54 protein-coding genes (1 of these 54 cut by a window edge) are annotated in these 57448 nt (G+C 63.7%); 27 read left to right on the top strand and 27 right to left on the bottom strand.

The features are described from left to right. Positions 1-1051 carry the 3' portion of an FAD-dependent monooxygenase gene (locus tag HYR72_12020; protein ID MBI1815700.1) on the top strand. The gene continues 122 nt to the left of window position 1, outside the view, so the window shows 1051 of its 1173 coding nt (coding positions 123-1173); its start codon lies off the left edge, out of view; it ends in the stop codon at positions 1049-1051. Next, positions 1048-1776, top strand: a complete 729-nt coding sequence (locus HYR72_12015; GenBank protein MBI1815699.1) for a glutathione S-transferase family protein — start codon at positions 1048-1050, stop codon at positions 1774-1776. The genes HYR72_12020 and HYR72_12015 overlap by 4 nt, the downstream gene beginning before the upstream one ends. 27 nt (positions 1777-1803) lie before the next feature. Here the strand turns inward: HYR72_12015 and HYR72_12010 are convergent, their stop codons facing one another. Together HYR72_12010 and thrC are read right to left on the bottom strand one after the other, a co-directional pair. Next, positions 1804-2145, bottom strand: coding sequence for a hypothetical protein (locus HYR72_12010; GenBank protein MBI1815698.1), 342 nt, complete (start codon positions 2143-2145; stop codon positions 1804-1806). Positions 2146-2305: 160 nt separating this feature from the next. Beyond that, positions 2306-3676: a threonine synthase gene (gene thrC / locus HYR72_12005; GenBank protein MBI1815697.1), complete on the bottom strand. Its 1371-nt coding sequence runs from the start codon at positions 3674-3676 to the stop codon at positions 2306-2308. Between the two features lie 207 nt (positions 3677-3883). On the opposite strand from thrC, the gene HYR72_12000 reads away from it, so the two are divergent. After that, a complete protein-coding gene (locus tag HYR72_12000) occupies positions 3884-5533 on the top strand; it encodes a nitrite/sulfite reductase (GenBank protein MBI1815696.1) in 1650 nt (549 codons plus the stop codon). A 5-nt stretch (positions 5534-5538) separates the two neighbouring features. Beyond that, positions 5539-5808: a hypothetical protein gene (locus HYR72_11995; GenBank protein MBI1815695.1), complete on the top strand. Its 270-nt coding sequence runs from the start codon at positions 5539-5541 to the stop codon at positions 5806-5808. 80 nt (positions 5809-5888) lie between these two features. Here the strand turns inward: HYR72_11995 and HYR72_11990 are convergent, their stop codons facing one another. Further along, entirely contained in the window at positions 5889-6728 is an 840-nt protein-coding gene (locus HYR72_11990; GenBank protein ID MBI1815694.1) for a hypothetical protein, read from the bottom strand. Positions 6729-6756: 28 nt separating this feature from the next. Here HYR72_11990 and HYR72_11985 point away from each other — a divergent pair, with 28 nt between their 5' ends. Continuing rightward, positions 6757-7368 (top strand): C39 family peptidase, encoded by a 612-nt coding sequence (locus HYR72_11985; GenBank protein ID MBI1815693.1) that lies wholly within the window; start codon positions 6757-6759, stop codon positions 7366-7368. On the opposite strand, the gene HYR72_11980 is transcribed toward HYR72_11985, so the two are convergent. Further along, positions 7273-7770, bottom strand: a complete 498-nt coding sequence (locus tag HYR72_11980; protein ID MBI1815692.1) for a hypothetical protein — start codon at positions 7768-7770, stop codon at positions 7273-7275. The two genes, HYR72_11985 and HYR72_11980, sit on opposite strands and share 96 nt — an antisense overlap. A gap of 44 nt (positions 7771-7814) precedes the next feature. On the opposite strand from HYR72_11980, the gene meaB reads away from it, so the two are divergent. Both meaB and HYR72_11970 read left to right on the top strand, forming a co-directional pair. Continuing rightward, entirely contained in the window at positions 7815-8765 is a 951-nt protein-coding gene (gene meaB, locus HYR72_11975) for a methylmalonyl Co-A mutase-associated GTPase MeaB (protein ID MBI1815691.1), read from the top strand. A gap of 5 nt (positions 8766-8770) precedes the next feature. Next, entirely contained in the window at positions 8771-9496 is a 726-nt protein-coding gene (locus tag HYR72_11970; protein ID MBI1815690.1) for a serine/threonine protein phosphatase, read from the top strand. Here HYR72_11970 and HYR72_11965 read toward each other — a convergent pair. Then, positions 9483-11069 carry a PKD domain-containing protein gene (locus HYR72_11965; protein MBI1815689.1) on the bottom strand — a complete coding sequence of 529 codons (1587 nt, stop codon included), beginning with the start codon at positions 11067-11069 and terminating at the stop codon, positions 9483-9485. The two genes, HYR72_11970 and HYR72_11965, sit on opposite strands and share 14 nt — an antisense overlap. A 494-nt stretch (positions 11070-11563) precedes the next feature. On the opposite strand from HYR72_11965, the gene HYR72_11960 reads away from it, so the two are divergent. Beyond that, positions 11564-13882, top strand: coding sequence for a hypothetical protein (locus HYR72_11960; protein MBI1815688.1), 2319 nt, complete (start codon positions 11564-11566; stop codon positions 13880-13882). A gap of 59 nt (positions 13883-13941) precedes the next feature. Here the strand turns inward: HYR72_11960 and fsa are convergent, their stop codons facing one another. Together fsa and folK are read right to left on the bottom strand one after the other, a co-directional pair. Next, positions 13942-14592: a fructose-6-phosphate aldolase gene (gene fsa / locus HYR72_11955; protein ID MBI1815687.1), complete on the bottom strand. Its 651-nt coding sequence runs from the start codon at positions 14590-14592 to the stop codon at positions 13942-13944. Positions 14593-14649: 57 nt separating this feature from the next. Next, positions 14650-15147 carry a 2-amino-4-hydroxy-6-hydroxymethyldihydropteridine diphosphokinase gene (folK, locus tag HYR72_11950; GenBank protein ID MBI1815686.1) on the bottom strand — a complete coding sequence of 166 codons (498 nt, stop codon included), beginning with the start codon at positions 15145-15147 and terminating at the stop codon, positions 14650-14652. Between the two features lie 228 nt (positions 15148-15375). Between folK and HYR72_11945 the strand changes: the two genes are divergently transcribed. Then, positions 15376-16542, top strand: a complete 1167-nt coding sequence (locus tag HYR72_11945) for an LL-diaminopimelate aminotransferase (protein ID MBI1815685.1) — start codon at positions 15376-15378, stop codon at positions 16540-16542. Positions 16543-16600: 58 nt separating this feature from the next. Here the strand turns inward: HYR72_11945 and HYR72_11940 are convergent, their stop codons facing one another. From HYR72_11940 to HYR72_11895, 10 genes are all read right to left on the bottom strand, one after another. Continuing rightward, positions 16601-17404: a 4-hydroxy-tetrahydrodipicolinate reductase gene (locus HYR72_11940; protein ID MBI1815684.1), complete on the bottom strand. Its 804-nt coding sequence runs from the start codon at positions 17402-17404 to the stop codon at positions 16601-16603. A 2-nt stretch (positions 17405-17406) separates the two neighbouring features. Next, on the bottom strand, positions 17407-18291 hold the full coding sequence (locus HYR72_11935; GenBank protein ID MBI1815683.1) for a 4-hydroxy-tetrahydrodipicolinate synthase: 885 nt from the start codon (positions 18289-18291) through the stop codon (positions 17407-17409). After that, positions 18291-19133 carry a diaminopimelate epimerase gene (locus HYR72_11930; GenBank protein ID MBI1815682.1) on the bottom strand — a complete coding sequence of 281 codons (843 nt, stop codon included), beginning with the start codon at positions 19131-19133 and terminating at the stop codon, positions 18291-18293. The genes HYR72_11935 and HYR72_11930 overlap by 1 nt, the downstream gene beginning before the upstream one ends. A gap of 54 nt (positions 19134-19187) precedes the next feature. After that, positions 19188-19721, bottom strand: coding sequence for a hypothetical protein (locus HYR72_11925; GenBank protein MBI1815681.1), 534 nt, complete (start codon positions 19719-19721; stop codon positions 19188-19190). Between the two features lie 2 nt (positions 19722-19723). Next, a complete protein-coding gene (gene argH / locus HYR72_11920; GenBank protein MBI1815680.1) occupies positions 19724-21139 on the bottom strand; it encodes an argininosuccinate lyase in 1416 nt (471 codons plus the stop codon). Between the two features lie 97 nt (positions 21140-21236). After that, on the bottom strand, positions 21237-22733 hold the full coding sequence (locus tag HYR72_11915; protein ID MBI1815679.1) for an SAM-dependent DNA methyltransferase: 1497 nt from the start codon (positions 22731-22733) through the stop codon (positions 21237-21239). Positions 22734-22751: 18 nt separating this feature from the next. Next, a complete protein-coding gene (gene tcmP, locus HYR72_11910) occupies positions 22752-23921 on the bottom strand; it encodes a three-Cys-motif partner protein TcmP (protein MBI1815678.1) in 1170 nt (389 codons plus the stop codon). Between the two features lie 20 nt (positions 23922-23941). Next, positions 23942-24682, bottom strand: coding sequence for a phage Gp37/Gp68 family protein (locus tag HYR72_11905; protein ID MBI1815677.1), 741 nt, complete (start codon positions 24680-24682; stop codon positions 23942-23944). A gap of 60 nt (positions 24683-24742) precedes the next feature. Next, on the bottom strand, positions 24743-26299 hold the full coding sequence (locus HYR72_11900; protein ID MBI1815676.1) for a restriction endonuclease subunit S: 1557 nt from the start codon (positions 26297-26299) through the stop codon (positions 24743-24745). Next, on the bottom strand, positions 26296-29199 hold the full coding sequence (locus HYR72_11895) for a DEAD/DEAH box helicase family protein (GenBank protein MBI1815675.1): 2904 nt from the start codon (positions 29197-29199) through the stop codon (positions 26296-26298). Before HYR72_11895 ends, HYR72_11900 begins: the two co-directional genes overlap by 4 nt. Before the next feature lie 222 nt (positions 29200-29421). Here HYR72_11895 and HYR72_11890 point away from each other — a divergent pair, with 222 nt between their 5' ends. Further along, complete coding sequence (locus tag HYR72_11890; protein MBI1815674.1) at positions 29422-29658, top strand: hypothetical protein; 237 nt, start codon at positions 29422-29424, stop codon at positions 29656-29658. 761 nt (positions 29659-30419) lie between these two features. Here the strand turns inward: HYR72_11890 and HYR72_11885 are convergent. Genes HYR72_11885 through HYR72_11870 form a run of 4 tightly spaced genes read right to left on the bottom strand, consistent with a single transcriptional unit; the run spans position 30420 to position 32870 of the window. Further along, on the bottom strand, positions 30420-31061 hold the full coding sequence (locus HYR72_11885; GenBank protein MBI1815673.1) for a HEAT repeat domain-containing protein: 642 nt from the start codon (positions 31059-31061) through the stop codon (positions 30420-30422). Positions 31062-31112: 51 nt separating this feature from the next. Next, a complete protein-coding gene (locus tag HYR72_11880) occupies positions 31113-31643 on the bottom strand; it encodes a hypothetical protein (GenBank protein MBI1815672.1) in 531 nt (176 codons plus the stop codon). Continuing rightward, a complete protein-coding gene (locus HYR72_11875; GenBank protein MBI1815671.1) occupies positions 31640-32527 on the bottom strand; it encodes a hypothetical protein in 888 nt (295 codons plus the stop codon). The genes HYR72_11880 and HYR72_11875 overlap by 4 nt, the downstream gene beginning before the upstream one ends. A 22-nt stretch (positions 32528-32549) precedes the next feature. After that, on the bottom strand, positions 32550-32870 hold the full coding sequence (locus HYR72_11870) for a hypothetical protein (protein ID MBI1815670.1): 321 nt from the start codon (positions 32868-32870) through the stop codon (positions 32550-32552). Here HYR72_11870 and HYR72_11865 point away from each other — a divergent pair. Next, the gene (locus tag HYR72_11865; protein ID MBI1815669.1) at positions 32860-33555 is read left to right on the top strand and encodes a hypothetical protein; all 696 of its coding nucleotides are present in this window, start codon (positions 32860-32862) and stop codon (positions 33553-33555) included. The two genes, HYR72_11870 and HYR72_11865, sit on opposite strands and share 11 nt — an antisense overlap. 18 nt (positions 33556-33573) lie before the next feature. Beyond that, positions 33574-33771: a hypothetical protein gene (locus HYR72_11860; GenBank protein ID MBI1815668.1), complete on the top strand. Its 198-nt coding sequence runs from the start codon at positions 33574-33576 to the stop codon at positions 33769-33771. A gap of 203 nt (positions 33772-33974) precedes the next feature. Here the strand turns inward: HYR72_11860 and HYR72_11855 are convergent, their stop codons facing one another. Together HYR72_11855 and HYR72_11850 are read right to left on the bottom strand one after the other, a co-directional pair. After that, positions 33975-34787, bottom strand: coding sequence for a hypothetical protein (locus tag HYR72_11855; GenBank protein ID MBI1815667.1), 813 nt, complete (start codon positions 34785-34787; stop codon positions 33975-33977). A 16-nt stretch (positions 34788-34803) separates the two neighbouring features. Continuing rightward, a complete protein-coding gene (locus tag HYR72_11850) occupies positions 34804-37614 on the bottom strand; it encodes a carboxypeptidase regulatory-like domain-containing protein (GenBank protein MBI1815666.1) in 2811 nt (936 codons plus the stop codon). A 541-nt stretch (positions 37615-38155) separates the two neighbouring features. On the opposite strand from HYR72_11850, the gene HYR72_11845 reads away from it, so the two are divergent. The 7 genes from HYR72_11845 (at position 38156) to HYR72_11815 (ending at position 45641) form a co-directional block, all read left to right on the top strand. Next, complete coding sequence (locus HYR72_11845; protein ID MBI1815665.1) at positions 38156-40546, top strand: hypothetical protein; 2391 nt, start codon at positions 38156-38158, stop codon at positions 40544-40546. 37 nt (positions 40547-40583) lie between these two features. Next, the gene (locus HYR72_11840; protein MBI1815664.1) at positions 40584-42293 is read left to right on the top strand and encodes a hypothetical protein; all 1710 of its coding nucleotides are present in this window, start codon (positions 40584-40586) and stop codon (positions 42291-42293) included. Positions 42294-42412: 119 nt separating this feature from the next. After that, positions 42413-42997 carry a hypothetical protein gene (locus tag HYR72_11835; GenBank protein ID MBI1815663.1) on the top strand — a complete coding sequence of 195 codons (585 nt, stop codon included), beginning with the start codon at positions 42413-42415 and terminating at the stop codon, positions 42995-42997. Positions 42998-43138: 141 nt separating this feature from the next. Continuing rightward, positions 43139-43903: an energy transducer TonB gene (locus tag HYR72_11830; GenBank protein ID MBI1815662.1), complete on the top strand. Its 765-nt coding sequence runs from the start codon at positions 43139-43141 to the stop codon at positions 43901-43903. Positions 43904-43929: 26 nt separating this feature from the next. Further along, entirely contained in the window at positions 43930-44712 is a 783-nt protein-coding gene (locus HYR72_11825; GenBank protein MBI1815661.1) for a MotA/TolQ/ExbB proton channel family protein, read from the top strand. Continuing rightward, positions 44709-45182 (top strand): biopolymer transporter ExbD, encoded by a 474-nt coding sequence (locus HYR72_11820; protein ID MBI1815660.1) that lies wholly within the window; start codon positions 44709-44711, stop codon positions 45180-45182. The genes HYR72_11825 and HYR72_11820 overlap by 4 nt, the downstream gene beginning before the upstream one ends. A gap of 3 nt (positions 45183-45185) precedes the next feature. After that, the gene (locus HYR72_11815) at positions 45186-45641 is read left to right on the top strand and encodes a biopolymer transporter ExbD (protein ID MBI1815659.1); all 456 of its coding nucleotides are present in this window, start codon (positions 45186-45188) and stop codon (positions 45639-45641) included. A 35-nt stretch (positions 45642-45676) separates the two neighbouring features. Here the strand turns inward: HYR72_11815 and HYR72_11810 are convergent, their stop codons facing one another. The 3 genes from HYR72_11810 to HYR72_11800 are packed head-to-tail and all read right to left on the bottom strand — an operon-like array spanning position 45677 to position 47704. Next, on the bottom strand, positions 45677-46030 hold the full coding sequence (locus tag HYR72_11810; protein ID MBI1815658.1) for a hypothetical protein: 354 nt from the start codon (positions 46028-46030) through the stop codon (positions 45677-45679). Between the two features lie 19 nt (positions 46031-46049). Beyond that, on the bottom strand, positions 46050-46916 hold the full coding sequence (locus tag HYR72_11805) for a 1-acyl-sn-glycerol-3-phosphate acyltransferase (protein MBI1815657.1): 867 nt from the start codon (positions 46914-46916) through the stop codon (positions 46050-46052). After that, positions 46913-47704 (bottom strand): GNAT family N-acetyltransferase, encoded by a 792-nt coding sequence (locus tag HYR72_11800; GenBank protein ID MBI1815656.1) that lies wholly within the window; start codon positions 47702-47704, stop codon positions 46913-46915. Before HYR72_11800 ends, HYR72_11805 begins: the two co-directional genes overlap by 4 nt. Positions 47705-48024: 320 nt before the next feature. Between HYR72_11800 and HYR72_11795 the strand changes: the two genes are divergently transcribed. The 8 genes from HYR72_11795 to HYR72_11760 all read left to right on the top strand — a co-directional run bounded on the left by HYR72_11795 (position 48025) and on the right by HYR72_11760 (position 56734). Continuing rightward, positions 48025-49488 (top strand): putative porin, encoded by a 1464-nt coding sequence (locus HYR72_11795; protein ID MBI1815655.1) that lies wholly within the window; start codon positions 48025-48027, stop codon positions 49486-49488. A gap of 23 nt (positions 49489-49511) precedes the next feature. Next, positions 49512-50558: a phosphate ABC transporter substrate-binding protein PstS gene (pstS, locus tag HYR72_11790; protein ID MBI1815654.1), complete on the top strand. Its 1047-nt coding sequence runs from the start codon at positions 49512-49514 to the stop codon at positions 50556-50558. A gap of 104 nt (positions 50559-50662) precedes the next feature. Next, on the top strand, positions 50663-51676 hold the full coding sequence (gene pstC / locus HYR72_11785; GenBank protein MBI1815653.1) for a phosphate ABC transporter permease subunit PstC: 1014 nt from the start codon (positions 50663-50665) through the stop codon (positions 51674-51676). Position 51677: 1 nt separating this feature from the next. Further along, positions 51678-52520 (top strand): phosphate ABC transporter permease PstA, encoded by an 843-nt coding sequence (pstA, locus tag HYR72_11780; protein MBI1815652.1) that lies wholly within the window; start codon positions 51678-51680, stop codon positions 52518-52520. A 217-nt stretch (positions 52521-52737) separates the two neighbouring features. Then, positions 52738-53499: a phosphate ABC transporter ATP-binding protein gene (locus HYR72_11775; GenBank protein ID MBI1815651.1), complete on the top strand. Its 762-nt coding sequence runs from the start codon at positions 52738-52740 to the stop codon at positions 53497-53499. Between the two features lie 13 nt (positions 53500-53512). Continuing rightward, on the top strand, positions 53513-54202 hold the full coding sequence (gene phoU / locus HYR72_11770; protein ID MBI1815650.1) for a phosphate signaling complex protein PhoU: 690 nt from the start codon (positions 53513-53515) through the stop codon (positions 54200-54202). After that, positions 54199-54945, top strand: a complete 747-nt coding sequence (locus HYR72_11765; GenBank protein ID MBI1815649.1) for a response regulator transcription factor — start codon at positions 54199-54201, stop codon at positions 54943-54945. The genes phoU and HYR72_11765 overlap by 4 nt, the downstream gene beginning before the upstream one ends. Beyond that, positions 54923-56734: a PAS domain S-box protein gene (locus tag HYR72_11760; GenBank protein MBI1815648.1), complete on the top strand. Its 1812-nt coding sequence runs from the start codon at positions 54923-54925 to the stop codon at positions 56732-56734. The genes HYR72_11765 and HYR72_11760 overlap by 23 nt, the downstream gene beginning before the upstream one ends. A 36-nt stretch (positions 56735-56770) precedes the next feature. Here HYR72_11760 and sixA read toward each other — a convergent pair whose 3' ends face one another. Continuing rightward, the gene (gene sixA, locus HYR72_11755; protein MBI1815647.1) at positions 56771-57286 is read right to left on the bottom strand and encodes a phosphohistidine phosphatase SixA; all 516 of its coding nucleotides are present in this window, start codon (positions 57284-57286) and stop codon (positions 56771-56773) included. Positions 57287-57448 lie beyond the last annotated feature (162 nt).

Raw genomic sequence — 57448 nt, 5'->3', positions numbered from 1 at the left:
AGAGGACATCACTTCGGGTGAATTGCTCGCACCGCAGACGCAGTTCGAGTGCGCGCAGCTCGGCATCGATCTGAGCGCGGCGTGGCTGCTCGACCGTGTTCACGGCGTGCGCAACGTCTATCCGGATCTGTCGTGGACCTATCACGCGTTCCCCGACGGCATGTCGTATGTGCAAGTCGACCGCGGCGGCTTCAATGCGGCCTTGCGCACCCGGCTGGTCGAGGTCGGCGGTCGCTTGGTCTGGGGTGTCCGCGTCTCCGACGTGGCCATCCAACCTGATGCCGCCGTGGTCCGCACCACCGATGGCGGCGAGTACACCGCGCCGCTGTTGATTGACGCCGGCGGCCGCCACTCCCCTGCCCTGCGCAGCCTCGGCCTCAAGTCCGAGGATCCGGAATTCAGCCAGATCGGCGTCGCGGTGTTCTTCGAGTCGTTCGCCGACACGCCGCTGCACACATGGGACCGCCACTTCTACGGGCATCACGGCGCGATGATCAGCGGCTCGCGCATCCGCCCCGGACTCTATCGCTACATTCTCGAAACCGACCTCGCCGACAAACAAGCCACGCGGCTCAAGCCGGTCGAGTTTTACGAATCGGTTGCCAAGCAACACGACCCTTGGATCTGCGAGCGCATCATGCGCGAGCCGCGCATTGGCGACGTGTGGGCGATGGCGCCGATCGGCTATCGCGTCGCCGAGGTCGCGCGCGATCGCCTGTTGCTCGCCGGCGACGCCGCCGGCTACCTGGCGCCGCTAACCGGCCAAGGCATCGAGTTCGCCATGCGCATGGGTCGCCTGGCGGCGGGCGCTGCGCAGCGAGCGTTCGCGCAACGCGACTTCTCCGCAGCGACCTTCGCCGCGTACGTCGAGGGTCGCGCCGACGAGTGCGGGACCGCGGTGACGTACCTGCGCCACCTGCTGCACCATCTGCGCGATCGCGACGCGCTGCTGCGCGCCGCCAGCGACGACGACCTCCGCCTTCAGATCTTCGGCCCGATCGCCGCGGTAGTCAGCGATCGCGGCTCGTTGCTGAAGGAGTGTCACCAGTGAGCGATCGCATCGTCCTGTACGACACGCAAGGTTCACCGTGCGCGCGCCGCGTGCGCATCGTGTTGCTGGAGAAGGGCCTCGAGTGGGAGACGCGCATCGTCGACCTCACCAAGATGGAGCAGAAGCGCCCCGAGTATCTCGCGCTCAATCCCAACGGTGTGGTGCCGACGCTCGTGCATGGCGACCGCGTCATCTACGAATCGAACGTCATCACCGAGTACCTCGATGAGGTCTTCCCCGTGCCGGGCGTGTACCCGAGGAACCCGTGGCAGCGGGCGCAAGCGAAAATGTGGCAAGCGTTCGAGCTAGCGATGGCGAAGGAATTCCGTCCGTTGATGTACCTGCGCGTGATCGGCCCCTACGATCGCTTGCGACCGAAGGAGGAGGTGATGGCCGAGGTACGGCGCTCGACCAGCGACACGGCGCACATCGATTGGGTCAGCCGGGTTTACGACGGATCCGCGGTCAGTGAAGACGAAGCGGCATTGCTTTCCGCGCAGCTTTACCAACGCCTCGATCACCTCGAACGCGCGCTCAGCGACCGCGAGTTTCTCGTCGGCGACCAGTTCAGCATCGCCGATCTGTCCGTGTATCCGCGCGTCGCGATGTACCCGTTGGTGCAACTCCCGATCGAATCGGAAGGCTATCCGAATCTGATCCGCTGGATGGCGCAGATCAGCGAGCGGCCATCATTCCGGCGTAGCGAGTCGGTGCGGCCGGCTTGAACTGAACCGGCGTGCGTGCAGCGAACCCTACGAATCGAGACGCTCGATCTCCTGGGTGATCAGCCGGTTCAGCACCAGTCCAAAGAAACCCGATTCGATCGCTTCGAAGCGCCAGCCCAGATGCGCGCTACAACCGCCGCATAGGGCGTAGCGCCACGCGAAGCCGGAGAACCAAGTGTCTTCCGTCGTCGAAGCACCCCAGACCATGCAACCGGGCGCGTCGCGGAAGCAACCGATATGGAAACGGTAGCCGGCGGGGTTCGTGCAGTGGTGTTCGTGCTGGTCGTTGATGCGAATACGTTGCTGTTCGCTGGTGATACGATGGCGGCAGCCGAGGCAGAGGATGAGACGGTCGGAGAATTCAGCCATTGTGGAGCGATCGTCGATCGGTGTAGTGGCGACGCATGCGTCGCCCGTCAGGTCCCGTCGCGACCGTACGGAGGGCGACGCATGCGTCGCCACTAGAACGGAACGCATCGGCACTCGCAGCCAACGAGCGGCAACCGACATCGCAAGATGATGTGGCGCCCTACGCGCCGATCTCCGGCAGCGCGCGGTCGTCGGCTTGCATACGCTCGATGCGCTCGAACAGGGCGCGACGAACGGCGTCGAGGTCGTTGGGTAACTCGATCGGCGCGTTGGCGTATCGGCCACGCACGTCCTCCAAAGTCTTCTGATGATAGCCGGCTTTGAACTCGGTGAACTTCAGGCCGTGCGCGGTCGAAATCACGACCACACGCTCGTGCGATCCGATCACCTTACGCTGACGCAGGCGCAACAGCGCCGCCAACGCGACACCGGTGTGCGGGCAGTTGAACATGCCGGTGCGGTCGGCGAGCGCGCACGCGTCCGACAATTCCTCCTCGGTGGCTTGCTCGACGATGCCGTTGAACTCCTGCAGTATCCGCACCGCCTTCTTGAAGCTGATCGGGTTGCCGATCTGGATCGCGCTGGCCAGCGTCTTCTGCGCTTGCATCGGGTGAAAGTCGCGGAAGCCGTTCAGGTAGCTGAGGTAGAGCGGGTTGGCGCGAGCTGCTTGCGCGACGACAATGCGCGGTCGCTTGGTGATCATGCCGAGTTGCTCCATCATCAAGAGACCTTTGCCGAGCGCGCTGACGTTGCCGAGATTGCCGCCGGGGATGATGATGGTGTCGGGCACTTCCCAATCGAACTGCTGGACGATCTCCATGCCGATCGTCTTCTGCCCTTCGATGCGCAGCGAGTTCATCGAGTTGGCGAGATAGATGTTCTCACTCTCGGTAATCTTCTGCACCATCGCCATGCACCCGTCGAAGTCGGTGTCGAGCGACAGCACCAACGCGCCGTTGGCGATCGGCTGCACCAGTTGCGCCAGCGAGACTTTGTTGCGCGGCAGCAATACGACCGCCGCGATCCCGGCCGCCGCGCAATAGGCGGCCAACGCCGCCGAGGTGTCGCCCGTGCTCGCGCACGCGACCGCTGGGATGTTGATGCCCTTCGCGCGCATCTCGTTGACGACGCTGACCAACACGGTCATGCCGAGATCTTTGAACGATCCCGTGTGCGAGTTGCCGCACTGCTTCACCCACAAATCTTCGAGACCGATCTGTCGCCCAAACCGTTCGGCCCAGAACAGGTTGCTGTTGCCCTCGTACATGCTGACGATGTGCTCGTCGGACAGCGACGGCAACACCAATTCTTTGCGGTTCCACACCCCGGAGCCGAACGGCCACTGGGTCGAGCGGACGCGCTTATCGAACACCTTCTTCCACCCGTCTCCGTTGGTACGCTTGAGGCGATCGATGTCGTGCGTGACTTCGAGTAATTCGCCGCAGGCACGGCAGCGGTAGATGATCTCGAAGATGTCGTAGCTCTTGGCGCACTCCGGGTTGATGCACTGGAACCAGCACTTGTATTTCATGGCAGCCTCGTGACCCGTGAATCGTGATTCGTGCTCGTGACTCGCGGCTCGTCTTATAAGGTAATCGAGGCGAGGGCGAAAGCGGGACGTTTCCACAAGCGGGCGACGCGTTGCCATTCCCCGCGCATGAGGGTAGAGCTTGAGTCACCGACATGAACGTGGAGGGAAACACCCGCTCCCGGGAACATCCGGGAAAGTGAAGACATCATGACACCAACCGATACCGAATTCCGCGCCGGCTTGGCGGCCCACGGCGCACGGGTTGACCGCTATCGCCAGCAAGGGCTCACCGACGATCAGTTTCGGCCCATCCGCTTGAGTTACGGCCTGTACTATCAGCTCGATCACACCAGCCACATGCAGCGCATCAAATTGCCCGGCGGCCTGATGACTGCCGCGCAAGCCGACTGCTTGGCCGACCTCACCGACGAGTACGCGCGCGGCGTCGCCCACATCACCACGCGACAAGACATCCAACTGCACTGGCTCGACCTCGGCATCATCATGGACATGTACGAGCGTCTGCACGCAGTCGGCATCACCACGCGAGGTGCCTGCGCCGACAGCGTCCGCAATGTTACCGGCTGCATTCACGCCGGCACGTGGCCGAACGAGCCGTTCGACGTCACGCCGTATCTGCTCGCGGTACACGACTACTTCCTGTTTCATCCGCTGAATCTGACGCAGCCGCGGAAATTCAAGGTCGCCTTCTCCAGTTGCGACGGCGATTGCGCGCAGGGCCCGATCAACGACCTCGCTTTCTTCGCGCACATGCGCGACGGGCAGCCGGGCTTCTCGGTCTATGCCGGCGGTGGTCTGGCGGCGCAGCCGTACTTGGCGCAGAAGATTTGGGATTTCGTGCCGGTGGAAGAAACATTATTGGCGGCCGAAACGGTCGTGCGTTTTCAACATCGCTACGGCGAACGCAAGAATCGCCACAAGGCGCGGTTGAAATACGTTTTCAAGAAGTGGGGTGTGCCGAAGGTCCTCGAAGAACTGCAGCGCATGCGCGCGCAAGTCGAAGCAGAACTCGGCGCGCGCCTGCGTACGGAGTTGCAAGAAGCGGTCGCCGCCGCGAAGCAACCTGAACCGGTGAATCCGCCGGCGCCGCTGCCGACGTCAAGCGATGCCACCTTCAGTCATTGGCTGCGCACCAACACCTACGCGCAGCGCCAGCAGGGTTACTTCGGCTGCACGGTGCAATTGCCGCTCGGCGATTTGACCGCGGGGCAACTGCGCGCCCTCGCCGCACTCGCACGCGATCACGGTAACGGCGTCACGCGTGCCACCAACGATCAGAACATCATGATCCCGTGGGTACCGGGCAATCGCGTCGCGGCGGTGTATCAACGACTGCAGGCGCTCGATCTCGCGGCGGCCGACTCGTTGCACATCACCGACGTCACCTCCTGCCCGGGCGCCGACTACTGCAGCTTGGCGATGAGTCGTTCGATGGGTGTCGCCGCCAACATCCAACAGCATCTGCAGGCGACCAACGGCGAGGTCGAGAAGCTCGGTGTCTTCCGCATCAAGATCAGCGGCTGCCCCAATTCGTGCGGGCAACATCACATTGGCGACGTCGGCCTCACCGGCATGACGCTCAAGGGTGACGACGGCAACGAGTATCCGCACTACTCGATCTTAGTCGGCGGCAGCGTCGGCGAAGGCAGTGCCGCAATCGGGCATCGCGTGAACGGACGCTTCCCGGAATCCGAAGCACCCAAAGTCATCGCTGCGCTGGCGGCGTTCTACCAGCGCAGCCGCACCCGCGGCGAACGCTTCCCCGATTTCGTGCAACGGGTCGGCATGCCCCAGATCAACGAGGTGGCGCGCGGCGCCGCCGCCGTGGTCCATTGAACGCAGTGGCGAGCGACGACGACGAGCAGGTACCGGAAACGGTCCTGCCAACAGACAAGTTCTATCACGGGCGCGTTCTTCGGCTTTCTAACGGCCGGCAGACCGGTGTCGTGCGTTCACGCAGCGGCCGCGATATTCCGTTCACCTTCCAGCACGTCGTCATGCTCGGCGACAAGCGCCGCTTCGAAGACCTGCACGTCGGCACCGCCATCGGCTACGACGTGAGCTGGACCCAGCGCGGCCTGCGCGTCAGCGTGATGAAGGTTTTGGATTGAGTTCGTGACTCGTGAGTCGTGAGGACTGGGAGCTACGACACCTTTCCATCGATTCACGAGTCACGATTCACGTCTCACGCTCACAACGGCAACGACGTACGAAACAGAATGAATCGACCCATGAACTCGCCGACGAGCACGGCGAGGATGGCGATGTAGAAGAGACCGGTGGCGGCCATCGTCTGTGGCACCTTAAGTGTCTGCCAGATCATCCACGCCAAACCCGCAGAAGCCAACGGGCCGACGACGATGCGCACCGCCAACAACGCGCGGTGATCCGTGAAGAGCAGCGACACCCGCTCTGCCGTCGGCGCACCCCCAACCACCGCCAGCAGGCCCGCGCTCAGCACCATGAGTACGGCTTGCACGGCCAACATCGCGACGAAGAACCGCAGCATCGCATTGAACGGTTCGAGCGGGAGGTCGCGATCGATCAGATACCAGTGTCCGAGCAGCAACCCGGTCAACACTCCACCGAGCAGCAGCGCCGAGGCGAGGAAGCTCACCGGATAGAGCAGCGTCTCCAGCGACAAGGCGCCCGACAGCCGATACAACTGCGAACTCACGATTAGCGCTAGGGCGCCGGTCGACCACGTGGCCACGAACGCGCGCGCGCGCAACGCGACGCGCTCGCCCCACAGGCTGGCGAGATACGTCGTCGCCGCAACGATGAACGCCCACCACAGGACGGCCTCGAGCCAATCGCCCGCGCTCGCGGTCGCGTGCGGACCGAACAGCAGCACCGTCTTACCGACGGCGGCGATCAGGCCCACGAACAGGTAGACACCGGCACTCGACTTGAAGAAGCCGCGCTCGATCTGATGGAATGGTGGTATGCTCATCGCGAGAAAGCCACCGACCGCGAGCTGACCGAACACGAGCAAGAAACAGCGGGGAAACAAATCCATCGTGACGGGCATGCTAAAGGACCACTCCCTGAGACACAAGGTGACCCGGCGCATCACTGGCGTGACTGCGCTGCTCGTAGTGTTCGCGACTGCTGCCTGCGTCGCGCACCGCGCGCCGCCGTCGGCGAGCGCGCATCTGATCGCGGGGGTTCCCTTCTTTCCGCAAGATCCGCATCAGTGCGGCCCGGCGGCGCTCGCCGCGCTGGTGAGCTTCGTCGGCCAGCCCACGGGCCCCGAAGCAATCGCGCACGAAATCTACCAGCCAACTATCGAGGGTACCTCGACCGCCGCCATGCTCGCCTACGGCGCGCGCCATCACCTGCCGATCGAGGCGCGGTGCGGCACACTCGCCGACCTACATCGCGAGATCGACGCGGGACGTCCGATCGTCGCACTACTCAGTCAGGGCATGCTGATTCGCAGTTACCACTTCGTCGTCGTCACCGGGTACGACCCGGCCGGTGGCGCGCTCTACGGCTACTCCGGCCGCGATGCGGATGCGCAATGGACGGCGGAGGATTTCTTGAAGCGTTGGGACCGCGCGGACAATTGGGCGCTAGTGTGGGTCGGGGGCGAGCACGCCGTCGCGCGGCCGGCGCCATACCACGGCACAGGCGAACAACACCAAACCGGCGCCGACGAAGGCAAATAGCTTCCCGCCGATTTGCACGACCTTGTAAAAGTCGACCTTTACGTCGGCGGCGGCCTGCGGATCGACGCCCCGCATCAGTGGTCGCAGCAGCTCGGCATTGGTGCGTGCGTCGAGTTCAGTGAACTCCTCGAAGTTGCCGAGCGTGCCTGTCGTCGCCGCGGGCACAGCGTCATCATATTCCGCCAACCGATTGCGCGCCGCGATCCAGTTGCCGATGCCGAGCACCAGAACCACCAACCCGATGGCGAAGGCAGGCGTCCGCAACAGCTTCATGCCGTGCGTATGCCACCCATCTGTTGGCCGTGCAAGGCCGTGTTCGCGCCGCCCGCGGTTGCGACGCTGCCACGCGTGGGCTATCAGGACGGACATCGGAAGCAGCGCCGCGCGCGCCGCCACGCGCATGAATCGGAGCCTCGCTCGTGCCTACTCGCAAGCTCGTTGACCGCATGCTGGCTGGCGACAAGGTCGCCTTGGCGAAGTTGATGACGCTGGTCGAAAACCGGCGGGCCGACACCGCGTTGGTCATGAGCATGATCCACGATCGATGCGGCCACGCGTACACGATTGGTATCACCGGCCCGCCCGGTGCCGGCAAATCGACGCTGGTCGACCGCATCGTGCGCGAGCTTCGCTCCGCGGGTCAGCGCGTCGGCATTCTCGCCGTCGATCCGTCGAGTCCGTTCTCCGGCGGTTCGGTGCTGGGCGACCGCATCCGCATGCAAAGTCACTTTCTGGATGACGGCGTCTTCATCCGCAGTCTGAGTAGCCGCGGCAGTCACGGCGGCGTGGCGCGGCCGACGCGCGATGTCGCGCGTTTGTTCGACGCCTTCGGCATGGACTTCATCTTGATCGAAACCGTCGGCGTCGGACAGACCGAGCTCGACGTCATGCGGCTGGCCGACACCACCGTGGTGGTGCTCGTCCCCGAAGCCGGCGACACGGTCCAGGCGATGAAGGCCGGGTTGTTGGAGATCGCCGACATCTTTGTCGTCAACAAAGCCGATCGCGACGGCGCGATGAAGATGCAGAGCGAACTCGAGATGATGCTACAGTTGCGGCCCACAACCGAGTGGACTGTGCCAGTGCTGCTGACACAAGGCACCAGCGGTGACGGCGTCCCCGAATTAACCGCGCAGATCACGCGCCACCGTGAGTTTCTGGCGCACTCCGGACACGGGGCTGCGCGGGCCCTCGCCGGACGGCAGGAGGAATTCGTCGCCGTATTTCGCGAGGAGATCGCCCGCCGGATCGAGGGCGCGCTCGACAACGGCCGCTTCAGCGACCTGCTGCTGAAGGTCAAGCGCGGCGAGATCGATCCCTACCGCGCCGCGCTCGAACTGATCGGCAACGAAGACGTGTTGCGCGCTCTGCTCCGGCCGAAAGAAGACTGCGAGTAACCGCGATGGCGGAGCGCACCTTCGTGGTCGGCGATCTGCATGGCTGCCTCGACGAACTCAATGCGTTGCTTGACGGGTTGCACCTCACCGCAACCGACGCGCTGATTTTCCTCGGCGACTACATCGACCGCGGCCCGGCGTCGCGGGGCGTCGTCGATCGGCTCATTGCTTTGCGCACCGAGGGACCACGCTGCGTCTTCCTCAAGGGCAATCACGAAGACATGTTCCTCGCCTATATGGGCCTGGGCGGACACTACCCCGACGCGTTCTTGGTCAATGGCGGTAAGGCCACGCTGCGCAGCTACGGGTTCGAGGGCTGCTCCGGAGAGCAAGTTGTCGCGCGATTGTCCCCCGCACATCGGGAGTTCATGCTCGGCCTGCAGAACTACGTGACGGCCGGCGAGTTCCTGTGCGTTCATGCCGGCATCCATCCGCTGCGGGCGTTGGCTGAGCAACTCGACGAGGATCTCTTCTGGATTCGCGACGAGTTCATCCGCAACCGGCATCGGTTGCCGTACATCGTGCTATTCGGCCACACGCCGCAGCGCGAGGTCTTCATGGATCTGCCGTACAAGATCGGCTTGGACACCGGCTTGGTGTACGCGAACAAACTCAGTTGTCTCGAACTTGGCGCCGGCGAGCTGATCCAGATTCGGCGCGGCGATTGGACGCTGCGCCGGACGAACCTTGCGCCTGCGATCGCCGCAGCGTTGAACGCTAGAGGACGGTAACCGTCAGCGACCGCTGCCCGCTCAGCTGCCCGTCCGACACCGTGAGGGTCACCGTGTACACGCCGGCTGTCGCGAAGGCATGCAACACCCGCGCTCCGAGGAGAGCGGGCGATCCATCGCCGAAGTCCCACGAATACGTCAGCACGTCGCCATCCGGGTCGAGACTACCCGCCGCATTGAAGAGCAGCCGGCGGGTCGCGCGCCCAATGCGATTGGCTGCGCCGCAGTCGGCGAGCGGCTGGTGGTTGATGACGCCACCCGGAATCTCGATCGCGCCGATGTCCGGGCCGTTCCCTTGCGGGCGAGGGGTGCCGGCGTAGTCAGTCGGCGGCGCGACATCGCTGCGCGCGCGATCGACCGCTGCGCTCACCGTGGCGGGCGCGTAGTCGCCGTTCAGTTGCGGATCGATCGCGAGCGTCCCTTCGCCCTGCTTCATCACCCGCTGCCAGCGCCCAAGGTTGACCTCGCGGCCACTGAAGCGGCGCTTTTTGGCACCGGTGGCTGTCAGTTGCTGGATGACGTTGCCGGTGAGATCGCCGCGCCACAAGATGTTGCGGGCTTCGGTCAGATTCACCGTGTCGTAGAAGTCTATCACGTGATCGGGTCCAACGAGGATGTTGTTAAACAGGTTCACGCTGTAGCGCGTGCCTGCCGTCATCGGCGGCTTGGCCACAACGCCGAGACCGTTGTCGACTACGGTACAATTGGTGATGGTCACGGTCGTGTTGCCGGTTGCGGAGGTCGTGCCGATGCCGGTGTGATTGCCGCGAACCAGGCAGTTCGACAGAGTCGCGTCACTCCAGATTTTGAAACCGGCACAGGCGTTGTTGGCGCTTTCGACCTGATCGAAAAAGGCGCCAGTCGCCGGCACGTCGAAGCCGTCTTGTCCGTTATCGTGCGCCTTGGTCCGCACGAAACTGATGTTGGAGGCGGTCCGATCGCCGGTGTATCCGTCCGCCTGACCGTCGCAACCAAGCCCGTCGTTGTTGTTGAAGCTCTCGGTATCACTGACCAGAACATTGTGGGTCGTCCCCGCGACCCGCAGGCCCGCGCGCACGTTGTTGTGCAACGAGCAGTTCGAGACGGTCACGGTGTCGGAATCGGCGATCAAGATACCGATGTGATTGCCGTAGAGTTTGCAATCGGAGATCTCGATGTGGTGCGAACCCGGGCGGAGGAAGATGGTCTCGTCGAAGCCGCCGGTCGCCTCGAATCCCACCAGCCGGACATACCCCGCGCCAGCGACGTTGAAGGCTTCTTCGCTGGCGTTCGGATCCGGACTCTCGAACACGGCACCGGGCTCGGCCGTAAACGTGATCGGTGCGCCCGGCGCACCGGAAGTCGCCAACCACGGCGATTCGCTATACGTCCCCGGGTGGATCGTCACGGTGTCACCGGCTTGTACCTGATTGGCTGCGTGGGAAACCGTGCGCCAGGGGGTGGCGTCCGCCCCGGCATTCGCGTCGTCGCCGGTCGGCGCGACGAAGTACTCGGCGGCCAACACGCGAGTGGAGATGAAGACGAGGAATGCAGCGGTGAGGAAGCGGAATCGGAAACGCAGGGAGGTCGTCATGCGGCATGAGCAACAGCACGATGCATGCCTCGCATCGCTCTAGCTCCAGCGATCTACGGCGCGATGTGTCAGCGGTAGAAACCTAGCGCTCGACAAGCGCAAAGCGCTCAGCGCACGCGCTGCCATGGCAAGCGCTACAGCGGGTCATGCGTGAAGCGGTACCGCGCGTCGAAACTGCGTGCGCGCAAATCGATCGACTAGTGGAAGGAAGGCACTGACACGAGCAGCGCCAGCAGCGCGGACAGCGCAAGGATGACCGGCAGCGGCAGCAATCGAACAATCATGCCTCTCAATCGTGCAGAATCCGTTCCGCAACGGCGCGGCCTGAACAAAGGAGCCGGCGGCGGCTCCGGGCACTCCCTGAGCGCCAACCGCTCGTCGTCCGTCGATGGCTCGACACTACGGACAGTAGTCGCTTCATTCTCGCCGGGTAGGTGTGCTAAACGACGGCGTCCTTCGTGCGGAGGGGTTGAGGTCGCGCGAAGGTGGCGCAAATGATGCCGAGATCGACAACGAGTCTGCCGCGGCTCTGGGGGCTGATCTGGCCGCGCACGCGGCGGTCTACCTACTTCGGGTTGGGGCTGCTCGCGCTTTCAATTTGGGCGGCGCCGGTCGCCAGCCAGACGCCCTCTCCCACCCCAGCCGTTTGTGGCGACGGCAAGAAGGCCGCCACCGAAGAGTGCGACGACCATAACACGGTCGGTGGTGATGGCTGCGCCGCCAACTGCACGATCGAGACAACCCGGGTGTTCTCCTTCTCGCCGCAACGTAGCGCGGTACGATTGCAGACTCCGATTCACGCATTCTTCTCCGACAGTCAGCCCGGAGTGAGTGGCACCATCGCCCTCACGACGGGCAACCCAGGCACCGACGGGATCATGCCGCTGGTGATAAGAGCCGACGGCGTCAACCTCGCACCGATCCAAATCGGTCCAGTATGCGTGTGTATGCGCCCGAGCGTCCGCAGCGACCTGTTTGGTCCCGGCAACATCGGCGCCGGAGTCATCGGCTGCAGTGGTTTGGGGCAGATCAACGCAGCCATGGCGCTCGATCACAACACAACCGATGTCGATCCGGAGTGCGCAGCAGCGGACGCCGCAACCGACAGCCATGCGTGTTTAGAAGACTCGGCGAATCCGCCGGCGTGCAATCGCAATTCTCTGCACGACGGCGTGTGCAACGGGCCGCTCCATCTGATCGCGGCCGGCAACGGGCCGCCGGGGTCGGCGTTCCTGCGCATGAGCTTGGCGGTCTCGGTCATCACCGCCATCGCCCCAACGGAAGATGGGTGCGAGACCTCCACAGCTAATCCAGCGAAGGGGGCCGACGGCGTTCCGTGCACCGCGGATGATCCGGACCACGGTGTGGCGCGCATCATTCCGGTCACCACCGGCCTGGCTTCGTTGGCGATCGTGGATCAGAGCGACAGCGAAGGCTCGGCAATCGCCCTCGGGTCGTCGTGCGGCGATGCGCCGTGCGACCCGGCTTCGACCGGTTTCCCGTTCGACTGCGCCGCGCTCGCCGCGGACCCCGCGAGCGGCACCGACGGTGCTGCCCTCGCGCTGGCCATCCCCTTGATCGATGAGTTGACCGTCGGCGACACGGTGATCGCCGAGTTGTGGAACACCGCCAATGGCCCGCTCCCAACCGCCACGTTCACGCGGACACCGACGCTCACCAAGACGCCCTCGCCGATCCGCAGCCCAAGCGCGACCTTCACCCCAACGCCGACGCGCACACCGACCATCACACGGACACCGTCAATCACGCGGACACCGCGCCCGACGCTGACCCCAACGGAGACCGGAACGCCGACGAAGACGTTACGCCCGACGGTAACGTCATCCCCGACCAACACGCATCGGCCAACCATCACCCTCACTCCGTCGATCACCCAAACGCCGAGCATCACGCCGACCGGACCCACGCCGACAGTCACGGCCACCATGCCGACGGCGACCTCAACACCGACGCAGCCAACCGCCACGCGAACCGGCACCGTGACGCTGACGCCGACGAAGACGCGGACAGCGTCGCCGACGTCGACCGGCACGGGCACCGCGACGTCAACTCGCACCCCATCCTCCACACCGACGGTCACCAAGACTCGAACTGCAACCCGAACGCGTACGGCCACACCCACCGCGACACCAACCACAGCCACCGAGACGCCGACGGCGACCGCGTCCGGGACCGAGACCGACACGCCCACGATCACGCCGACAGCCACGCCCACCGACACGCCGACGATTACACCGACGCCCACGATCACCAATACGCCGACGGTTACGCCGACTCAGCCGACCCCAACGCGCACCCCGACCCCAACCCGCACGCATACGCCGACGATCACTCAAACCGCCACCAAGACCCCGACGGTCACCCGAACCGGTACACGCACCAGCACGCCAACCATCACGCTAACGCCAACCATCACGCCGACGCAGCCAACCACGACGGCCACGAGTACGGCAACGGTGACCAACACCCCGACACCGAGCGAGACAGCAACCACAACCCCGTCGGTAACAGCTGCGCCGAGTGCGACCGTCACATTGATTCCAACAGCGACACCTTCCGCGTCACCGATGCCAACGCTCACCGCCACTATGACAGCAGTGGCAACAAAAACCCCGGAGCCGATCCCCGGCGACGTCAACGGCGACGGAGTGATCGATCAGGCCGATCTCGACGTTTTGTTCGTCATGATCTTCGGAGGCAGCCCGGCAACGCCGGCAGCCGACGTCAACCACGATGGCCGGATCTCCGCCGCCGACGTTACAGCGTTGGTGGAATTGCTCGGCAACAATTGACGCTCAGACCCCAGGGCACGCGCCCGCGAAGGTTGCCAGCGCCACACGTCAACGAAGGATCAGGCGCGTTGCGGAACCTTCTTCCAATCGGCTAGGAAGCGCTCCAATCCCGAGTCGGTTAGTGGATGCTTGACGAGCTGTTGCAGCACAGAGAACGGACAGGTCGCGATGTGCGCACCCATCTCGGCGCTGCGGATCACGTGCTCGGGTGTGCGCACGCTGGCGACGAGCACTTCGGCGGGGAACTCGTAGTTGTGGAGGATCTGCACGATCTGCGCGACCATCGCCATGCCGTCGTGGCCGACGTCGTCGAGCCGACCGACGAACGGGCTGAGGAACCGCGCCCCAGCCTTGCTCGCCAGCAACGCCTGCGCGGGCGAAAAGATCAACGTCACGTTCACCCGGATGCCGCGGTCGCTCAGCATCTTGGTCGCCTTGAGGCCTTCGACCGTCATCGGCACCTTGACGTAGATGTTGCGGTGCACGCGCGCGAGCCGCTCGCCTTCCTCGACCATACCCGGAGCTTCGGTACTAACCACCTCGGCGTTGATCGGCCCGTCGACGATGGCGCAGATCTCCTTGATCACCGACTCGAAGTCGCGTCCGGTCTTGGCCACCAGCGAGGGATTGGTCGTCACCCCGTCGAGAATGCCCCAGCTCGCGGCCTCGCGGATCTCATTGACATCGGCGGTATCGATGAACAGCTTCATGGTGTCTCTCCTGATCAACGTTTAGCAAACGCTTCCCGGGCTCGAAAGCAGCGCCGCTCAGGAACGCGGCATCAGGTGAACTTTTTTCTTGTCCTTGCTCGCGGATAGCAGCTCGGAGATCGTCGCGCTGAGGGCGGGATGCACCATCTGCGGAGCCAGTTCGCACATCGGCACCAGCACGAAGCGCCGATTCGGTAGCTCCTTGTGCGGGATGCGCAACGTGCGCTTGTTGACGACCTCGTTGTCGAACATCAGGATGTCGAGATCGATGACGCGCGAGCCCCAGCGCTTGCCCTTCACCCGCTTGCGCCCCATCACCTTCTCGATGACTTTGAGCCGCTTGAGCAACTCGTCCGCGGACGATTCGGTCTCGATTTCGATGACCGCGTTGACGAACCAAGTCTTGGCGTCGCCGTGTGGTTCACTCTCGTAAAGAGAGGACGCTTTGACGATGCGCGTAGCCGGCAGCTTGCCGATCCGATCCCACGCGTCGATGTGATTGGCTTTGCGGTCCCCGAGGTTGGACCCGATCCCGATGAATGCCCGATGGGGCATAGCGCCGTTCGAACCTCCCCTTCCCCGCGGTGAGCGCCTGATCTGCTGGCGACGCCCCCGTCCGCAACTTACGGCACCACATATCACGCAGCGAGCGTGACAGATGCGCTCATAGCGCCTTCGACCGGGGTTTACAACTGTTGATCGCCGGCCCGGCAGCGGGTGTTGCCCTGCCACGCACCCGATGGTAGTCGCTGCCCACGCGACCGACAAAGGAGTGTTCCCCCGATGCGTTCCGCCGACCGTTTGAAGCTGATCCCTCCCTATCCGTTCATGGAGCTACGCAAGAAAATCGGCCAGGCACGCGCAGCCGGCATCGACGTCATCAGCCTCGCGATCGGCGACCCGGTCGAGCCCACTCCCGACGCGGTCGTGAAGGAACTGGCCCGCGCCGGGGCCGACCCAGCCAACCACCGCTACCCGACCGACGAAGAGAAGGGCATGCTGGCGTTCCGCCAAGCGGTCGCGACCTGGTACGCGCAGCGCTACGGCGTCACCGTCGATCCAGCTACCGAGGTACTGGGTCTGATCGGTTCGAAGGAAGGCTGCCACCACTTCGTCCTCGCGCGGGTCAATCCGGGCGAGACGGTGCTGATGACCGACCCGGGCTATCCGGCGTACCGCGCTAGCATCCTGATTGGCGGCGGCGAGCCGGTGAGCATCCCAATTCGTCCCGAGCACGGCTACTTGCCGGTGCTTGCCGATGTTCCGACCGAGGTCGCGCACAAGGCCACGGCGATGTTCGTCTGCTATCCCAACAATCCCACCGGCGCGGTGGCCACCCCGGCGTTCTTGCGCGATCTGGTGGCGTTCGCCCGCCAGTACGACATCGCTGTCTGCTACGACAACCCGTACATCGAAATCGTCTTCGATGGCGAGAAGCCGTTGAGCTTCCTCTCGGTCGACGGTGCGAAGGATGTCGGCGTGGAACTCAACTCGCTGTCGAAGCCGTTCAACATGACCGGCTGGCGACTCGGCATGGCGGTCGGCAACAGAGACCTGATCGCGGCGATCTCGCAGGTGAAGGAGAATACCGACTCGGGGGTCTTCAATGCGGTCCAGTACGCCGGCATCGCCGCGCTCGAGCACTGCGGCGAGAACATCGGTCACATGCTCGGCCTCTACGCCAAGCGACGTGCTCTGGTCCTCGATACGCTGAAGGCGATCGGCATCGACTACACCCCGGCGCGCGGGACCTTCTATCTATGGGTACCCGTACCGAAGGGGATGACCAGCCTCGAATTCACCACGCTGTTGTTCGAAAAGGCGCGCGTGGTCGTCGCCTCCGGACCCGCCTACGGCCAGTTCGGCGAAGGCTTCGTGCGCTTCTCACTGACCGTGTCAGACGACCGCCTCATCGAGGCGATGGAGCGAATCCGAACAGCAATGGCCTGATTGCGGAATTCGGATTGCGGATTGAGGATTGGAAATTCTCCTCCGAACAATCCGCAATCTACAATCCGAGTACGTCCGCCATGCTGTACCGGCCTACTGGTTGATCGATCAGCCACGTCGCCGCGCGCAACGCGCCGCGCGCAAGGCAATCGCGACTTTGAGCGCGGTGCGTGAGTTCGAGCCGCTCGCCGAGCCCGGCGAAGACCACCGTGTGATCGCCGATCGCGTCGCCACCGCGCAACGTGATCATGCCGATCTCATTTGGGTTGCGTTGGCCGATGATCCCCTGCCGCCCGAAGACGGCCGATTTCTCGAAATCGCGTCCGAGCGCTGACGCCACCGCGCGGCCGAGCTGAAGCGCGGTGCCGCTCGGCGCATCGATCTTCGTCTTGTGATGGATCTCGACGATCTCGGGATCGAAATCGGGACCGAGCGTCCGTGCCGCCAGGCGCACGAGTTGGAGGAGCACGTTGATGCCTACGCTCATGTTCGGCGCAACGACCGCGCGCGTCTGCGGCGCGAGGCGATCGATCTCGGCTTGCTCCGGCTGCGTGTAGCCGGTCGAGCCGATGACGATCGGCGCCGCGTGCTTCACCGCCGTCCGCAAGTGCGCCACCGCCGCCGCCGCGTTGGTGAAGTCGAGTGTGACCGCATCAGGTCGAATGACCTTCTCCAAGCTGTCAACGATCGGCACGTGCAGCGTCCCGAGCCCGGCGCTCTCCCCGGCGTCGCGACCCACCGATGCCAAGCCCGCGGCTTCCACCGCGCCGACCAGCATCAGGTCACTCGACTGCGTCACCAAGTTGATCAGCGTCCGCCCCATCCGGCCGGCCGCGCCACACACGATGATGCCAACCGCCATGATCAGAGCGCTCCAATCGCCTGCAACGCGGCGCGCAGTTTCGCGCGCGGGCCGTCAGTCATCGGCAGCAACGGCAAGCGCAGTTCGTCGCGGCACAGGCCCATCATCGCCAGCGCGGCTTTGATCGGAATCGGATTCGTTTCGAGAAACAGGGCGCGAATCGCCGGAAAGAGTTTGAAGTGCAACGCGCGTGCGCGCGGCAGATCGCCGGCTAGCATCGCGCTGGTCATCGCCACCGATTCCTTCGGCAACGCGTTCGACACCACCGAGATCACCCCGCACCCGCCGACCGCCATGACCGGCAGCGTGAGACTGTCGTCGCCCGAATAGATCTCCAGCTTGTCGCCGCACAGCCGCGCGACTTCCTGCACTTCGTCGAGCGAACCGGTCGATTCCTTCACGCCAATGACCTCGTCGAGGTCGGCCAACCGGGCCAGCGTGGCCGCCTCGATCTTCGAACCGGTGCGCGCGGGAATGTTGTACGGGATCAGAGGAAAGCGCGTGGCCTCGGCGATCGCGCGGTAGTGCTGGTAGATCCCGTCCTGCGTCGGCCTGTTGTAGTAGGGCGAGATCAAGAGCGCCGCGGTGGCCCCGGCCTCTTTGGCAGCCTTAGTCAACGCAATCGCTTCGCTCGTCGAGTTCGATCCGGTGCCGGCGATCACCGGCACCCGTCCCTTCGCAAACTTCACCACCAGCCGCACAACCTCGGTGTGCTCGGCATGCGACAAGGTTGCCGACTCGCCGGTGCTCCCGCACGGAACCAGCGCGCTGATACCGGCGGCGATTTGTATGTCCACCAGGTGTGCCAACGCGTCGGCATCGATCTGCCCATCACGAAACGGCGTCACGAGCGCCGTCATGGTTCCACTGAATCGCGGCGCTGCCATTACTCTACCTCCAATTGCCCGCTGAAAACTTCCGTCGCCGGCCCCGTCATCATGACGTGCCCGTCGCTTGCGCGCCACTCGATGGCGAGATTGCCGCCGCGCAGCCGAACTGTGGCGCGGCGTTCGCATTTCCCGTTCAGCACCGCCGCCACCACCGACGCGCACGCGCCGGTGCCGCACGCTTCGGTTTCGCCCGAGCCGCGCTCCCACACTCGCATGCGCAACTCGCGCGAGCTGACTACTTGAATGAACTCGGTGTTGACCCGCTTCGGGAAAAACGCGTGGCCTTCGAACTGCGGGCCAAGCGACGCGAGCGCCAGCGGCGCAACGTCATCGACGAATACCACGCAGTGCGGATTGCCCATCGATACGCAGGTGATCCGCCACGCCTTCCCGTCAACCGTCAGCGGCGCGTCGATCACTCTGCCTTCGGCGGCCACTGGAATCAGCGGCCCATCGAGAATCGGCTCACCCATATCGACCGTGACGCTGGCCACGCGATCACCATGCAGTTCGAGTTGCAGCTCCTTGATCCCGGCGTCGGTTTCGATCCGCATCGGATTGCGGCGCGCGAGACCGTGGTCGTAGGCGTACTTGCCGACGCAGCGGATGCCGTTGCCGCACATCTGCCCGCGACTGCCGTCGGCGTTGTACATCTCCATGCGACAGTCGGCGGCACTCGACGGACAAATGAGGATGAGACCGTCCGAACCGATCCCCGTGTGCCGCGGGCTGACGCGGCGCGCCAGCGCCGCCGGATCGCGCACTGACTGCGCGAACGCATCGACGTACACATAGTCGTTGCCGAGTCCATGCATCTTGGTGAAACGGAGGGTGTCCATAGAGGAGCTACTTGCGCGAGAGCAGTACCACGCGCGGATTCAGCGGGTCAATTTCTAGCGCGCCGGCGCGGGCGCCGATTTCCCACGAGCGTGCGGGGGCGGCGGCACGGCCGGGATTTCACGCGTCAGCGCCACGGCGTTCGAGGGCTCACTCTTGTAGCCATCGTCGGTCATCGCCACCACGCGATAGAGGTAGCTGCGGCCGACCTGCGGCTCGGAGTCGAGATAGCGGAAGCTTTTGGTTTGGCGAAAGCGCTCGCGGTCGTTGAGTTCGATCGTGGTCAGCGGCTGGAACCCCGCGGAACCGTCGCCCGGTGCGCGCTCGACGATGAAGCTGCCGAGATCGAGCAGCACCGCGCCGTCGACGTGCTTCGCCGGACGACCCCACACCAACAGCACGCCATCGCGCTGATTCTCAGCGCGCAGATCCGTGATCGCTTGCGGCGCGACCAATTCGGGCGGTTTGGGAAACGTTCGGCGGCCACACGCGATCACTCCGAGCGCGGCAACGACCACCGCCGCGCACACTCGAGCAGCCCGCGGCATCAGTGGCACCGGCATCTTGCCGGTGTCCTCAGCGTCTTGCACCACTACCGTTCTCGCAGCGCCCGGCGCACGTTGCGCGATGACGTTCCACCCGGCGCGCGCCGCCGATTCACCGCCGCCTCCAACGTCAGCCAGCGCCGCACATCGCGATCGAAGTGCGGCGAGAAGCGGCGCAGCTCAGCCAGGGTGAGCTGATCCAGCGTCGCGCCGCGCTCGATACAATCGCGCACCACTGCGCCGACGATGCCGTGCGCTTGCCGAAACGGCACACCTTTGGTCGCCAGGTAGTCGGCCAACTCGGTCGCCAAGATAAAGCCGGCGTTGGCTGCGGCGCGCATGCGATCGGCATTCACGCGCAGCCGCGGCACCATCGCCGTCAGCACTTCGAGGCTGTCGTGAATCGTGTCGAAACTGTCGAACACGATCGTTTTGTCTTCCTGCAGGTCACGATTGTACGAAAGCGGCAACCCCTTCAGCACCGTCAGCAGCGCCATCAGGTTGCCGTACAGGCGGCCGGTCTTGCCGCGGATCAATTCGGCAACGTCGGGATTCTTCTTCTGCGGCATCATCGAGCTGCCGGTGGCAAAGCTGTCGGGCAACTCGATGAAACGAAATTCTTGCGCCGACCAGAGCACGATCTCTTCCGCGAACCGGCTCAAGTGCATGCCGAGCGTGGCGGCGGCGGCGAGGAACTCGACCGCGAAGTCGCGGTCGCTCACTGCGTCGAGACTATTGGCGCTGATCGCGCGGAAACCTAGCTCCTTGGCGACGAACGTCCGATCGATCGGAAACGTCGTGCCCGCGAGCGCACCCGAGCCCAGCGGCAGTACGTCGACGTGGACGCGGCAGGCGGCGAACCGTTCGCGATCGCGCCGCAGCATCTCGATGTAGGCTATCAGATGATGCGCAAACAGCACCGGTTGCGCCGGCTGCAAATGGGTGTAGCCGGGCATGATCACATCGCGGTGACGCCGCGCCAAGTCGCGCAGCGCCGCTTGCAGTGCGCCGAGCAACTGATCGAGGATCGCGATGGCTTCCTTCAGGTAGAGGCGGAAATCGGTGGCCACCTGATCGTTGCGGCTGCGAGCGGTGTGCAGCTTGCCGCCAACCGCGCCGATCTTTTCGATCAAGCGCCGCTCGATGGCCATGTGGATGTCTTCGTCGGTGGGGGCGAAACGGAAGCGACCGCGTCGCAGTTCTTCAAATATCTGTTCGAGCGCCGCAACGATCCGGCGCGCCTCGGCCACCGGAATGATGCGCTGGCGCCCGAGCATGCGACAATGCGCAATGCTGCCGGCGATGTCTTGCGGAAACAGCCGCTGATCGACCGCCAATGAGGTCGTAAACGCATCGACGAGCCGATCGGTCGGCTCGCTCATGCGCCCGAGCCATGCCTTGTGTCCGGCCTTAGCGTGCTGCCCCCGTGCACGCTTGGATCGAATTACCGGTGTCCGCGCCATTGGCGCGGCACCTTAGCGGAAAGCTCCGGTGAAAGAAATTGAGGGCCGCAACGCTGGCAGCGCTCACCGTCCTTGATTGGGCGATCCGACGCGTTCGCTAGCCACGTGAAATCTCGCCTTGGATCGTCTCGAACTGCTCCAACGCGGCGCGCAGATCTTCGGCGATGTCGGCGGCGATGACATCGGGATTGGGTAGGTTGTCGGAGCTTTCGAGGCTTTCGTCCTTCAGCCAGAAGATGTCGAGGCTGACCTTGTCGCGTTGCAACAGCTCGTCGTAGGCGAACGCGCGCCAGTGGCCGGTGGGATTCTCCTTAGACCATGTCGGCGTACGGTCGTGGCGATTCTCCGGCCGATAGCACGCCACGAACTCGTCGAGGTCGGCGCGCTTGAGCGGGTTGGTCTTCAACGTGAAGTGTTGATTGGTGCGCAGATCGTAGATCCAAAGTTTCTTCGTCCACGCGTCGGGGCTCGCGGGCTTGCGGTCGAAGAACAGCACGTTCGCCTTCACGCCTTGCGCGTAGAAGATGCCCGTCGGCAATCGCAGCAGCGTGTGTACGTCGCACTCTTGCAGCAACTTGCGCCGCACGGTTTCGCCGGCGCCGCCTTCGAACAGGACATTGTCGGGCACGACGACCGCGGCGCGGCCGTTGATCTTGAGTAGCGTCTTCACGTGCTGAACGAAGTTGAGCTGCTTGTTCGTCGTCGAGGTCCAGAAGTCGTCGCGCACGACGGTGAGCGCCTGGCGCTCCTCGTCACCTTCCTCGTTGACGACCAGCACGCTCGACTTCTTGCCGAACGGCGGGTTGGTGAGCACGACTTCGAAGCGATTGCCTGGATCGGCGCGCAGACTGTCGTCAGTGCGGACGGGCGGTAGCGTTTCGTCCCCACTCGGACCGACACCGTGCAGGAACAAATTCATCGCGCACAAGCGGGTGACGTTGTCGACGATCTCGACACCGTGCAGCGCTTCGAGTTTCAGGTGGCGCTTCTGATCCTTGTCGAGATTCGGCGAGTGCTTGGCGATGTAGTCGTGCGCGGCGAGCAGGAAGCCGCCGGTGCCACAGGCGGGATCGCAGACCGTCTCGCCCGGCTTCGGCCGCACCACTTCGACGATCGCGGCGATCAGCGGACGCGGCGTGAAGTACTGTCCGGCGCCGCCCTTGATGTCTTGCGCGTTCTTCTCCAGCAATCCTTCGTAGGCGTCGCCCTTCACGTCGGCTTCGAGCGAAGTCCACTGCTCGCGATCGATCAGATCCGCGATGAGCTTTCGGAGCTTAGCTGGATCTTGGATTTTGTTCTGCGCCTTACGAAAGATGATGCCGAGCATGCCCTTGCTCTTGCCGAGCGATTCGAGCACGTGGCGGTAGTGCGCCTCGAGCGCGTCACCATCTTTCGCGAGCAGGCTCGGCCAGTCGAAGCTGGCCGGAATCGGCGATGGCTGATTCCACGGCTCCAGCGTCCGCTCGTGCATCATCTTGAGGAACAGCAAACACGTGAGCTGCTCGACGTAGTCGCCGTACGACAGCCCATCGTCGCGCAGGACGTTGCAGTAGCTCCACAGTTTCTGGACGATCTGTTGGGAGTGGTTGCTCACTTCACTTCGCTCCGCGGCTCAGCGCAACACCGGCTGCGGTTCACCGGGCAGCATGATCCGGTGGTGCTCCTTCACGGAGCGATCGTTCGATCCAACGTTGGTTAGCACGATCCGTCCTTCCCGATCCATGTCCCAAAGACGCTTCTTCAAATCCGATTCCGTGATGTGGCAGGCTTCCAAAACGGGAGGCCACAGTTTTCGATACGAGACCGAACCCTGCGACCGAACGAACTCGGGCACAAACAACTCTACCTCCTGAAGGCCTTCTAGGCGCAGAGCCTTGTAGCTTTGATCAGTGTCGGGAGCTTGGGGCGCGAACAACAGCGGCTGGTGTGTGCGTTCGAACTGCTTCCGCTCCTTTGCCCCGACACGGACGACGGATGCCTCCTGTCCAACTACTCGCCGCTCCACGTCGCGGAAAAGCCGAATGACTTCTTCGTGGTGGCCACCGACGACGAGTCGGAACTTGGTGCGCTCTTGAAACGGGTGCGGAACAACCAAGTCGGCGGCAAACCGAAGACTGCACGCTCCCTTGAGTCGCTTACGATAGAGGCTCATGAGCTGCTCCTCATCGAGACCAGGCGGAATGTCTGCGTCCACCAGTCCGAAGAACTCGCGCATCTGCGCCCTGATGAAGTCCTGCGGCGCGTTCCGGAATCGGTTAACGTCGTTGAACATCACGTTGACAAGCACATCGCGGCGAGGCTGGTGTGCCAGCGGAGCTATGAACTCCATTGCAGCACCCTTCCAGCCGGTCGGGTCGACAAAGAGAAACGCCGCATCTGATCCAATGCAACGCTTTATTTCGCTCAGTTGGCTGCCGAATGAACCATGCAACGGGTGCGCCGCAACACCGCCAGCACGCTCATGCACAAAGCGCTGAAGCTCTACAAACGCATCGTCGTTCTCTTCAACGAAGATTGCCCCTAACTCAATCTTGGCTCCGGCCTTCGCCCACGTTCTCGCCGCCGATTGAAGGGCCTCCAGGCCGATGTGGATCGAGGTGTCGCGAAGATCGTCGCTCTGCGCGTGCCAGGGTCCCGCGAAGCAGTCAACGTACCAGAGGCGTGCCGTGCCCCGACGTGCAACGGAGCCGAGCTTGTGGGCCCAAGCCTCCAGATAGAGCTGCAGGACTCGATGCTTCAGCCAGGTGTGTTCCCGGCCGCGGTACTCAGGTGGCATCTGCATAGCTGGCCGACTCGTCTCGGTCACGACTCGAAGCCTAGTGTGGCAGGTAACTCATTCCATGTGCGACCGTGCAACTCTCTCCCATTTCGCGACTTCTGCACTCCGCCCCATTGCTTGAAGAAGAACGGCACCCCTGCCCCCCGGCATTGGTCTCGGATTGACAGAACCCAATTCTCTTTCATCGGACGGGCTCGTGGTCCGCTCTCACCGCCGACGATCACCCAGTTGATGCCTCCAAGATCTATTGGACCCAAGTCTTCCAAGAGTGGCTCGATCGACAGGAACCGAACCGATGCCGGCGTCTTACGCAACGCGTCGATGCGGGGCAGCCCGTGGCGCCGGTTCTCGACGCTGACGCCGAGCCACACATGCTGCAACGGGGCGAGCCAGGCGAGCGATCCGCGCAGGAGTTTGCGCATGCGGTCGTGACGCTTGGTCAGGACTTGGTACGTGTGCCAGTTCGCCGCTTGCATAATCCGGCCAACCTCAGCGATGTACTCTTCGGGCACACCGTCCTGGAACAGATCGCTCATCGAGTTCACGAAGATTCGCCGTGGAGTGCGCCAGCGCAGCGGGGCGTCGAGCTTCTCGGGGACGAGGCGGAGATCAAATCCCTGCTCGAACGGATGCCCGGGCACACCACGAAAGCGCTCGGCAAACGTCTCCGCGTAGCAGTGCTTGCATCCGGGGCTGACCTTCACGCAGCCGCGAACGGGGTTCCACGTTGCGTCCGTCCATTCGATCGCGCTTCGGTCACTCATTGCGGGTCCATTCGGTAACGAAGATACAGCGAAGATCTGTCGGTGCGCAAGCGGGACGCATCACGACTCGGTCGCCGTGGCTCCCGTTGTTGATTGGGCGCGCCGTCGTCGAGGAGATCTACTGGTCTGATGGCGCGGCGCAGTGGGCGTTGCGACCCGCTCCGCCCGAATCCGCTCCAGTAGCACGCTGGCGGGCTCGTCGTTGGGGTCTTGCGGGACGAGCTTGCCTTCGAAGGCGCGCTTGAGGATCGATTGGCGCAGCCGCTCGGCGCGCTTCAGGTTGGCGTCGACGACGGCATCGAGTTCGTCGATCGCGGAGAGCCGGCGCTCGACCTCGGCGACGATGCGGTTTTGTTCCGCGAGGGGCGGAAGTGCGATTGCGACATCCGACAAGACCTCGAGGTTGATGTTCTTTTGTGCGGTGGCGGGCGCGAAGTGAGTCAACCGTTCGCGGATGGTCCTGAAAAAGCGCTCGATGTATCGGACGACGACGTGGTCGCCGGTGAACACGAAGCCTACAACGCTATCGGGAAAGCACGCCTCGTACGTGAGGATTCCGGTATCAGCGATATTTGCCGCGATGGTGACGCAGAGCGTGCCCGCAGGCCATAGCCGACTCTGGGCCAGTCCGAACTCGCTGTATGTTTGGCTGTGGCTTCGGATGAAACCTCCCGAGTGCTTCACCTCGCCGGTCTGAATGAACGGATACGGCCCGCCGAGCAATCGCGGATCGTCCCTCGGGCGATGTTTGGACTTGCCGCGATTCAATTCGCCGAGTTGCGGGAGAGTTGCCCATCGCCAACCTACCGGTAGATTCGGAAGCGCGGAGGTATCCGGGAGCTGCGGTTCGTCGTACCTCGTCTTCCACTTCTCGTCCTTCGCCGTCTTGCGCTTCGCCTGCATCTTGGCGAGTTGGTCGGCTTCCCAGCGAGCGCGGCGTTCTTTGAGGATGCGGGCGAGCAATTGGTCGGCGGGCTCGTAGTCGCGGCCTTCGGTGCGGGCGAGTTCGGCTTCGGTCGGCACCAGGCGTCCCTCGCACGCGGTCTTGAGCACGGCGGCGCGGTAGCGCTTCAGATTCGCCCGCGTCCGCTCCAACGCCGCCACCGCCGCGTCGAGCCGCGTGAAGTGCTTCTCGATCTCGGCGACGATGCGGTGCTGCTCGGGGAAAGGAGCGAGAGGAATTGTAAGCTCCGAGAACTTGGACTTGTTGACGATAGAGATCGTGGTCGCTGACGCCACGCCCTCGAGAGCGGACTGGAGCAGCTGACACGCATAGAAGCCAAAGCGCGGATCCAAGACCGCGGTGGGCACGATGGCATTGATCTGTTGATTGAATGCAGTCTCTTGAGTCGTTAGCCCCGTTCTCCCGAGGTTTCCAATGCACGACACAAGTATCGTGTGGGGCGGAACAATCCTGGCGTGAGTGGCCCCGACTGGCGTGAGCGAGTCTGAAGTGCCCATGATCGGTCTGTCTTTCAGTGAAGGTGGTTTGATGAATGGGATTGAGCCGCCATAGTACTCTGCGCGCGAAGTCGCTGGCGTGCCGCCCGTGATGATTTCACCTACCTCACAGAGGCGAGCGCATATCCACGTGGCAGGAAGATGGTTGTGCGTCACGCCGCCAACGCCTCGTTCAACTCATCGAGCAACGCGCGCAGCTCCGCGCCGAACACCCGCACCGCTTTCCCGGCGCCGCCGCGCTGGGCGAACGGCGTGAAATCGAAGTCGTCCATCTCTATCCGCAAGCTGCCGGCCATGTGGTCGCGGATCAACTCCAGCCACTGGCGCTGCTCGTCGGTGAAGCGGCGGCCGTGCGTCTCTTGCTGCGCCAGCCAGCTCTCGAATCGCTCTTCGACTTGATCGGCGTACGGCACCAGCGCGCTGTCGTGATGCAACGCAAAGCGCACCAGCGACACGATGTCGCTCAGCAACTGCCCGCCCGAACCGCGGACTTTCGTGCGATCGAGCGTCTCGTACGCCTTCCACAACCGCTCTGACGTCCACTGCCGCGGCGGCGCTTGGATCACTTCAGCCAGCGCCTTGATGTCGGCGAAGCGCAGGCGCTTGGCGTAGGGCTGACTGTAGAGCACTTGCAGCGCGGTGATCTCGTCCTTGTGCTCGCGGATGAATTGCTCGAACGACTCGACCAGCCCCTTCGCCTTCTCCTTCGCTGCGGCGGAGAACGCCGCTTCGATCACCGTGTCCTTGCTGAGCGCATCGATGGTCTGATCGAATTGCTGCTTGAGCGCGATCAATCGCTGCCGCAGCGCGGGATTCGTTGCGATTGGCACGACGGCTTCGCGCATGAGTTGCTCCGCAGCGTGAGTGACTTGCTCCGTGGTCGGCTCGGCGGAAGCCTCACCCTCCCGCGTCAGAGCGGCGCGGGCGGCCTCAATCTGCTGATCCGGATCGATGGCCTGCACGAGGCGACCGGTGAGATCCTTCAACGTCAGTCCGCCGGCGGCTTCCGCCAATGCTTTGCGCTCGGGCGGACCGAGACGGAGATCGAGCCGCGCTAGGCGTCCCGCGAGTGAAGACAGAATGTCGGCGTCAGTACTGCCGAAGGCCACCGCTTGCAGGAGTTTCTCCAGCGGCACGGTGGGATTGCGTTCCAGCGGGCGCGAATCCGTGAGTTCCTGTTCGCATACGCCGACGCAGTCGACGATCATGAAGCCGGTCTTTGCCTGCGCGTCGGGCGTCACTGCGATTAGATCGGTCGGATTGATCACGCGCACGCCGCGACCCTTCATCTGCTCGAAGAAGTTGCGACTGCGCACCGCGCGCATGAACATCACCGCTTCGAGGGGCCGGATATCCGTGCCGGTCGCAATCATGTCGACGGTGACGACGATGCGCGGGTTGTAGCTGTTGCGGAACGACTGCAGGAGATCCTCCGGCTTCACGCCGCTCGACTTGTAGGTAACCTCCTCGACCTCGCGGCCGTCTGGGCCGACCTTTTTGGTCACGATGCGCGCGGTGCCGGTCTTGTAGGTGATCTTCTGCGCGAACTCGTTGCCCTTGCCAAACTCCTCGCGCACGATCTGTACGATATCGTCGGCGTGGCTGTCGTCCTTGGCGTAGATCAACGTCTTCGGCACTTCGGTGCGACCGGGAAAGATCTCGGTCAACAGCTTCGCTTTGAAGGTGCGGATCACGGTGCGGATCTGATCGATGGAGACGACGCGGCGGTCGAGCGCATCGGCGTCGTACTGAAGATCCTCGTCGAGTTTCTCCCAACGGACACGCCGGCTCTCGCGATCGCGCTTGTCGACGAACAGCCCGGCCTCGACCGTCGAGCCCTGCTCGGTGATCTGGGTGCGGATGCGATAGACGTCAAAGCCGACGTTGACGCCGTCGGCCACCGCTTGCTCGTGCGTGTACTCCATCACCAGGTTCTGGTTGAAGAACCCGAGCGTCTGCTTCGACGGCGTCGCGGTCATGCCGATGAGATAGGCGTCGAAGTATTCGAGCACTTGCCGCCACAGGTTGTAGATCGAACGGTGGCACTCGTCGGTGAAGACGAAGTCGAAGCTCTCGACCGGGATCGCGGGGTTGTAGCCGACGGGCGCCGGCTCGTGGATCAGCCCAGCGCCTTGATCGAACTGCGACGCCTCCTCCAACTCGGGATCGAGATCCTTGCCTTGCAGCATCGAGTAGAGCCGCTGGATGGTGGTGATGACCACCCGCGCCACCGGATCGAGCTTGTTCGAAGTGAGGAGCTGCACGTTGTACAGCTCGGTGAACTTCCGGCCGTCGTCGGGCGTGGTGTACGACTGGAACTCCCTGAGCGCTTGACGTCCGAGGTTGCCGCGATCGACGAGGAACAGCACCCGTCGCGCGTCGGCGAACTTTATCAACCGATAGATCGAGCTGATCGCGGTGAACGTCTTGCCGCTGCCCGTGGCCATTTGAATGACCGCGCGCGGCCGATCGTCAGCGAGCGAGCGTTCGAGATTGTTCACCGCGCGAATCTGCGCCGGCCACAGGCCGGTCGTGATCAACGGCGGCAGCCGCTGCAGCCGTGTACGCAGCGTCGGTGGTTTACGGGCGGTGCCAGCTTCCGCTGCGAGGTCGGTTGCAGGCGCGTCGGCTGCAGCCATCGCAAGCCACGCGGCGTGAGTTTCCGGTTTGTGGAAGCTGAAGACTCGTCGGCTACGCGGATCAGGATCGAACTCGTTGGTGAAGCGGGTCTCGATGCCGGTGCTCTGATAGAGAAACGGCAACGGCCGGAAGTGCGCCGGCACAGTTGCCGGTACGCCCTCGCTGTACTTCGTCGCTTGCAGTTCGACGCCGGTGAGGGTCTCGCCTTCCTTCTTCGCTTCGATCACACCGGCCGCTTTACCATCGACGTAGAGAAGATAGTCCGCGAAGCCATGACCGCGCACGAGGGGGAACTCGCGCACTGCAACCCCACGACCCGCAGCCAAGTTCACCTTGGCCGCGTCTTGCACGCACCAGCCTGCATCACTCAGTAGTGCATCGATGCGTTCACGCGCCTCTTGTTCCGGCTTCGCCATCGGCAGTGGCGGCGAGCCTAACGGCGCATCGCTGACGATGTCAAATTGCATCGCCATCACGGCGGCGTACATCGGCAGCTCGATTGAACCGTCGTAGCGCTGCGCACACCCCGCGGGAGCGACCATCGATCCGACGCACCGCTCCATCGACAAGATAGCCGAAGGTCAACGCGTGATCGCCGCGCAGCGTGTCCGGTTCCCACCTCGGCTGCTGCGCGGCGAATGCCGCGCTTACTGACGCCGCACGACCTCCACTTCGACAACGGCACCGGCGTCGGTCAGATGGGACAACCATTTCTCGGTACAGCGATCGAAGGTCGGACGGTCAGCCGGATCGATCTCCACGCGCAAATGGACGAGGCCATCCTCGCGCACGGTTTGGCGCACGTGATCGCGCAACGTTTGCAGATTGTAGCCACTCACTTCGCCGAAGAAGTGAAAGGCGTCATCGCGACCTGAACGAATGACTGCATGCAACATAGTCCGCTCCTGTAGTCTTGCGTGATTGGAAATGCGGCCCGGCGCCCACGGACACCTCGGGGGGGAAGCATCCGCGGGTAGAGGCTGCCGGGCCGCAACTGAGATCCGGCTAGAGGATGTGGGACTACAGCGGTGGATCGGACTGGTCTCGAGCCGGGGGCAATTTGAGTCGATGGAGCGTCAGCGCCAGGCGCTGCGGACCCCACGCGGGGATGCGGTCAGAAGAGGTCCGCCCTTCGTGAACGAACCGCAAGTTCCTCACCGGCTGGGCTTGAACTTGCGAGAGCGGTTGTGCGTCGTCGTCGCGCGACTCCGAGGGCTCGGCCGACAATGCACGGTGGTGGACCGCTACGCCGTGATGCCCGGGCCGCGCGAATCGCGTCGACGGGCGTACCGCCACAACCGACACCACCGCCATCACGACCGCGATCGCTGCCAATCTCGGCGAGCCGTTTTGCGCCATGCTCAATCGACGAGAGCGATGCGAAGATATTCAAGAACTGAGACCATTCGTTGGCTCTTGACGTTGCCGCCTGTCTGGCCGCCGTGCGGAGTTGGGAAGGGGAGGAGCCCCTGCGGGCTCCTCCCAGAGAGAGAGGTGAGGAGAAGGGGACTCCTCCTCAGCTCTCGGCACGCGCACGCAAGATATCAGCCGAGGTGTTGCGCCACGGTGACGGCGCGATGAAGATCGTGCGGTCCAGCGCATCCGCGCTGGGCGCGCGACGCATCACGTGTTCGTTTCAGGAATCGTTGTCCAAGAGATCCGCCGCGAGCGCTTGCACATCGTCATCGGGGTCCGCCAACGCATCGCGGATCATCGGCTCCGCGTCGGGGTCTTCGATCTCGCCGAGAATGCGCAGCGCCGCGATCCTCACGTCGGGATCGGGGTCGGTCATCACGCCGGCCAATTGCGCCGCCCGTATCATGTCCTCTTCATCCGACCAGGCGATCTCTTCGAGTGCCGTCCGCCGCACCTCGGCGTCCGCATCGGCGAACGCCCGCACCAAGAGCGGCAGCACGGACCGCGTCGTCACGGTGTGCAGCCGGCTGAGCGCGGCGGCCCGCTCGATCGGATCGGGATCGCTCGACGCGATCTGATCAAGTGCTTGCAGTTCCGGGTCAGCCTCGACCGCATCAGGCGCGGGCGGCAGCAGCCTGAGCTCGTGAGTTGCCGGGGCCGGCCGCTCATGCGCGTCAGCCGCGCCATGCGCCATGGCGGCATTGTGATTCGCGGGCAAGTCGAGCGGTCGGGGATGATCGGCCGTGAGTAGCTGCTTGGACGGCGAGGTCCCAGCGACGTGCAGGTCCGCAAGCGGCGGCGTGGGGCTCGTCGACTGCCCGCGCAAGAGCCAGACACCTCCGGTAATGCTGACTATCGTCATTGCGATTGTGACTGTGCGGCCGTTCATAGTCTTCACTGGCCCCTTCCGGCGTCACGGCAATGTGATGGAGCACGTACAATCCACCACCGCGCCGAATTGATTGGCGCAGCCCTCGACCATGCAGGAAACATCCGCCGTCGTTGGAGCGGCAGCGCCGCTACAGCCGTCGAAATCGACCGTCAACAGCCGACCCGAAGGAATCGCGCTGCTGCGCGACACCACTACGCGCAGCGCGTAGTCGCGATCATACGCCGCCACGATGGCCTCGGTGGGCGTGTTCTTCACGCGCTCGCGCACGGAGCTATCGGCGCCCTGCCCGGGGAGACTGAGCACTGCACCGCGGTAGCCAACCACGATCGTAAACCCCGCGACGTGCTGCTCCTCCGGTGCGGACGCGTTCACCGTCACTGTGTGCCGCGCCGTGGTGGCCGCGCACGGCTGGACCGCGCAGTCGGCGGGACAATTCGCGCAGGTCTCGCCGTTGTCGAGCAACCCGTTGCCGCACATGGCGGACGCGATGCCCGCAGTAACAACGAGCAGTGTGGCGATACCGCACCCAATCCATCCGCGCCTGTCCATCATTGTCCTCCCACCGTGACGACACACGTACACCCGTCGACTCGTCCGAAGCGGTTGGCGCAGCCTTCGACCGTACAGCCAAAGTCTACCGCGGCTGGTGGCGGCGCGGTGTCGCACGCGTCGAAGTCGATCGTGAAGATGCGGCCGAGCGGGATTGGATTCGCGCGTGACAGCACGACGCGCAGTGCATAGTCGAGATCGTTGACCGCGGTGATCGCGTTCGAGGGTTTGTTCTTCACTCGCGCGGCTACGCTGGCCATCGATCCGCTTCCCGGAAGGTTGGCGACGCTACTGCGGTAGCCGACCAACACCGTCAGCCCGGCAATACTGTCATCGGGCGAATCGTAGCTCACTGAAACCGTCACGCCTGGAGCCACTGCTGAGCATGCGGATACCGAGCAGTCGCCCGGACAAGCATCACACGTCTCGCCACTCTCGAGCACGCCGTTGCCGCAACGAGTCAACGGAGTCGGGGTTGCGGTTGGTGTCGGAGTGCCGGTCGCGAGCACTGTGGGAGTTGGTGTGAACGCAGGCCCGCACTGCGAGGTGTCGAATCGACACGTCGCTGAGCAGATCAGCTTGCCCGCGGCATAGCCGAGGGTCGAGCAGTCGCGGCCGCGCAAAGCGTCGCCGTCACATTCCTCGCTGTTGAGATCGACGAACCCATCACCACAGACGGCGAGCACACAAGTGCTCAGGCAATCATCGCTGTCGAGCGTGTTGCCGTCGTCGCACTTTTCGCCCTGGTCGAGATGGCCGTTGCCGCAGAGAACAAACGGACTCTCACCACTGCTGCCACCCCCGCCGCAAGCCCCCAGCGCCATCAGCAGCACGACCATCGCCGGCAACACGATCGAGCGGAACACGTTCATGCTAGCTAGCTCCATGTTCAGGCGCCTACATTCGCGGCTAGGGCGTGCCGACCGTGCAGGTGCAGCCTTGCACGGCGCCGAAGACATTGGCGCAACCCTCGACCGTGCAACCGAAGTCGGTCACCGCCAGCGCTGCGGCGCCCTGACAACTATCGAAGTCGATGGTAAACAGTCGGCCCGGAGGAATTGCGGCGGAGCGCGACAACACCACCCGCAGCGCGTAGTCGCTGTCGTTGACCGCTGAGATCGCGTTCGACGGCTTGTTCTTTACGCGGCTGCCGACTGAACTCGCGCTGCCGCTGCCGGGCAGACTTACGGTGCCACTGCGGTAGCCGACCAACACCGTGATGCCCGACACGTCCTGCCCTGTCGGCGCCGTGAACCTCACCGCAAAAGTGCGCAGCGGCGTGGTCGCGGTACACGCATGCACGACGCAGTCGGACGCGCAGGTGGTGCAGGTCTCGCCGCTCTCGATGAAGCCGTTGCCGCAGACCGTGGATGCGGTCGACGTCGCTACAGACGTCGGCGTGCTGGTCGGCGTCGGCGTCGCCGTCGGGGTTTCGGTGTCCTCCGGCGTCTGCGTCGGCGTACCGGTTTCAGTCTGCGTACTCGTGGCCGATGGCGTGCCGGTCGGCAGCGGCGTGTTGGTGATCGTCGCGGTTGCCGTAGCGGTCGGTGATGACGACAGCGTCGGCGTGACCGACGGCGTTGCGCTATTCGTTGCGGTCGCCGATGCGGTCGGCGTCGATGTGACCGACGGGGTTGGAGACGCCGTAGTGGTTTCCGTCACGGTCGCGGTGAACATCGCCGTGCTCGTTTGCGTGACGGTGGACGTAGCCGTGCGCGTACTTGTCACCGTCCCCGACGGTGTTTCCGACGGCGTCGCGGTCGCTGTCGTTGTCTGCGTATCTGTCGGGGTCATCGTGGCAGTACCGGTCGCCGTGGCCGTCAGCGATGCGGTCGGCGTCAATGTGACCGTCGGTGTTGGAGAGGCGGTAACCGATTCGGTGGCCGTAAAGGTCGCAGTCGGCGTTGAGGAGTGACTCGGGGACGAGCTTGGCGTGGAACTGGCGATCGGCGTCGCCGTACTCGGTAACGTTGCGGTGAAGGTGTCGGTCGCACTAGCGCTGGCCGTAGGGATCGCGGTGGCGCTGAATGTTCCGGTGGGCGAACTCGTCGCGGTCGGCGACGCCGTTGGCTCGGGCGTGTTCGTGATCGTCGGCGTCAGGGTGAACGTTCGCGTTCGCGACGGTGGGTAGGTTGGCGAGCTGGTCCGGATGGCTCGCGTCGAAGTCGCCTTCGGCGTGTAACGCACCGAGCGCGGCGGCGGCGGGAACGAGCTGGTGCTGCTCTTGTCGCCGCCGCACCCTGCAATCAACGATGCGACGATGAGACTCATCGCACTCAGAACGGTGGTGGTACGCGTCATTCGATCAGCCTCGCGCAATCGGCTTTGCGATGCTCAACGAACCGCGACCGTACACGTCACACCGGCTACCGCATCGAGATCGGTATTGGCGGCATCCTCGGCCACACAGCGGAAATCAGCCGCCGTCGGAACGCGCGCGCTCTGACAGGCGTCGAACTGCACCGAGAACAGCAGCCCGGGCAGGATCGGTGACGTGTCGGGGGACAACATCACCAGGCGCAGGGCATAGTCGAGATCGTTCGGCGTGGCGAAGGTATTGTCGGGAAGGTTCGACAGTCGATCCTGCACGGCGGCGTCGCTGGCCATCCCCGGAATGCGCACGAGGTCGTCGGGATAGCGGAGGAACACGGTGATGCCCGCGATATCCACGCCGACTGGCGGCGTGAAGCTGACGTCGAGATCTAGCGTGGTACCTGCCGAGGCGCAGGTGTGAATCACGCAGGTCGCCGGACAATTGTCGCCGTCGACCGTATTGCCATCGTCACACGTCTCACCTCGGTCGAATTGGACGATGTGGTCGCCGCAGCGCGGTCCCATCGGCGTCGGCGTCACCGTCGGTGACGGCGTTGGCGTCGTCCCACTCGGACAGGTGTTGAGCGCGGCGTTAACGGCGACGACCAACTCATCCACGGTCACACTGTTGCTGTGGTCGCTGTCGAAGGACGGGCAGTGGTCGACCGTGACCGTACCCAGCGCGATGCTCACGCCAACAACCAACTCATCGACCGTAACCGCGCCACTGCCGTCGCAATCCCCGGTGCATTGCGCACGCACCGCAGCGGCGCAGGTGATCGTGAGTAGTAGGATCGACGGGCCACTCCACCAACGTGACAGTATGCGTGTCATGGGTTCATCCTCCTGATCAGTACGAATACGAAAGCCCGAAGGTGAATTTCACGCCCGTGGTGTAACTGCTGGCGACGAAGCTGCCTTGGCTCTGCACGACCTGCTCGTCGAGCATGTTCTCGGCGCTCAGCTTTGCGGTGAGCGGTGTCCCAAACGGATTGATCTTGGTGATCAACACCAGATCGAGGACGTTGGTCGGCTGTTGGGTGATATCCGGGAGTCGATTGGCGCCGGCGGCCACGATGTTCGCGCCGACGGTGTTGTACAACAGACGGGCGGTGCCCCACGTCGGATGGTCGTACTCGAGCGCCGAGTTGACCACGTAGTCGGCTTGGCCTTGCAGCGAGCGGCTGCTGGACGTTTGCACCTCCGTGCCCTGCTGCGGGCCAACGTTAACGCTGGAGCTGATGTAGGCGACGTTGGTCGACAGGTTTACGTTTGCCAAGTAGGGCGATACGAATCCAAGATTCTTCCGCCCTTCGAACTCGAAACCGACCAAGTCGGCGTTGTCGGCGTTGCGGAACGAATCCGCTTCACCGCCGGGCAGGCCGATCACCGTTTGCTCGATCGGATTGGTGAACTGCTTGTAAAACACGCTGAACGAGACGATCTCGGCCGGCGCAAAGAACCATTCCCAGCGCCAGTCGTTGCTGGTGATGTTCGCGGTCTGCAAGTTGGGGTTGCCGATCACCGGACGCGCGCCGTTGGGCACCGGAAAGATCGTCGGTGTCAGTTCGCGGAACTCGGGCCGCGACACCGACTGGCTGTAGCCGTAGCGGAAGTTCATGTCGTCGCGCGGGCTGTAAATCAGATTGATGCCCGGGAGCGGCGATGTGTCGTTGATCTTTGGCGAGACCGGGTTGCCGATGAAGTCCGCGGTGTTGAGGGAAATGTATGAGTACTCCACCCGCACGCCGGCGACGAGTCGCAGGCGGTCCGGAACCAGCGGCAGATCGAACATGCCATACCCGCCGATGATCTCCTGACTCGCCTCGAAGGAGTCTTGCTTACGCGTCCCTTCTTTGAAGCTGTAGTTCTCCGGGATGTTCGCGGGCTGGAGCTGGACTTCCGGCGACGCGCTGGTATCGACGCCCACCGTCGACACGCGATTGTAGAGAAAACGGCGGAGACTGAAGTTGCGATGACGATAGGCGTAGGCGGGGCCAAACTTGAACTTGGCCGGTAGACCCGACCAGACGTCCGTGTACGGCAACCCGGTTTTGAACGGCACGGTGAAGTCGAGCGCGGAATCGGTGAGGTACTCGTCGAGATTGCCGTACAGCCGCACCAACGACTCCGGCCCTTCCCCGGCGGCAACCAACTGCGGCGCCGTCAGTCCGTTCAATGACGTCGGCAAGTTGTAGGTCACGAAACGCGTGTCGGGTTGGTCCTGAGTCGTCTGCGACAGCGCCGAGCGCCAATCGACGTCCACCACCGACCACCGGTGCGTGCCGGCGAGTTGCCCGTAGCCCAGTTGCTCTTCGATCTCTTGTAGCTGCCACTGGTGCAGTGGCTGATCGGGGTTGTTGCGATCACTCCCCTGGCCGTCGTCGACTTCATCCTTCGTGCTGCGATCCACCAGCCCCTTGAGCGTCAGCTTGTCAGTGGGCGTCAGCTTGTAGCCCGTAGACAGAACGGCGCCGATTCGAGTCGTGAAGGTGTCCCGATCGAAGGTAAAGTTTTCGAGCGGCAGAATCGTGATCGGCTCGCCGGGCAAACCTTTGGTGGTGAAGTTCTGCTGGAACTCGCCCGGGTGTCGGTTGTATTCGGTCGAGTAGACCGCACCGAGCGCCGCCCCCATCGGACCGAAGGTATTGCCGACCGAACCCGTGAGGCGATAGTTCGGCGGCGCGGTCATCGGTTCGACACTCCACACGTTTTCGAATGCGCTCGCATACGCGCGCTGCTGCGCCGGTGGCGGTGTGCCGATGCTTTGACTCGGGATCGCGCCGGGCAACGCGCGATTGCCGGCCCCGAACCCGAGGTAGTCGAGCGAGCTGCCGTGATAGGTGTTGAACTCTTGGAACACGGCATTGGTGTTGCCGCCGGTGGAGACCCCGAGATTGGCGGTCAGTTGCTCGGGAAAATCCTTCAAGCGGATGTCGACGAGGCCGCCGGAGAAATCGCCGGGCAGATTGGGTGTGTACGTCTTGACGACCGATAGCGACTCGATGAACTCGCTCGGAAATAAGTCGAGCGGCACGACACGCTTGTTCGGATCGGTGCTCGGCAAGCGGCTGCCGTTGAGCAGCGCGCTGCTGTAACGCTCGCCCAAACCGCGCACCACAATGAACTTGTCGTTCTGGACCGTTACCGCGGGGACCCGCTTGACCACTTCGCCGGCGTTCGAGTCGGGCGACTTCGTGATCGTCTGCGCTCCGATGTTGTCACTGACCACCGCCGCGTTCTTGCGCTCGACGAGCTGCGTAACCTCGGACGCCTTGTCGGCTTGGGCGACGACTTCGACAACCTCGACGCCAGCCTGGCCCTCGGGCGCTAGCGCCGCGTCGGCGTGGGTCACGTCGTTTCCCCTCACCACCACGCGCTGCAGCCGCGTGCCTTGATACAGCGGTGCGAAGACCCGCAGTTCGTATGTCCCCGCCGGAAGCTTGAGCGTGTACTTGCCATCGATGTCCGTGCGCACGCGCTTGCCCGTGTTAGTTACTTCTATGCCCGCCTCGATGATTGGATCGCCGGTCGACTTGTCGATCACCTTGCCGGCAATGGTGCCCTGGTCCGGTGCACCGGATTGCGCCGACACCTGAGCGCGCAGTGCGACCCAGACCATCAGGAGCACGCACACGATCTCGGCCGATCTTCGCAACATGATCCTCATCTAAACAGTGCCGCCCCTCGAGATGGGTCGTGACCGCGCCAGCATCTCGGCGCGGCGTGCGTGCCGACCACAACACGCGTCAGGAAATACCCGGCGTGAGTTACGGCGCGGTTACGCGCGGGTGAACCTTCTGAGATGTCGCCGCGATGTCGGTGCGATCACAACCGCACGAGCGAACCGTGCGCGTCACGCAAACATCGCGGCGCCGACACTTGCACGTAACGTGTCGCTGGTAAGGTGCGCACGTTTACACGAACTCAGGACGGCGCAGAGAAGGGAGCCACTGCGATCGCAGCGCGAGCGCGCTGTGCGGACAAAGCAGAGATGATGAGGCGAGCGGAGGTGGACGGAGAGAATTCGGAGGGACGATCAACCAAGAGATCGCCCGCCGCGCATCAGAGGTTGGACGCCAGCGATGCGCGACGGGCCCCCAAACGCTGCGTTACGTTCCAAGCGTGACGCACAACACAACGGAAGGAGACGCGGAATGTATCACGACAATTCAAGACGTCGAAGGTGGACGTATGGCGCAGTGGCGGCGGCCATACTGCTGATGGGACTGAGCGCGCGCCCTGCGCACGCGCTGCCGGCCAACGCCCTCACCTGCAAGAAGACCATGGCGAAATCATCGGCAACCTTTGAGCGCGCCAAGCTGAAGGCGCTGCAGAAATGTGAAGACAAGAAACGCAAGGGCAAGATGGCGGCCGATACCGACTGCCAGACCGAGGCGGTCACGACCGCGCCCGCGATCACCAAAGCATTGACAAAATTGCAGGCCGATATCTCGAAGGACTGTTGCGGCAGCGATAAGGCCTGCGGCAGCGGGAGCGGCGATGGCGCCGATCTGGCACTGGCGGCGATCGGCTGGGCCGGCACCGGCGCAGCGGGAAATCCCGTGCTCGCCAAGCGGTGTTCGGCCGGCGATCGGCCGGGGGAAGATTGCGCACGCGAGACCGAGTGTCCCGGCCAGTGTCAGGGTGGCGAAAAGAGTACTCAGTCCTGCACGTTCAACTCCAGCTGCCAGAACCATGCGTGTGTTCACGCCAACTGCGTCGGCGGAGCGAACAACGGTCTGGCCTGCGATACCGACCCAACGAAAGTCACATGCGAAACGGGCGGCGGAGCCTGCCCGTGGAAAACGACCTGCGACGGTGGATCATCCGGTAACTTAGGGATCTGTGTCGGCGGAGCCACCCCCGGGAAGAACTGCTCCGCGAAATCGGATTGCGGCGCCGGCATCTGCGACAACGGTTGCAACACCGGCAAGCTCGAAGATTGCGTCGCCGGCCTTTGTCAGGAAGCGCTGTGCGCCGCCGACAAGGATTGCGGCATCTGCGCTCTCGGCGCCTTCATCAACCACTCCTGTACCCAAGCGACCGCCGCTGCGGACTGCGGCAAATTGTGCACGGGCGGCACGAATGACGGCACCCCGTGCAAGGTGGCCGCAACCGACTGCACCGGCGGCGGCTCCTGCGCAGCCCCGGCGGACGCGTGCCTCGGCGGCGGAGTGGGAAGCTGCTCCGGCGGATTCTGCACTGCGGCCGCGGGCGAGACACACCTGCGCGCAGGTGCGGGCATCTGTTCGCCCGCCGATCGCTGCCCGAACTTCGAGAACAACAAGCTCCCGGCCGTGCAGACCTGTGACGGCGGTAGCAACAATGGCAAGGCGTGCGCTATCGTAGCGGATTGCCCGTCCGGAACGTGCAAGATCGGCTGCAGCTTCGCACTCACCTCCCCTGCCGACGTGGCCAACTGCCTCGCCTGTAACGGCGAAGCGTCGGTCGATCAGGTCAACACTCTCGCCTATCTCGATCTGAAACCGTTCGCGAAGTCGTGCGACAAAGGAACCGACTTCGGCAAGTCCTGCACGACCGATACGGATTGCACCGCACCAGGCAAGTGCAAGTTGATCGAGAAGGCGATTGATTCCTGCAAGCAAGCAACCGCCAAGGCCGTCGACCTCTTCTTCGACAAGAAACGCGACGTGCTGCAGAAGTGCGAAGACGCCGTACTCAAGGCCGGCAGCGGCACCTGTCCGGATGTCGCCGCGAGCGACAAGATCACCACGGCGCAAAACAAGCTGTTGAAGGACATCAGAACGGCTTGCGCAGGGAAGGACAAGGCGTTCGGTGGCACCGCGGCGGTCGATCTCGACCTCGCCCCGGATTCGATTGGCAATCTGCTGACCTGTCCGAACCTGACTGTGCCCGGCGCGGCCACGTCGTGCGCCGGCACTGACGGTCGCGGCGAAATCAAGACCCTGCAAGATCTCGCCAATTGCCTCGAGTGCATCACCGAGTTCAAAGTCGACTGCCTCAACCGTATGGCGACGCCATCCGAAGGCGCGCTGTTCTCTCAGTGCAACCCGCTGTGCGGCAACGGCAAGATCGATGGCACGTGCAGCAACGACGCAGCCAAGCTCTGCGCCAGCAGTTTGGATTGCACCAGCCCCGGCGTCTGCAATCCGATCGAAACGTGTGACGACGGCAACGCAGTCAGTGGCGACGCGTGCCCGGCGAACTGCGTGGTCGGCGCGTGCACACCGGTGGCGCCGCAACGCTTCATACTCGTGAGTTTCGACGCACCCGCAGGCACCGAGTTGGCGGGCCTCTCGGTGTACGTTGAGTACCCCGACGGCGTCGTCAGCATTCCGGGGTCGGGCAACGAGCAATCGGTCCAAGATCGGCTGACCGTGCCGTTCGATGCCTTCTCGACCGTCAACGACTTGAACTACGCGCTACGCGCGGCGCTCATCGCCAACAACGGCGCGATGTTCCCCGGCGTCGCCTTCGGCGTCCAGGTCGACAGTTGTCAAGGCGCCAGCGCGCCAACCAACGACCAGTTCCACTGCTGGGTGGAGTCGGCGGCGGACAACAACAACAACGCGGTGTCGGGCGTCACCTGCTCGGTGACGATCTTCTAGGGAGGCACCCATGATCAGGATGAAGGAGAAGATAACGATGGCTCACACGTGGAAGTCCATACCAGCTTGGCTCGCTGGGCTAGCAACCGCGGTAGCGCTCACGAGCGCGCCGTCGGTGGCCGGCGCCGCTTGCGGCGACGTGAACAAGAACGGCAGCGTCGACGTAGCCGACGCACTGTCGCTCGCTGGCGTGATCGCCGCCGCCGGCGACTGTGGCGTCAACAAACCGGATTGCGATGTGTTGAAGGACAACACCATCGACATCCAAGACCTCACCAATCTGGTGGCGAAGCTCGCCGGCCTCAAGACACTCTTCGATAGCTGCACGGGTCCGGGCCCGGTGGTGTCGTGTACCGACGGGGCGGATCCGGACACCGGCAAGCCGCTGCACAAAATTGCGGCGGGCTCCATCCTCGCAAACCAGACCTGGCCGGACACCTGCACCATTCAGATCGAGGGTATCGTCTTCGTCGATACCCCGGTCGGGCAATCAACCACGGTCGTCACGGTCAAGCCCGGCACCGTCGTCAAAGGCAAGGGCAGCGGCACGGTCAATCCCGCCGTGCTGATCTTCCTGCCCGGCTCGAAGATCGACGCCCAGGGCACGCCACAGAAGCCAATCATCTTCACCAGCGGTCAGCCCGTCGGATCGCGCAGCGTCGGCGATTGGGGTGGCGTGTTGCTCAACGGCAAGTCCACTGTCAACCGTCCGAACTGCGTCAACACCGCAGAGGGCATCCCGGCCGCATACGGTGGCTGCGACGCCAGCGACAGCAGCGGCGTGATGACCTACACCCGGGTGGAGTTCTCGGGCATCGAGTTCACGCCCAACAACGAGCTCAACATCCTCACGTTGAACGGCGTTGGCAATCAGACCCTGATGCACCACATCCAGGCCAATCAGGGCGGCGATGATTGCATCGAGTGGTTCGGCGGCACGGTCAACCTGAAGTACTTTGTGTCATCGGGTTGTGCCGACGACGGCTTCGATTATCAGCTCGGCACCACCGGCAGCAGACAGTACGGCCTGCAAGTGCAATACGGACCCGTCCTGCAAACCGGTAAGCAGAGCCGCGGCATCGAGGCCGACAACAGCGAGTTCGGTTTCGACGATCTGCCGCGTTCGAATCCGAAGTTCTGCAACCTGACGATGATCGGCGCCAAGGACAACGACCCGAACATCGGCAGCGAGGCCGGGTTGTTCTTTCGTCGCGGCACCGCTGGCACCGTGGCCAACGCGATCGTCGCCAACTATGGCCTGTCATGCATCCGGAGCGCGGACAATACCACCACCAACTTCGCCTGCACCGCCGGGCCGGCACTCAAGACCAGCGATCCATTTTTGCTGGTCGAGAACACGCTCTGCTACAACAACGGCGACGGGACGACCACGCAGAACTCGATGATGCAGGCCACTGCCGGCGCTTGCACAGCGACGCAAGTGTACGGCCTGTGGAATACGACCAAGAGCGTCTTCCCGGCCGCGGGGGGCGGCACGATCGTCCCGAACATTCCGACTACGTTCGCGACGGTCACCGCCGGCTACCCGGCGACGCTTCCGAATCTGATACCGTCGGCGACCACCGGGTTCCCGCCGGCCACTGATTGCCACGCGATCAGCGACTACTTCGATACCACCAACTACATCGGGGCGTTTGATCCCGCGGGTGGTCCCGGAGCGAACTGGCTGGACACCGGCTTTGGCAGCAACAGTTTCGATCGGTGGATCAGCTTCGACGTGAACTAACCAGCGTGCCGCCGTTCCCCCGCAACACTGCCTACACGGCGGCCTAACCCCCGGCCGGAGATGACACTGCGCCGTCGTCTCCGGTCGGGATTCTCTTGCGGACTAAGGAGACCGATCCCATGCATCGCACGCATTCATCGTTCAGCACCGTAGTGGCAGTAACGATCGTTGTCGCGGCGCGCCTCGCCTCGGCGGGCTCCGCCGCCGTGCGCATCGATCTGAGCAGCACCAACTCCGCCGCGCCGCCACCGCCAACCGGCTTTCACCTCGACGGCGGCGCCAGCTCGATCGACGCACTGTTGGATGAATTCCTGATTGCCCTGCAAACCAAGGACGAGCACGCCCTCACTCGCTTGCGCGTGACCGAGGAAGAGTATCGCACGATCATCATTCCCGGCACCGTCAAACCCGGCGAACCCCTGCGCGAAGTGGCCGACGCCCCAAGCGTGTTCTTCTGGCGCGTGTTGAACCAGAAGAGCGAAGACGTTGCCCGAGTCCTCTTCGAAGGATTCGGTGGCCGCGCATTGGCGCGCCGAGAACTACGCTTCACCAAGGGCAGCCGCCAGTTCGCCGCGTACACTGCGCACGGAGATGTGCGACTGCTCGTACTCAATGAGTTCGGTGAGCAACGCGAGTTGCGAACGGGCACGATCGCCGAAGTCGGCAGCCAGTACAAGTTCATCGGATTCAACAGCAACAACTGACCGTCAGGCGCAGCGCAGTTTATCAACGTTCATCATGGCGTCACTTCGCCGTAACCTTGTGGTGGTAGGTCTTCATACGCACGCAGTCGGAAACGAGAGAAGTCAGCTTCGGCTCGGCCGCGGCTGGAGAGATGCCACGCGATGAGTCAGACCTTCGTCAGCTTCGGTCACTATGGCGACACCGAGCGAGTGCCCCGCCAGTGGTTCGCGGCACTGTTTACGTCATCGGGCGTCTACGCCGGGATCGTCCTCGCGGCAGTCGCACTGGGATTTGGCACCAAGGAACTGGTGAGCGAGAAACCCGTCGACGTCACGTTCGTCGAGAAGATCGTCAAGGAAGAACCCCCACCCCCCCCACCACCGGTTGCGGAGGCGAAGCCCCAGCCCCCGCCCGCCGCCGCACCGGTGGTGCGCCCCGATCAGAAGATTCGCCAACTCGACAAGCCGCCCCCGCCGAAAGAGCTGGTCGCCCCGAAGGAGATGCCGCAAGCCGCGCCGCTGGAAGCGGACCCGAGTCAGGACAAAGGTATCGCGGTGTTCGGCGAGCCCGGCGACGGCGATCCGGCCGGACTCGAAGGTGGTTCGAAGGACGGAGTCGCCGGCGGCCAAGTGGGCGCGATCACGTTGCCCGAGGACGCGGTGCCGCCGCTGCCGGCGAAGAGCAATGCGGTGCCTGCGTACCCGCAGGAAGCGCGCGCCAATGGCCAGACCGGGACGGTGATTTTGAAGGTCGTGATTCTGGCCAACGGTCGCGTCGCCGACGTGCAGGTGATGCGCGGCGACGAGCCATTCGTCAGCGCCGCAGTGCAAGCGGTGAAGACCTGGAAGTACGAACCGGCTCGCTACAAAGGGCTCCCGATCACGGTGTACCGAATCATTCAGATTCCGTTCAAATTGAATGCCTGACGAATACAGGCAGAGGAGAATGCACGATGCAATTCAATTTCATCGAAATCTTCCAGCACATGGGCGTGCCCGCGATGGTGGTTGCGGCGGTTCTGGTCACCATGGGCCTGGCTTCGCTGACCGTGTTCGCCGAGCGCGTCATCACGCTGCGCCGCTCGCGCGCAACTTCGCGCACGTTCGCGACCGCCGTGGGATCGCAGATGGATCGCGGCGAGTTCGACGAGGTGTTGATCGAAGCCGAGAAGCACCAGCAAGGTCACTTACCGCGTGTGGTACGCTCGGCGCTCACCACCTATCGCCACGCCGAGCAGACCGCCGATGTGACGGGACTGACTCCGGTCGAGCGCACCGTGCGTCACATGGAGCGCTACATGCAAGAGATCGGAACCGATTTGCGGCGTGGACTGGCCGTGCTCGCAACGGTGGGGTCAGTAGCTCCGTTCGTCGGCCTCCTCGGAACCGTGCTGGGGATCATCACGGCGTTCCAAGGCATCGCGTCGACGGGCTCCGGCGGGCTGTCCGGCGTATCGGCGGGAATCTCCGAAGCGTTGATCGAAACGGCGCTCGGCCTCGCCGTCGCGATCCCGGCGGTGCTGGCGTTCAACTATCTCTCGGGCCAAATCGCGCACGATGAGTTGATGCTCAACCACGCGTCGGGGCAGTTGCTCGACACCTTGGAGGACTGGGCGGAGCGCAAGGTCGCGACCGCAAGCCGTGGGGCGCGAACCGCGGCAACGCCGGCGCGTCCCGATCGCGTCGAACATCGCTCCGGACTTGCCGCCGTCGCAAGCGCGGAAGGTGTCGCGTGAGAGTTCCTCCACTCAGCGCCGGGGTCCAGCCTGAGATCAACGTCACGCCGCTCGTCGACGTCGTTCTCGTGCTGCTGATCATCTTCATGGTAGTCGTGCCCCGACTCGATCAGGACGTGCAGGTCGAGTTGCCGGGAATTTTCAATCCCGATCCTGAAATCAAACTCGCCGATCCGCTCAAAGTCACCGTGGCGAAAGCTGGCGAATACATCATCGGCAGCGAGCACTACGATCTCGACCGCGCGATCGAGTATCTCAGCGCCGAACACGCCGTCGACCCCTATCGGCGACTCGTGCTGCGCGCCGATGCCAGCCTCACCTATGGCGACGTACGGGCGATCCTCGCGCGCACACAGCAGGTTGGTTTTCCCGGCATGTCGTTCTTGGTCGGCGAGCGCCACAAGTCGGGCGCGCCGCTCGCCGCGCCAGCACCCGCAGCAGCGCAGGCGCCTGTGGCGTCGGAGGGCTAGACCATGGCAATGACCGTCGGCACCGGCGCCGGCAAAGGACCCGTGCCGGTCATGAACGTGACTCCGCTGGTCGATGTCGTGCTCGTTCTGCTCATCATCTTCATGGTGATGACACCGCTACTGACGAAGAAGTTCTGGGTCCACACGCCTAAGCAGGAGAAGGAAGAAATCAAGAAGGAAGACCTCGCGAAGGATCCCGAACCGCCGTTGGTCCTGCGCGTGGCGGCTGATCGAACGATCACGGTGAACGGCACGACCGTTCCATTCGAGGAGCTAGCCGATCGCTTGAAGCGGATGTTCGCCGCGCGCGAGGATCATATTCTGTTCTTCGATGCGGCCGACGATGCACCTTATGGACTCGCAGTGGAAGCCATGGACCGCGCCCGCGAAGGCGGCGCGGTGACGATCGCGACCTTGACGTCGGCGCTCACCGCGAGCGACGCGTCGACACCACCGTAAGCGCAAACAGGACGCACGCGCTGTCGTTCAGCGCCTCATCCGTGCAAGAACGTTTCCCACGACCGCGTGCTCCATCTCGTCCCCGTTGTCGGATTCGCCGGCGGAGTGGGAAGGGCGGGCGCTTCTAACGGAACGGAGGGGATTGGCGGTATCGGCGGAACTTCGGGACGGGGCAGCAGAGGACCGCCTTTCGCCCCCGCCATGAAGGCAACCGCCAACCCGTCCGTGTCCCAAAACAACCGATTGTCGAATTGTCCAAAGTAGGCACCGGAAGAGTCATGCACCGCGCCGTCGGTCACAAACGCGCAGGCGCCGCCGTACTTGTCGTAGACGACATCGGCCTCTAGCCACCCCACCACGTAGCCCTGCGAGTCAAAGATGGCGTCCATCGTTCGGAGAGCCTCACACTCAGGCGGGCGCCGCAGCGCGTGAGGGCGGCAACCCGATGCGCGGGCGCGACCGTGAGGAATCGATTCCGTGCGAGGACTCCAGCGCTGGCCGCGCGGGCGGCGGAAGCGCGAGCGTTTCCGTAATCGCGAGCTGCGCCAGCGCCGCGAGTTCACGCCGGGTGCGGTTGCGGGCCGCGATCGGACGGCCGAATGTAACCTCGACTGTCATCACCGGCTCTCGCAGTATGCGAAGGAGCGAGCGAGCAAAGCTCATGTCGCCAAGAAAGGCAGCCGCCTCGTTTCCGCTCCCACCCGCGGTTTGATAGCGAATCGTCACCGGATGGACCGCGCAGCGGGAGTCGACCGCTGCCTGCAGCAACGCGGGATAGAACGGTCGGACGCGCCGCCCATCGGTGGTCGTCCCTTCCGGAAAGATCACCACCGGATCCCCTTGTTGTAGCGCCGTGGCGATTTCGTTCTTGGTGCGCCAGGCGGCGCGACAACTGCCACGGGCAATGAAGAACGTTCCGCAGCGGGCAGCGAGCGCACCCACCAGCGGCCAGTCGCGGACTTCCGACTTGGCGACAAAGCGCGCACCGTTCACGGTGCTGAGCGCGTGCACGTCCAACCACGAGATGTGATTGGCCACGATCAGAATCGGCGCGTCGCGCCAGGGAACGTCGCCGCGAACCAGCACGCGCACGTTGAGCACGTCGAGCGTACGTGCCGCCCAATCAGCGACCAACCGCCGTCGTTCGCGCGGGCTGCGACGTGGAAACGTCCACGCTGCTTCGCCATGCATCCGGACGAAGTGTCCGGCGAACCGCACGAGCCGCGCCAGGCGAGCGAGTGGAGTCGACCGCGGTGCGACCGATTGGCCCGTCATCCCCACGCTCGCTGCGCACGCCGGTGCAGGCCACGCGCGTAGCGCGGCGCGATGTCCGCGACCGGCAACAACATCAAGACATCAGCGGTGCCGAAGCGCGGATCCCATGCCGGGTCGCCGCACACCGACGCCCCGAGGCGGAGATATCCCTTGAGCAGAGGAGGCAAGGAACCAGCATCCGCCGTGGCTGGGTTACTCAAAGGAAACGGACGATACGGAAAGACACGCAATTCGGTGGGGCTCAGTCGCGTCTTCTTCAGTCGATTGCAGATGCTCACCGCTTGGCGACCATACTCGGCGACGCTGATGCTGCCGCAGCCGATCACGTACTCGTGACCGGTCGACCGCACGTAATCGAACAAGGCGGCCCACAACTGCGAGACCACCAACCCGCCGCGATGCGCCGGATGGACGCACGCGCGACCCACCTCCATCACGCGCGGCCCGAGACGTGTGAGCCGACGCAGGTCGAACTCATTGGCCGAGTAGAAACCGCCGGCTCGCTTGGCCTGCTCGTAGCGCAGGATGCGGTAGGTACCCACGACGTCCCCGGTAGGACCGTGGCGCACCAAGAGATGGTCGCAGTAGCGATCGAATGGATCGCGATCGAGGCCTGTCTCCGCACCAGGGATCTGCGCGCCGAGCTCGTTCGCGAAGACCTCGTAACGCAGGCGCTGGGCGGCCCGCACGTCAGCTTCGCAGCCAGCGATCTCGGTTACGTACGTTCCCTCCGGCGCTGTTGCTTCGCCATCGCTCGATCGCCAGTGCGGCGTTGCCACACTTGTCATGCGGCCCAAACCGTCATCCATTCATTCCTCGCTTTCGCCCGTTCTCCACCGCCGGCCACCAGAGCCGACACGGGCAGTTCCAATCCTTATGCTCGCCAACCCATATAGCGACTGACTGTGACAAGCGGATGACTGTTGTGTGAAGCGAGGAAGAATCTGCTGCCTGCACCGGCGCGGAATTCACGAACTTGTAACCTGACGTTTACTGTCCTGTCGTCTGTCGGTACTAAAAGCGTTCGTGGAAGCTCGAATCACCGATTCGAGAGAGAGAGGGGACCGCAACCCGGACGCGAGTCCGGCGAAAAAAGGGAGGGCACGCTATGATGCCACGAGCAATCGTCGCATTGGTTCGCGCCGTGACTATCGGTGCAGTGATGGTCGATGCCGTGATGCTGCCAGCACGGATGAGTCAGGCCAAAGATCTCGGTGACATTTTGTTGAAAAAGGGATTGATCACCGAGGAGGAGCTGAAGCAGGCGCGCGAAGAGGACAAGCAGAAGTCGGCGGCCGAAGAATCACGCCGCGATGCGATCGTCGCGAAGCTGCCGAAGTGGCTCGACATGATCACGCCGTTCGGCGATATGCGCACGCGTTACGAAGGATTCTACGAAAACGAGCTGCATGCACGCAATCGCTTCCGCCTGCGCGCCCGCATCGGCCTCAGCGTCAACCCGAGCGATGAAGCCGGCGCCACCTTTCGGCTCGCTAGCGGTAACTCGAACGATCCGATTTCCACCAATCAAGACTTCACCAAGACGTTCACTCCCAACTCGATCAATCTCGATTGGGCGTACATGACCGTGAAGCCGGGCAAGACGGTCGGCATCGACCCGGGCCTGTTCTCGATCATCGCGGGTAAGTTCGGCGTCAGCAGCGCCGTCTATCGGGTCTCGGAGATCGTGTGGGACGACGATCTGTCACCCGAGGGCGCGGCGGAATCGCTGAACCTGGTCGATCAGCGCGAGGGCTTCCTACGCGGACTCAAGCTCAACACCATGCAGTGGGTGGTCGACGAGGTCGCTACCGCCGGTGATCCGTGGATGTTCGGCGGGCAAGTGGTCGCCGACACCGCGTTCAACGACACGACCAAATGGACGCTGTCACTCGCCGACTACAGCTACCAGGATCTCAACGAGGTGGCGACGAAATACTTGAGCGCCTTCACCGGCAAGGCTCCCTACACCACCAACTCCAACCAGAACACCTCGCTGGCGAACAGCAACTCGGTAACGTTGTCGCCCAAGGACATCAACGGCAACCAGAAGGTCACCGGCTTCTTGAGCGGATTCAACCTCATCAACTTTAACAGCGAACTGAACTTCGTCGATCCATTTCGCCTCGGCCTGCCGGCCGGCGTGTTCGGGGATGTGGTGTACAACACAGAAGCGGACAGCAAGAATACTGGCTTCACCATCGGTGCGGGTATCGGCAAAGCCGGCAAGGATTGGTACCACGACGGCTTGAAGAATCCCGGCGACTGGGGCGTCTCGTACGATTACGCGTGGATCGAGAAGGACGCGGTGCTGTCGCTCTTCAACTACAGCGACTTCGACTACATCCGAAACTACAACGCGGGCGCGACGCAAAAGGGCGGCAGCAACGTCGTGGCGCACATCCTGCGCGGCGACTACTTGCTGTTCCCGAATTTCCAACTGACCGCGAAAGTCCACTTCATCAACGCCCTCGATCGTGACGACGCCACGACCACGGTCGGGCAACCGCTGTCACGCTCGGGGAACTCGACGCTGGTCCGCACGCAGCTCGACGCGACCTTGAAGTTCTAACGGCCTGAGAAAGGGAGGAATACATGAGGACATGCATCTGGAGATCGGCACTCGTCACCATTTGTCTCGGCGCGCTCGCCGGCAGCGCGCACGCCCAACTGCAGCTCAATGGCGCCGGGGCGACGTTTCCGTACCCGATGTACTCGAAGTGGTTCAACCTCTACACGCAGGTCGATCCGTCCGTCCGCTTCAACTACCAGTCGATCGGCAGCGGCGGCGGAATCAAACAGATCACCGAGCAGACCGTCGACTTCGGCGCCACCGATGGACCGATGAGCGACGAGCAGTTGCGCGCTGCGCCCGGCCCGATCCTGCACTTCCCGACCGTGATGGGTGCCGCGGTGCTCACGTACAACGTCGAGGGACTAGGTTCGGGCCTGAAGCTGACGCCCAATGTGATCGCCGGGATTTTTCTCGGCAAGATCACCAAGTGGAACGATGCGGCCATCGCTGCCCCCAACCCCGGCGCCAACCTGCCGCCGCGGGACATCATCGTGGTCCATCGCTCCGACGGCAGCGGTACAAGCTACATCTTCACCGACTACCTGAGTAAGATCAGCTCTGAATGGAACAACAAGGTCGGCAAAGCGACCTCGGTGAATTGGCCTGTCGGCTTGGGCGGTAAAGGCAACGAAGGTGTCACGGGCTTGGTTAAGCAGACACCATTCTCCATCGGCTACGTCGAGTTGATCTATGCGACGTCGAACGAGCTGCCCTACGCTGACGTGCAAAACGCCGCGGGCGCTCTCGTCACACCCTCGCTCGAATCGGTGACCGCCGCGGCCGCGGCTCTGGCGCAAAACATGCCCGATGACTTCCGCGTCTCGATCACCAACGCGCCCGGTACCGACGCCTATCCGATCTCCAGCCTGACCTGGCTGCTGGTCTACGAGAAGCAGAAAGACACCGAGAAGGGCAAGAAGCTCGTCCAGTTTCTCACCTGGATGATACACGATGGGCAGCTGCACGCGCCGGCTCTCCACTACGCGCCGCTGCCCAAAGAAGTCGTCGCCAAGGAAGAACAAGCGATCCACCGTGTGACCGCAGCGGACGGCAAGCCGCTTCAGTGAGGAATCGTGCTCGTGGTTCGTGTCCGCGTCGAGCCACGAGCACGAGTCACGCCTCACGACTGTAACACTCCTGTAACAATCGGCTGCTATGGTCAGCCGCGTTCATGGCAAATCCCTCAGCAAACCCCTCGAATAGTCCCAGCGTGCAATTGGGTTGGCCACTGGCCTCGACCCTCACGCCGCAGTTACGGCGGCGTTTGAACGTCGGCGACTTGCTGTTTCGCGGTCTGACCGCGTTGTTTGCGCTGGTTCTGATCGCCATCGGCGGTGCGATCGTGGCCGTGCTGGTCTATCAGTCCAGCGAGTCCATCCAAACTTTCGGATGGGGGTTTCTCGTCACGTCGAAGTGGGATCCCGTCTTCAAGGAATTCGGCGCGCTGCCGTTCATCTATGGCACGATCGTCTCGTCGTTCTTGGCGCTCCTGCAAGCGGTTCCGCTGAGCATCGGCACCGCGCTGTTCCTCAGTGAAATGTCGCCCAACTGGCTGCGCGGCCCAGTATCGTTCCTGGTCGAATTGCTGGCGACGATCCCCAGCGTGGTCTACGGCCTGTGGGGGATCTTCGTGCTCGTCCCCTGGGTCCGAACCTACGTCGCGCCAGCGCTGTCGACGACACTCGGCTTCCTCCCGTTCTTTCAGGGTCCGAACTACGGAGTCGGCATGCTGACGGCGTCGATCATCCTGGCGGTGATGGTGATCCCGTACATCACCTCGGTGGCGCAGGAAGTCTTCAAGGCCGTCCCGTTGCCGCAGCGCGAAGCGGCCCTCGCGTTGGGCGCAACCAAGTGGGAGATGGTGCGCCTCGCCGTGCTGCCCTACGGGCGCACCGGCTTGATCGGCGCGATCATGCTTGGGCTCGGTCGCGCTCTGGGCGAAACCATGGCGGTCACCATGGTGATCGGCAACCGCGCGGACATTTCTCTCTCACTGTTCGCTCCGGGTAGTACCATGGCCAGCGTCATCGCCAATGAGTTCAGCGAGGCGACGTACGAGTTGTATGTCCAGGCGCTGATCGAAATCGGCCTCGTGCTGCTGATCGTGACTGTCGTCGTCAACATTTGCGCGCGCCTGTTGGTCTGGAGCGTTGCCGGCCCCAACGCGGGGACGCGGGGGGCGTAGGATGCGTTACCGGCGGCGTCGCCTGATCAACTTGGCCGCCCAAGCTCTCGCCGTGGTCTGCACCATCGCCGTGCTGACTCCGCTGCTACTGATCTTCGGCTACCTGCTGACGAAGGGTGTCACATCGCTCAACTTTGACTTCTTCACGCAGCTTCCCAAGCCGGTCGGAGAAACTGGCGGTGGGATGGCCAACGCCATCGTCGGAACCATGGTGCTCATCGGCCTGGCTAGCGCGCTCGGTCTCCCGGTCGGCGTCCTCACTGGCGTCTACCTCGCGGAGTTCGGCTATGGCCGCTTCGGCTGGGCGGTTCGGTTTTGCGCCGATGTTCTCAACGGCGTGCCGTCGATCGTGATCGGGATTTTCGCGTACACGTTGATCGTTCTGCCGACCAAGACGTTCTCGGCATACGCTGGCGGGTTCGCCTTGGCGGTGATCATGTTGCCGATCGTCGCCCGCACCACCGAAGAGATGTTGCGCCTAGTGCCGACCTCGTTGCGCGAAGCCTCGCTCGCACTGGGCATCCCATCATGGCGCACGACTGTGTCGGTGGTGCTGCGCACCGCGCGCGGTGGCATCGTCACCGGCATCATGCTGGCCGTCGCTCGCATCGCCGGAGAGACCGCCCCACTCCTGTTTACCGCCTTCGGCAATCAGTTCTGGCACCACGGACTGAGCGGACCGATCTCGTCGCTGCCGGTGCAGATCTTCACCTACGCGATCTCGCCATTCGACGACTGGCACCGGCAAGCCTGGGCCGGCGCACTGATACTGCTGAGTCTCATTCTCCTCACCAGCTTGTCTGTGCGCTTCCTCACCCGCGGGCGCTTCGGGGCGGTGCGTTAGTGTCGTGTCTCACAAATATCAGTAACATGCGGTCTTCTCTGAGGTGTAGGGGCGATGCATGCATCGCCCTCCGTCTTCTCCGCAGTGGACCGCGTCAATTCACGGGCGACGCATGCGTCGCCCCTACAGGGAACGGAATATCTGGTGGTAAACAGGATGGCGGGCCGCTGACTCGGGGCTCTGTCGCAGACATGGGTGAGACACAAGACTAACCGTCATGGCCAACAAACTCGAAGTCGCCAACCTCAACGCGTGGTTTGGCAGTCACCAAGCGTTGGATGACGTCAGCCTGAGTATTCCCGACAGCGCGGTAACCGCGATCATCGGCCCGTCCGGGTGCGGCAAGTCGACCTTCATTCGTTGCCTCAACCGGATGCACGAGGTCGTGCCGGGCACACGCGTCAGCGGCAGCGTGCGGCTCGACGCGGAGGACATCTACGCAAGCGGGGTCGATCCGGTGCAGGTGCGTGCCAAGATCGGCATGGTGTTCCAGCGCCCTAATCCGTTTCCGACGATGTCGATCTTCGACAACGTCACCGCCGGTCTCCGTCTCAACGGTGGCGGCCGCTCCCGGCGTGAGCTCGCCGCAATCGTCGAGCATAGCTTGCGACAGGCCGCGCTGTGGGACGAGGTGAAGGATTCGCTCGACGCCTCCGGCATCAGCATCTCCGGCGGGCAACAGCAACGCTTGTGCATCGCGCGCGCGCTGGCGGTGGAGCCCGAGGTCATCTTGATGGACGAGCCGTGCTCTGCGCTCGATCCGATCGCCACCACCAAGATCGAATCGCTGATTCACGAACTGCGAGAGCGCTACACCATCGTCATCGTGACTCACAGCATGCAGCAAGCGGCGCGCGTATCTAATTTCACGGCTTTCTTGTATTTGGGCTCTCTGGTGGAATTCGGCCCAACCGAGAAGCTCTTCACCACGCCGGAGAAAAAGGAGACCGAGGACTACATCACCGGTCGCTTCGGCTGAGAAGGAGACCCCAGTGGAGGCACGCCAACATAGCGATCCACAATACGAGGCGGAGCTCAACGAGCTCCACCTCAAGATCCTCGGCATGGGCGGACTGGTCGAGAAACAGATCGCCAACGCCATCGCCGCGCTCGTCAATCGCGATGACGAACAGGCGCGCGTGACGATCGCAGCCGATCACACCGTCAACCGTTTGGATGTCGAGATCGACGACCTCTGCATCCGCCTCCTGGCGTTGCATCAGCCGGCCGCCCGCGATCTGCGCCTGATCACCACCGGACTCAAGATCACCACTGATCTCGAACGGATCGGCGACATGGCGGTGAACATCTGCGAACGGGCCCTCGAACTGAATCAGGAAGCGCAGCTCAAGCCGCTCATCGACATCCCACGCATGGCGGAGATCGCCGGCACCATGCTGCGCGAGAGTCTCGACGCGTTCGTGCGCGAAGACGTCGACCTCGCCCTCAAGGTCTGCCGCGAGGACGATGTGATCGACTTGCTGACCGAACAGCTCTTCCGCGAGCTGAGTTCGTTCATGATCGAATCGCCGCAGACGATCACGCGCGCCATCCGCTTGCTCTTCATCGCCAAGTATCTCGAACGCATCGCCGATCACGCCACCAACATCGCCGAGATGGTGGTGTTCATGGTCAAGGGCAAGAGCATCCGCCATCTCGATCAGGTGCCGCCATCCGTATGACCTCGGCGAGTGGCATTCCCGCTCTCAGCGGAGACAAGAAGGTGCTGCTTGTCGTCGAAGACGAGCCGGACATTGCCGAGCTGATCCGCTTCAACCTCGAGCAGGAAGGCTTTGCGGTTTCGCTCGCGGACGACGGCGAGAAAGGTCTCGACGCCATCCGCAAGCTACGGCCCGCGCTCGTCATCCTCGACCTCATGTTGCCCGGCATCGCCGGTCTGGAAGTGTGCCGGCGGCTGCGCAACGATGAAGCCACGGTGCGGTTGCCAATCGTCATGTTGACGGCGCGTGCCGCCGAATCCGACCGTATCGTCGGGCTCGAGATGGGCGCCGACGACTACGTCACCAAGCCGTTCAGTCCGCGCGAGTTGGTGGCGCGTGTCCGCGCCGTGTTGCGGCGCTCCTACGGCGCCGACATGCAGCGCCCGCACGAAGTGTACGACCGCGGCCGGCTGCGCATCGATTTCGACACCTACGAGGTCGTGCTCGACGGCAAGAAGATCGACCTCTCCCTGCGTGAGTTCGAGCTGCTCCGCTTCTTTGTGCGCTCGCCCAATCGCGTGTTCGATCGGCTGCAGATTCTCGATCTGGTCTGGGGCCAAGACACCTACGTGGAGCCGCGCACGGTCGACGTCCATGTCCGTCGCCTGCGTGCGCGCATCGAGCGCGACGACGCGAACCCTGAGCTCATCGTCACTGTGCGCGGCGTCGGCTACAAGTTTGATGAACGTCCGCTCACACCGTAGCCTACTGGCGCGGCTCCTGGCGCCGTATCTCATCGCCTTGCTGGCGGTCGCCGCGAGCTTGTACGCGTACGGCGATCGCGTGATCGAGCGGCTATATCTCGACACGCTCGCCGCTGGAGTCGCGCGCGAGGCAGAACTCGCGGGCGAGTTGCTGCCGTGGAATTTGCGCGGCGAAGCGATGGACCGACAGTGTGCGGCGGTCGCCGTGAAGGCCAAGGCGCGGGTGACCATCATCGCACCTGACGGGACAGTCTTGGGCGACTCCGAAGCGCCGTCGGCGACGTTGGAGAATCACCACGACCGCCCCGAAGTTCGTGCCGCCCTCGCCGACGGCGATGGCCAAGCGGTGCGCGTGAGCGCGAGCGTCAAGCAGCCGCTCTTCTACCGCGCCTGGCGGCAGACTCTGGGAGACGCGCCGGATAGTCAACAGCGGATCGTTCGTCTGAGTGTGCCGATTGCCACTATCGACGATGCGCGCCATCGCATTCGCGCCGCCATCTGGAGCAGCGTTGCGGTTGCCGCGTTGGCGGCCCTGGCGCTGACACTCACGGCATCACGGCGGCTCTCTGCCCGCGTCGGACGGCTCACTGAGTTTTCGACCGCCGTGGCCGCTGGGGAGACCGCGCCGCCGTTGCGCCCCGAGGCCGACGACATCATCGGTCAGTTGGAAGCCAATTTGCTCGCCATGGCCAACAGCCTGCGCGCCCAGTTGCACGGAGCGCGCACCGAGCAAGCCAAGTTAGCGGCGGTGCTCAGTGGGATGGTTGAAGGTGTGCTGGTCATCGATCGCGGCGGCGTCATCCAACTCGCCAATCAGCGCGCGGAGGAAGTCTTTGGCAACTCGACGTTGCTCGGTCAGCATCTCATCAACGTTTCACGCGACCCGGATCTTCAAGAGCTTGCCCGCGCGATCATGGCTGGTCCAGCGGACCAACACCTGACCCGTGAGATCGCATTGAACGGGGCGCGGCAGGAATACCTGCAGGTCACGGCCACGTCGATCGTCACGGCGGACGGTCTACCCAACTTGTTCATTCTCGTGTTTCACGACGTCACGGAGATGAAGAAATTGGAATCGGCGCGGCGTGACTTCGTCGCCAACGTCTCGCACGAGCTGCGCACGCCGCTGACCGCGATTCGCGGCTACGCGGAGACGCTGCAAGCGGGCGCGATCGACAACCCCGACCTCGCCCGTAAGTTCGTCGGCGTGATTGAGCGCCACTCCGAGCGGCTGAGTCGACTCACTGACGACCTGCTCACGCTCTCCGATCTCGAGCTGGGCCGCACCGAGTTGCAGCGCCTGGCGATGCCGCTGGCACCAACCGTTACCGCCGCGATCGATGCGGTGGCGAAGAAAGCCGCCGATGGCAAGGTGGAACTGCGCAGCGACGTCGCCGCCGATCTGCCGTTGGTTTCCGCCGACCCGGATCGCATCGAGCAAGTGCTGGTCAATCTCATCGACAACGCGGTCAAGTACACCCTCGCCGGAGACAGTGTCACCGTCAGTGCGTACCCCGTTGCCGATTCGCAAACGGTGGAGGTCTGCGTGCGCGATGCCGGCGTCGGCATTCCGTCACAGGACTTGCCACGCCTCACCGAGCGCTTCTATCGCGTCGACAAAGCCCGCTCGCGCGAGCTCGGCGGCACCGGCCTCGGTCTGGCCATCGTCAAGCACATCGTCCAAGCCCACGGCGGCACGTTGCGGATTGAGAGCGAGCTGGGCGTCGGCACGTCGGTGTTCATCGCTCTGCCGGTCGCCGAGGACGGTGACGGTTCGAGTTGTGCCTGACAAGGCGGGCGCGCGCGACCTCCGCCACCCGGAGTGCTACCGTCCACGGCGCGCAACAGCGCGCAATTGCTTCGGCGTCAGAAACCACTCCAATGTACCAGCGGCGTGCGGCGGTAGCGTGGCCACCGCAATTGCGATCACCGCGCCCTTCTTGAATTCCAGCGAGAGGATCGCCGCCGATCCGGTCAGTAGATGTGACGCGAACTGGCCAAGACTCGGTTCATGGCCGACGAGCATGACCGCGCGTGCGTGCCGGTAGGCACCCAAGCCGCGCAACACGTCTTTGGGTTCATGCCCTGGCGCGAGTGGCACCATCGTTTCGAGTTGCAGATGTGGCGCCAGCGTCTCGACCAAGATGAGCGCGGTCTGTTCTGCGCGCCGCAACGGGCTGGTGAGCACGGCATCGGGGATCACGCCGAGTCGCTTCAGCCCGGCGGCAGCGCGGCGCATGCGCTGGCTGCCGGCTTCGGTGAGGCAGCGATCCGCGTCGTGCCGAGTGGCGGATTCGGTCTCCGCGATGCCATGACGCACGAGGTAGAGGTATCTATTCATACGCCCGTCCGATCCCGTGGCAGTGCGGCGGCATCGGCGCTCGGCATTGCAGGCGGCGCTGGGTTCGCGCGTGATAGCGCCTTGAGTCGACGAAGCAACGCCCGCAGATCCTCCAGCGTGCGCTTGCGCGCGAAGCGGCACCACGCGCGGCGGAATTCCGTG

Source organism: Deltaproteobacteria bacterium (genome assembly GCA_016178705.1).
GTDB lineage: Bacteria > Desulfobacterota > Binatia > HRBIN30 > JACQVA1 > JACOST01.
Note: the sequence above shows the minus strand (reverse complement) of the source record. Positions and strands in the feature narration are given on the sequence as shown.

Bases quoted from the DNA above. Each gene is read 5' to 3' on its own strand.
- HYR72_12010 (MBI1815698.1), bottom strand. From the start codon at position 2,145: ATGGCTGAATTCTCCGACCGTCTCATCCTCTGCCTCGGCTGCCGCCAT.
- thrC (MBI1815697.1), bottom strand. From the start codon at position 3,676: ATGAAATACAAGTGCTGGTTCCAGTGCATCAACCCGGAGTGCGCCAAG.
- HYR72_12000 (MBI1815696.1), top strand. From the start codon at position 3,884: ATGACACCAACCGATACCGAATTCCGCGCCGGCTTGGCGGCCCACGGC.
- HYR72_11990 (MBI1815694.1), bottom strand. From the start codon at position 6,728: ATGCCCGTCACGATGGATTTGTTTCCCCGCTGTTTCTTGCTCGTGTTC.
- HYR72_11980 (MBI1815692.1), bottom strand. From the start codon at position 7,770: ATGCGCGTGGCGGCGCGCGCGGCGCTGCTTCCGATGTCCGTCCTGATA.
- meaB (MBI1815691.1), top strand. From the start codon at position 7,815: ATGCTGGCTGGCGACAAGGTCGCCTTGGCGAAGTTGATGACGCTGGTC.
- HYR72_11970 (MBI1815690.1), top strand. From the start codon at position 8,771: ATGGCGGAGCGCACCTTCGTGGTCGGCGATCTGCATGGCTGCCTCGAC.
- HYR72_11965 (MBI1815689.1), bottom strand. From the start codon at position 11,069: ATGACGACCTCCCTGCGTTTCCGATTCCGCTTCCTCACCGCTGCATTC.
- HYR72_11960 (MBI1815688.1), top strand. From the start codon at position 11,564: ATGATGCCGAGATCGACAACGAGTCTGCCGCGGCTCTGGGGGCTGATC.
- fsa (MBI1815687.1), bottom strand. From the start codon at position 14,592: ATGAAGCTGTTCATCGATACCGCCGATGTCAATGAGATCCGCGAGGCC.
- folK (MBI1815686.1), bottom strand. From the start codon at position 15,147: ATGCCCCATCGGGCATTCATCGGGATCGGGTCCAACCTCGGGGACCGC.
- HYR72_11945 (MBI1815685.1), top strand. From the start codon at position 15,376: ATGCGTTCCGCCGACCGTTTGAAGCTGATCCCTCCCTATCCGTTCATG.
- HYR72_11940 (MBI1815684.1), bottom strand. From the start codon at position 17,404: ATGGCGGTTGGCATCATCGTGTGTGGCGCGGCCGGCCGGATGGGGCGG.
- HYR72_11935 (MBI1815683.1), bottom strand. From the start codon at position 18,291: ATGGCAGCGCCGCGATTCAGTGGAACCATGACGGCGCTCGTGACGCCG.
- HYR72_11930 (MBI1815682.1), bottom strand. From the start codon at position 19,133: ATGGACACCCTCCGTTTCACCAAGATGCATGGACTCGGCAACGACTAT.
- argH (MBI1815680.1), bottom strand. From the start codon at position 21,139: ATGGCGCGGACACCGGTAATTCGATCCAAGCGTGCACGGGGGCAGCAC.
- tcmP (MBI1815678.1), bottom strand. From the start codon at position 23,921: ATGCAGATGCCACCTGAGTACCGCGGCCGGGAACACACCTGGCTGAAG.
- HYR72_11905 (MBI1815677.1), bottom strand. From the start codon at position 24,682: ATGAGTGACCGAAGCGCGATCGAATGGACGGACGCAACGTGGAACCCC.
- HYR72_11895 (MBI1815675.1), bottom strand. From the start codon at position 29,199: ATGGCGAAGCCGGAACAAGAGGCGCGTGAACGCATCGATGCACTACTG.
- HYR72_11890 (MBI1815674.1), top strand. From the start codon at position 29,422: ATGCCGCGCTTACTGACGCCGCACGACCTCCACTTCGACAACGGCACC.
- HYR72_11885 (MBI1815673.1), bottom strand. From the start codon at position 31,061: ATGACGATAGTCAGCATTACCGGAGGTGTCTGGCTCTTGCGCGGGCAG.
- HYR72_11880 (MBI1815672.1), bottom strand. From the start codon at position 31,643: ATGATGGACAGGCGCGGATGGATTGGGTGCGGTATCGCCACACTGCTC.
- HYR72_11875 (MBI1815671.1), bottom strand. From the start codon at position 32,527: ATGGAGCTAGCTAGCATGAACGTGTTCCGCTCGATCGTGTTGCCGGCG.
- HYR72_11865 (MBI1815669.1), top strand. From the start codon at position 32,860: ATGCCCGACACGTCCTGCCCTGTCGGCGCCGTGAACCTCACCGCAAAA.
- HYR72_11855 (MBI1815667.1), bottom strand. From the start codon at position 34,787: ATGACACGCATACTGTCACGTTGGTGGAGTGGCCCGTCGATCCTACTA.
- HYR72_11850 (MBI1815666.1), bottom strand. From the start codon at position 37,614: ATGTTGCGAAGATCGGCCGAGATCGTGTGCGTGCTCCTGATGGTCTGG.
- HYR72_11840 (MBI1815664.1), top strand. From the start codon at position 40,584: ATGGCTCACACGTGGAAGTCCATACCAGCTTGGCTCGCTGGGCTAGCA.
- HYR72_11835 (MBI1815663.1), top strand. From the start codon at position 42,413: ATGCATCGCACGCATTCATCGTTCAGCACCGTAGTGGCAGTAACGATC.
- HYR72_11830 (MBI1815662.1), top strand. From the start codon at position 43,139: ATGAGTCAGACCTTCGTCAGCTTCGGTCACTATGGCGACACCGAGCGA.
- HYR72_11825 (MBI1815661.1), top strand. From the start codon at position 43,930: ATGCAATTCAATTTCATCGAAATCTTCCAGCACATGGGCGTGCCCGCG.
- HYR72_11815 (MBI1815659.1), top strand. From the start codon at position 45,186: ATGGCAATGACCGTCGGCACCGGCGCCGGCAAAGGACCCGTGCCGGTC.
- HYR72_11810 (MBI1815658.1), bottom strand. From the start codon at position 46,030: ATGGACGCCATCTTTGACTCGCAGGGCTACGTGGTGGGGTGGCTAGAG.
- HYR72_11805 (MBI1815657.1), bottom strand. From the start codon at position 46,916: ATGACGGGCCAATCGGTCGCACCGCGGTCGACTCCACTCGCTCGCCTG.
- HYR72_11800 (MBI1815656.1), bottom strand. From the start codon at position 47,704: ATGACAAGTGTGGCAACGCCGCACTGGCGATCGAGCGATGGCGAAGCA.
- HYR72_11795 (MBI1815655.1), top strand. From the start codon at position 48,025: ATGATGCCACGAGCAATCGTCGCATTGGTTCGCGCCGTGACTATCGGT.
- pstS (MBI1815654.1), top strand. From the start codon at position 49,512: ATGAGGACATGCATCTGGAGATCGGCACTCGTCACCATTTGTCTCGGC.
- pstC (MBI1815653.1), top strand. From the start codon at position 50,663: ATGGCAAATCCCTCAGCAAACCCCTCGAATAGTCCCAGCGTGCAATTG.
- pstA (MBI1815652.1), top strand. From the start codon at position 51,678: ATGCGTTACCGGCGGCGTCGCCTGATCAACTTGGCCGCCCAAGCTCTC.
- HYR72_11775 (MBI1815651.1), top strand. From the start codon at position 52,738: ATGGCCAACAAACTCGAAGTCGCCAACCTCAACGCGTGGTTTGGCAGT.
- HYR72_11765 (MBI1815649.1), top strand. From the start codon at position 54,199: ATGACCTCGGCGAGTGGCATTCCCGCTCTCAGCGGAGACAAGAAGGTG.
- HYR72_11760 (MBI1815648.1), top strand. From the start codon at position 54,923: ATGAACGTCCGCTCACACCGTAGCCTACTGGCGCGGCTCCTGGCGCCG.
- sixA (MBI1815647.1), bottom strand. From the start codon at position 57,286: ATGAATAGATACCTCTACCTCGTGCGTCATGGCATCGCGGAGACCGAA.